Here is a 56838-nt window from a genome sequence, read left to right on the forward strand (position 1 = left end):
GATAATTATTCATATACGATACAGATTGCATAAAAAATCAGAATAAAATAATCGAGCAACCGACTAATAAAAAGTCAGTTGCTCGATTATTTTATTCTGCAATTCATTTCTGCAATTTATGCAGTAATTCTGTCAACAACCCCAAATCCTGCAATTTAGTAACCGCAAAGCATTTTTTCCCTGCATCCTTGAGCGATGCTCCGATATGATAGGCTTCTTTATGGTCAAGAATCAAGAAGCGATCATGAAAAGCACTGGTGTATTTGACCATCAACTGCGGATACTGCTGATTAAATTTTTCTATATCCGCAGCCGTAAGCCGCGTATTCCCAAAGGTATGAATTTCCACCACAACACCAGATTGTTTCTTGGCCAACAGATTCAACGTACCAACATCCACATAACCATCCACCAAAACAATGTCCTTTTCCGCCCTTTTTATCAAATCAATCAGCAGGCTGAACGCATCATAAATCTGACCATCAAAAAATATTTTCTGACTGGATTCCGTATGCGTATTGATATAATCAAAAACCCTATCCAGTTTCTCATTGGTTTCCTGCTGAAAGGCCAGCTGTTTCAGTTCAACACTACTTATACGCTCAAACAGCAAAGAATTGTTGGCAATAAACTTTCGCATTTCAACAAAAGCTCTCATAATGCCAATGCTGACCTGAACGGCAACATCACTGCGCAACACCCCGGAAAGCATCGAGATTCCCTGCTCTGTATACGCATACGGAAGATAGCGACGACCACCATGCCCAGTCGTTTCTTCACTTGAGGTACCAATTTGGCACCTCAAGTTGTCAAATTCTTCTCTGGTCAGCTGAAAACGAAAATCTTCCGGAAAGCGGGCACTATTACGGCTGGCCGCACGATTGAGTGTTTTCGTTTCGACCTGATAGAGCCTAGCCAAGTCATAGTCCAGCATTACCTGCTGACCACGCACCATATAAACCAATTTTTCAATGTGTTGTGCATCAGCGGGACCCAATTCTGCTTTTTCAACGCCGAGCAACGATGTATCACTCATAAATAATCCTTTCTCTTGAGGTTCCAAATTGGTACCTCAAGTTTGCGTTACTGCTATACTTCGATAAATCCTGAATTTACGCCTTCATATCCTCCCGATAACGTTTCTTAAACTGCATCAGATTGATGATTTCAGCTTTATCACTATCTGACAGTTCCGAAAAGGTACGGGCAAACATAGCGGCCTTGCTATCATCCGGAGTCGTCCCATGTACAAGTTCGTCCATAGAGACACCATAAAGTTCTGCAAATGCAGCTAATTCACTGGCGGTAACTTCCCGCTTGCCCGCTTCAATGGCCACAATCGTTGTCCGTGACATCCCCATCTGACCAGCCACAAACTCCTGCGTTAAGTGTAAGGCTTTTCTGGCGGCTTTCAACCGTTCAAACATTTACATCCACCACCTTCTAGTATCATACTAACAGTTTTGTCAGCATTGTCAATACAAAATGTCATCAATCTTGACATTTTACAAAACAAAGGTGGGCGGCCGACCAGTTAATTTGACCAGTCAACCGCCCGCTATTCGTCTATGCATCATTTTTCAAACCGCCTAAGTTCCTGTATCAGCTCCCCCAGCTTATCAGTGAACTTATCCATTGACTTCTGAAAGCTGGTCAATAAATAAAACGTCACGACAATGGGAAAGCCCGCAGCCGAAACGGCGGTGAGTATGGTTTGCTCCATCTTCTCGCCCCCTTATGGCAGGAGCTGTTCATCCACAATCCGCAGGTACATGTGCTTGACCGCCGTTGCTTGGCCCCCATTTTCCGACAGAATAAACCTGCGTTTCAAGAGTTCAAACATGGCCATGCTGACCTCTCTTTGCGTCAAGTCGCTGCGCGGGTTCGGGATGGAAAGGGTCATGGTTCTGCCATTATCCAGCCAAAAAATAATCATCAGCGTTGTTTCTACCACAGGTCAGCCCCTCCTTATTCGGTCAAATCACAGCAATCTGCGCGGTCAATACTATGCAGGGGAAGTGTCTGCAATGCGGCAATGGTTTTGCCGGCCAAAAGCAGGTCATCGTCCGTCACCTCAGGATTGACCCGCAAATTTTGCATCCCCGAAGGCAATCGTGTCCTCAATCCTGCCGCCGATATGCTGCAGCAGTTTGTCGATGGCATGAGCCTTGCTGATACCCTTGACGCCCAGATCGCCGAATAAGGCCGTTTCCCCGGCGCCACCCCAGGTACCTGCCTGAAGGTCAGGGAAGGCCGCCTTGGCTGCCAGGAAATCTTCATAGCTTTCGAGGATAAAGCTGACTTTGTTCAGATCATCCCGGTAAAGCTCGGCGCCGAAAATCATTTCAGGAAAAGCCTGCCGCACGGTCATCTTCGCGGCATTATCCTGCCCTTTACGGGCCGAATATTCCTGCATGACAGGCTCGCCCAGGGTCGCAAAGTTCTCACTGGCAAAGAGACCGTTGTTGCTTTCAAGGTAAAATTCCAGCTTGCGCGCATGAAGCCAGTCTACGACACGGCGGCTCTGCTCCGGCGTAAGCAGCTGATTCATGAGATACCGATGCACAAGAGCAGCATCCCCAGCACATCCTCGCCGATAGCCAGTCTTTCCCTTAGCAAGGGGACCAGTGGTGCCCAGGACGCTGCCCCGAAGCCGCCGATAAAGAACAATGCCCGCGTGGCGTGCTGCCGCATTTTTCCTGCTGCATACCGTTCTTTGACTTTTGACCGGTCAATTTTCTCGTTCATACCATTGCCTCGTTTCGTTCAAATAGTTCCAGATAATCCCCTGCCAAAGCATGGCTGTCACGCCGATAGTCTTCGCAGCAGCCTTACTAGAAAGCCCCGTCTTTTAAAGCTGCGGGCAGGAAATAAATCTATATTATAAAACCCTGACTGCATTTTTCAACAGTCAGGGTCAGCGTTATTTTGCTTTTGTCACTTTCACCGTATCGATCACCTGTCCATCGGGCAGGAAACATTTGACCGTTATCGCTTCGTCCGTCACCTGCATGGTAAGGTAATTGTCCGTTTCGGGCTGGGGCGCCACTACCTCATCCAGCTGATGGTCAATCCATAAGCCGGGATAACGCACATTGCCAGCCACCCCCGTCAGGATATAAAGCGGACCTTGGCTGTCCCGCCTAAAGCTTTTGATATGTCCCCGGTTGCGGTAGGTATGCAGATGGGCCGTAAAGACAATATCAATGCCCAATTCATCAAACAGCGGCATGAAATTCCTGCCTAAATCCGAAATTCCTTCCTGCCGTTCCGGACGTTTGTGGATGCGGTATTGCAAGACATCCTTATGCACCAGCACGATTTTCCATTTCTTGCGGCTCCTGCCAGCATCTTCCCGCAGCCAGCTCAGCTGCTCTGCCATAAGGCCCGGCTTGAACGCCTCGGTTTCGTCCCACTGGCTGTTGAGCACCATGAAATGCACATCGCCATAGTCAAAGGAATAATAGTAGCGGGAAAAATCCCGGCTGTTGTTTTCCGGCACCACGAAATAATGAAGATAGGCCTCTGGCAGCCGCACCTTCCAATTCTGGTCATAGGTTTCATGATTGCCCATCAAGGGCACAAAGGGAATGCGGTCAATCATGCCATTTACCCCATGGAACCAGGCCTGCCATTGCGTATGGTCTTCGCCATTGTCCACGATATCGCCCATATTGATAAAGAATGCCGCCTGCGGATTGCGCTGGGCGGCATTTTGCGCTAATGCCTCCCAATCGCTATAGTCGCTGGACTGGGAATCGGGGAATATCAGGCATTCAAACTCTCCTGTCCCCGCCGTATGCAACATATGCCAGCCGCTGGCAGCCGCATCCGTCACCACACGGTACTCATAATCCGTATCAGCCTGCAGTTCCTGCAGGTTCGCCAGATATTGATTGTTCTTCACGCCATCGTCAGTGAAGAAATCCTCCAGCGCAGGAACGAGCTGAGCTTCCGCCTGCCCCTTAACACGGTATTCGATGGCTGGATTTACCAGGACATCCTCCGCCTGCCACATGATGGTCCGGCTATGGGCAGCATCGGCAGTGATAAGCTGCCGCAAAAACTGCGCATCCAAGTCCCCGGTCAGATTGCGGACACTGTTAGCCGCCTTGCGGTACCAGGTGCTCTTGGCGAAAAACATGCCACCCGCCAGCAGCGTCAAAGCCCCCAGTCCTCCCGCAATAAAAGTCCTTCTCTTCATCGGCTCCCTCTTTTCCTATAAATTTACGGCAGTTTGTTGTATTCCTGCGCCGCTACAGGTTCGCACCATTCGTTAGAAGTATTCTCGCCCGGCACTTCCACAGCGATATGCTGGAAAGCAGAATCCTTGGCCGCGCCATGCCAATGCTTGACATTGGCCGGGATATGCACGACATCGCCGGTCTTCAGTTCCTGCGCAGGCTTGCCCCATTCCTGATACCAGCCGCGTCCGGCCGTGACCAGGAGCATCTGCCCGCCGCCCTTGTCGGCATGATGGATATGCCAGTGATTGCGGCAGCCCGGCTCAAAGGTCACATTGCCGATGACCACCTGTTCCGTAGAAATCATATGGAGATAGCTCTTGCCGTCAAAATACTGGGCGTAGTTGACATTTTCGCCACCCACAGGGAACATGCTGGTTTCCTTGATGGCTTCCAAATCCATCGTATCGCTTCCTTTGCTCTCCGTATCCTTAGCTGCCGGTTCGTTATAGACCTCTTTTGCCAGATTGAAGGCAGCCCAGGCCTTGGGCCAGCCAGCATAGAAGCCCAGCTGGGTAATGACTTCTGCCATTTCCGCTTTGGTCACGCCATTTTTCTTTGCCGACTGCAGATGATATTTGAGTGAGCTGTCCACCATGCCGCTGGCCACCAAGGCCGAAACCGTCACGATACTGCGGTCATGCAGCGAGAGTATGTCATTTTTCGACCAAACTTCGCCAAAGAGGATATCGTCATTATAGCGGGCAAAATCGGGAGCAAACTCACCAAGCTGCTGCCGTCCTGCCGTCTGGGTTACTTTCACTGCGATACGTTTGTTGTTATTTGCCATTGCTGCTGCCTCCACCGTCAAAAAATTCGCTGACATAGCAGTTGCGGCTGCCAGCCCTGCCGCGATGATTCTTTTCTTCATCCTGGTCTCCTTTTCCTGCTTCTTTCACACCCTAGGGAACAAACCCTGACTTCAAGTCTAATCTAGCACTTGAAGCTTACTTCAAGTCAAGCGAAAATTTCATCTGCTTTCATAACGCCGTTGTTCAGCTTCTTCTGCGTTATTTCCTGCTTCTGCCCAAAACGATTCCGCCCAGCACATAAAGTCCCAGCATCCCCGCCAGTAGCAGTACATAGATGCCACCAGGCTGATTAGTCGCCTCTGTCGCAAAGATGTGCTTCATCAGCAGCCGGTCGCCTACACGGTTCATAACCGAACCCCATACGCCAGCCACCAGCACGAAAGCTGCCAGTGTGCCAGCCAGCAGCCGTCCGGCCATTTTCGGCAATGACCAGTTCATGCGCTTCTGCCATTGTCTTTTCCAGCCTTGCCAATGCAGGCCCCAATGCAGGCCGCTCAAGATCAGCAGCGCATACGGCAGCGAAACGTGGTATTGATGCAGAGCAATGCTGCGCTGCACGGCCAGCGGCATCACTTCTTTGAGCAGATAGTTGGAAATTCCCAAGCCGGACAGGATAGTTACCAGCACCCCCAGGATAAGCAAACTATCGATGACCGTTCCCAGAAGCCGCCCGAAGCTCCAGCTTCCCTGCCGCAAATTCTTGAGCCAGCTGCGGTTCTGATACAAATGCAGCAGGACAAGCAGCAGCCAGGCCACGCCCAGGATTTCATGCAGCAGTTTGGGAATATAATGGAAACTCATCACCGCAATAAACACCACGGGCAAGCATGTTGTCACCACTAAGCGCCCCGGCACAGTCAATGCGCCCCTGCCGGTGACTTTCAAACACTCGCGTCTATTCATATACACCACTTCCGTAACGAAAAGCTTTTCCCCTTCTCATATGCCGGATAAACTCACTGCATCCCCTGGGGCGCATTTTTCATCCAGACCTGCTCTTTTTTATTGCCACTTTCAGTATTCTGTGCCATTACCCCCACCAGCTTATGCGGGATATAGCATTCTTCCAGATAAGCAATATCTGCTTTTGCAAGCTCCAATTCTACCGCCTTGACCGCGCCATCGATATGATGGCGCTTGGTCGCCCCGGCCACCGGTGCCGTTACCTTCGTCAGCAGCCAGGCCAAAGCGATTTCCGTCATGGATACGCCATACGTATCGGCAAGCTCTGCCACGCGCAGGATGATTTTTTCATCAGCTTCAGCCGTGCCATCGTATTTGAGCTTGGCATAACTATCCTCCGCAAGACGCTTGGACATTTCCCCGGGCCTTCTAGCCAGCCGGCCGCTGGCCAGCGCACTGTAAGGCGTCATGGCAATGTTGTCCTCGGCGCATAATTTTGCCATCTCCCGTTCTTCCTCGCGGAACAACAGATTGTAATGGTTCTGCACCGACACAAAGGGAGCAAAGCCTTCCTTTGCCGCCAGCGCATTGGCCTTGGCCAACTGATAGGCATAGCAGTTGGCAATGCCGATATAGCGGACTTTGCCCGCCTTCACCTGCTGCGTAAGACCATCTAAGATATCATAAATATCGGTCTGATAATCCCACATATGATAGATATACAGATCCACATAATCCATCCCTAAATGCTGCAAACTCATATCCAGCTGTTTGGCAATATGTTCCTGACCGGTCACACCAGCTTTGATTTCCTGTGTACTGCGGGGCAGGAATTTTGTCGCGACCACCACCTCGTCCCGCGCGGCATAATCGCGCAGCGCTCTGCCCAGATATTCCTCACTCGTGCCGCTCTGATAGGCAATGGCCGTATCAAAGAAATTTATCCCCTGCGTCAAGGCATGCTTGATTATCTCCCGGCTGGCAGTTTCGTCCACCGTCCAGCTATGCTGTCCTGCAGCTGCATTGCCAAAGCCCATGCAGCCTAAGCAAATGCGGGATACTTCCAAATCCGTGTTACCGAGTTTCGTATATTGCATTGCCACACACCCTCCAACGTTCCATGACTGAGCTCCTAAAGCACCGGCAGCAAGGATTTCCTCCCGCCGTACGGGCTTTTCCTCTGCAAAAATCCTAGGTATCGGATTTCTGCCTGTGTAAAATGACACTGTGTAACTTTTCTTGTTGCTTGTATTATATAAATAAAATGACACCATGTCAATATTGTTGCCAAAAAATTTGACCGTCATGTCTAACGGTCAAATCTTTGCTGCCCATCAATTGCCGTCCGGCACCCAGGTACCCTTGACGCCCTTTACCGCCTCGGCAGCCGTGATGACTTTGTCCCCATTATCGATATCAATCAGCTGATAGCGGTCATTGCCCATGCCCATTTCCTTCATATAGGTCAGCTGACGCATGCTATGGCGTGATTCCATGCGCTCCACCAGATCATGCCTGCTTTCTTCGGGCAGCGCATAAACACAGTCGACACAGGCCTGGTCAGCGGCCAGGATATCGAGCGATGCCACAATGCCAATATCCGGCGTGACCACAGGCTGGGCCGAGGTGCCCGCACAGTCACAGTCCACACTCATATTGCGCATGACATTGATAAAGGCGATTTTATCCTGGAAGTGGCTGACTACAGCCTGCGTTGACTCGGTCATGCGCTCCATGAATTCCTCGTTATTGACGCCCCATTGGGAGCCCGAGTCCCCGGCATGAATCATTTTCTTGCCGATTTTGCCATCGGCGCAGCCAATGCCCAGATTCTTATTGGAACCGCCAAAGCCTCCCATCGCATGGCCTTTGAAATGCGTCAGCGTCAGCAGCGAATCATATGCCAGCATATTCTTGCCCACGGACATCTCCGTAAACCACTTGCCATTGGGCACCGGCAGCATTGCCGTCCCCTCGGCATCCGTAATATCCACCGTGGTGAAAGCCGTCCAGCCATTGACCTGCAAAGTTTGCCGGTGTTTTTCTGTCGTATCGCGGCCTCCGCCATAATAGGTATTGGTCTCGATGATGGTGCCTGCCGGCAGACGCTTCTGCAAAAGTTCCTTTACCCAGGGGCGCGGAATGATATTCGGACCCTGCGGCTCGCCGGTATGCAGCTTGATGGCCACCTTGCCGCCCAGATCTTTTTTGACGCGGTCATAGATTTGCAAAAGCCCTGCCGCTGACAAGTCACGGGTAAAGTAAACCACTGACTCTGCCCCCTGCCGTTCCTGATAGGGAACATAATGTTCACCGCCGGTGCCGGCCACCTTTTGCTTCCCATCCGGCTTTTTTACTGCCGTATCGGCCGCCAATGTCGCACAGCCCGGCAACGCTGCGAGCGCCACGGCCATACCAGCCAGCTTCACGAAATTCCTGCGCGTCATTCTGCTCTTCATCATGTCAACCTCCCTGCTGAATCCTACGGCTTTCTGCTATATCATGCAGCCTCTTGCTTTCACTCTACCACTTGAAGCTTACTCCAAGTCAAGCTATTCCCTATATTTTTTCCACCAGTATCCCTGCCCCATTTGCCTGAGCCGCTAATGCCCGTAGGACTATTTCGCCAAAGGAAAATCCAATCCCTGCCGCAAGCATCAGAAAAGCGGTTTGCAACCCCAAAAGGGATTGCAAACCGCCTGTCAGTAAATAAGGAACTCACCACCTATAGAGGTGGGAGACATCTTCTTCCGGGTTATAATTTGCTTAAAATAAACGCTGCCTGTCCCTGCAGCTGATATCTTCCCAAGCCAGCCGGCACAAAGACCGTCCTTCCCTTTGCCACTTTGAGAGATACATCATTTACGGTAAGCGACAAAGTGCCATCCAGTACCGTCAGGCAATGGAAGGAATCCTCGCCAGCGCACATAGTGCTGTCTCCCTGCAGACTGCCATGATATACTTTGAAATACTTGCATTCCGCCAATAATCTGATATCCATATCCGGGAACAGGTCAATATCCACCGTATTTCCCGACACAGCCTGCGGCACTTCGAGCTTGGTTACCGCCAAAGCCTTATCGATATGCAATTGACGCGGCTTGCCATCTTTGCCTACGCGCCCATAGTCATAGACACGATACGTCAGGTTAGAGCTTTGCTGTACCTCATAGATCAGGATTCCACTGCCAATGGCATGCAGCGTACCTGCCTTGATGAAGAACACATCCCCTTTATGCACGGGGACTTTGTTGCAGACCTCCAGCAGCGTATTATCCGCAATGCGCTGCTCGAATTCTTCTTTGCTGATTTTCTGCTGAAAACCATAGATAAGGCTTGCATCGGGTTCTGCATCGACCACATACCACATTTCCGTCTTGCCCTGCTCGCCTTCTTCCCGCAGCGCATACTCATCATCTGGATGAACCTGTACCGACAAATCCCCCTTGGCATCGATGAATTTGATCAGCAGCGGGAAATAATCCCTATCCTGCGCCTTGCTTCCGAGCACAGCCTTCCCCGCCCCGGCCAGAAATGCCGCCAGGGTTTCGCCTTTATGCGCACCGCTATCGATTACGCTCAATCCTGCCTCATGGCAGGATAGTTCCCAGCTTTCTGCCACGATATCCAAATCGGATTCCTTGCCGTATTCGTTCTTCAAACGGTTGCCGCCCCAAAGATAATCCTTCAACGGTGCTTTTAAAAGCATAGGTTCCAACATCAATACATCACTCCATTTTCTAAATTACCTTCAACGAATGCTCACCGAGCGGAAATTGCTATAATCGCCACGATGGCGGGCAATCGAATACTCGAAGGGGCGGCCATCATCCAAAAAAGCCACCTGTGTGACTTCCAGCAGCGGCAGTACGCCTTCTATCTGCAGCTGCTCGCGTTCTTCATCCGTAGGCATCACCGCGCGCACTGTGCGATGCGCCGATTGGATCTTATAACCCAAATCCTTTTCAATATAACTGTAAATCGATTTTTCCAGCGTCTGCCGTTTGAGGCCCGCAATCAACTGGATCGGCATCTGTGTGTATTCCACCACCACAGGCCGGTCATCCAGCAATCTCACCCGGATAATATCATAGACAAAATCGTCCACAGCCAATTGCAGTTTAGCTGCCACCTCAGCCGTAGGATGGATGATCTCGAATCGCAAGATTTTCGAAGCGACCTTGCGGCCCTTGAACGTCGCCGCAAAACCAGAAAACTGGTTTGCCATGCTCAGTTCTTTCACATCTTCGTCCTTGAGCGATTTTACAAAAGTTCCCGAACCGCGCCGTTTGACTACCAGTCCCTGTTTAACCAATTCATCGACAGCCCGTTTTATCGTTATGCGGCTAACGCCATATTGCTGGCACATTTCTTTTTCCAGTGCCAGCTGTTCCCCTGGAGTATATTTGCCTTGTTGTATATCCTCTCTAAGTTCTCTGGCGATTGCCTCATACTTTAACACGACTGCCGCCCTCCTTACTTCTATATGCATATATTATATAGCGAAATGCCTAAAAGTACAAACGAGAGCAGATTCGCGGCTTGATTCAGATGTCCAATAATGAGTCATCAAAAACTGAACAGCAAGTTTGTGAAATAGGCAGTACGATGTGCATTATTATCATACGCTTCATTTATCGCTGTACCATTAAATAAATAACCCTGTATTTGGATATTTTTCGTGAAATGATACCAAAGACTGGCCTCAAAACCTTTGCGGCCTGGTTTTTCACTGCCATTGACTACACTGCTCATAATAAGGGCATCCGATCCAAGATACCGGTAGCCTATAGAACCGCCGAATTTTTTATTTCCCCAGGGACTGCCATTATATACCAGCTTAACATCGTAGGCTTTATTCTGATAATGCTGATTGCCATGCGAATAAAAACCGGTCATTTCCCAATTATCCGTCAGGCGCTGGCGTAAATTTACGGCCACTATGCCCAAATGACTGTCACCATAGGCGACTGGTGAATGCAGATTATAGTAGCCTAAGCCTGCCATCGTATCCTTCGTAAAACGATGTTCTACAGACACGCCCCAGACTCGCAGCTTTTGATCCTTGAAACCCGTTTCTGTGCCCCCCGCACCTGTGCCAACGTATTCAAAATCTCCGCGATCCCCATGACGGCGAAACGCATCGGACCAGACCGAGGACATATCCGATACCTTCTCATGCAGATTGCCACCATAGGCTTTTAGCGTACTTTTTCCCACCTGATAGTCTAGTTCCAGGCCTTTTGTTCTGGCATTGCCTACAACTCCATCCTGTAACCCAGGCGTAAACAGCCCCAGCGTAGCTGTCGTGCCCTTAACCAGCGGCCCTTTAGCATACAAGTGATAAATCATATTGGATACTTTTGCCTGGGAAGCTCCGTATGCATCCGAGAATTCTTTCTCACTGTTCCAGCCATCATTGCCTCCCCACTTCGTATCAATGCCGGCATGAACATTCCACGTATCATTAACTGCCGCATCTACATTGAGGAACAATTCTTTTTCCCACCAAGTATGCTCATCACTGTTGCCTCTCATGGCTTTTTGGGCAAAAACACCACTCCATTTTACCCGGTCTGCATTCCTTTCCAGATTGGCGACTTTAACCCCAAGATTCTCAAGTTCCGCACTAAACTCTGCTGATAATTTCTCTAACAACATCTTATCCTTGCCACTGCTATTTTTTGCCCGGGCTCTTGCCACCATCTGCGCCATTTCATAACGGGTAATATTACGGCTGCCCTGAAAGTCTTTATCGCCATAACCTTCAATGATACCATCTGCTGCCAACTGTGCTACAGCATCATAAGCCCAATGATCTGCCGGAACATCTGCGAACGGATTGGCTGCCGCAAAACAGTTTACTGTCAATCCCATTCCTATGGCAAAAGCCGTTAAAAAACATTTTTTCTTCATATTATTTCTCCCCCATTATCTTACCGACACTGCCTTAAAATCCATCTTGTCACCCCGGTGGCGGGACAAGGAATATTCAAACGGACGGCCATCGGATAAGAACGCAGTCTGCTGTACCTCCAATACTGGCATTTTTCCCGTTATGCCCAAAAGTTCCTGTTCCGTCTCCGTAGGCATAACAGCTCTCACGGTACGATGCGCGGACTGGATATGCATCCCCAGAGACCCTTCGATATAACGGTAAAGCGAATCCTGTAAATGTTTTTCCTTCAAGCCAGTAATGAGATCCATCGGCATCTGTGTGTATTCGATGACCACCGGTTCGCCATCTGCACAACGCAGACGCTGGATATCGTAGACAAAATCATCCGGGGAGATTTTCAACTGCCCGGCCACTTCCACATCAGGATGGATTATCGCAAAGTGCAAGACCTCCGTATGTATCTTGTGCCCGGAATAATATTCCGAGAAGCCCCCGAATTGAGAAAACTTACTGCGTTTGCTCACGGCACTGTCAGCGACGGCCTTGACAAAAGTCCCTGCTCCCCGGCGCTTTACTACCAATCCATCACGAACCAGTTCATCTATCGCATGTTTGATGGTTATACGGCTGACGGCAAACTCGGTACACAAATCCTTTACCAGGGGCAGTTGACTGCCAGGCAGATAATCGCCCTTACGGATAGCTTCGCGGATTGTGTCAGCGATCTGCTGGTATTTTGCCCCGCCGCTCATTTCACCGTACCTGCCTGCAATTTCTTATAGTCCGTATTGCCATCGGCAAAGATACTGGCCGGTTCGTTATAAAAGCTTGTAAATTCATCTATCATCTCATGCCCGCGCTTATCATCCACCATGTAGGGCATAAAGAAATTATGTTCCTCTTTGTCAAAATTGGCCCATACCATATAATAAGCAGCCTTATGTTCCCAGCAAATTTTTCCGGCCTTGGAAAACCACTTTTTATCCACATTATCCCGTACAGCCAGGCTGCCACCTCTACGCACACCGGCTTCTGTAAGGGCAATGACTTTATGCCGCTCCTGCCCCAGTTTTTCCATAACCGCCAACGTTTGGGAAAGATTCTTATACCAGCTGCCGCTTTGATCATCATCATAGGTATCCACACCGAATATATCCACATAATCATCGCCAGGATAACGGTCCAGATAAGCAGCTGCATCCGCAAAGGGGCCATTGGGCGAATACGCATAGAGGAAATTATGCACGCCTTTCACATCGCGCATATATTCTGCCGTATATTTCCACAATGCCAAGAAATCATTGCTGCTGATATTCTGTCCTCCCCACCAGAACCAGCTTCCATTATGTTCATGCAGCGGGCGGAAAATCACTGGGATATGCTTATCCTGCAGACGCAGCGCAAAGTTTGCCACCATATCCAGATAAGCACGATAAACTTCATTGAGGTCTCCCCCCGGCAGAATCCTTTTTCCTACATCACCGGTCAAGACATTTGGGCTATAGCCTTGAAAATCGTAAGCACCATTTACGCGCGGCTTTTTCGCTACGACCGCAAAATTCGGCATGTGCATCGATAAGGTGATGATTGCTCCCTGCTTGTCAGCATTTTCCGCAATCTCCACGAGTTTATCCGTATACGTCACACCAGCTGCCTTTTCTGCAGCCGTTACTTTCAATTCATCCCCGGTAAGCGATAACGAATCCATGCCCACGACACCCGCGATGCTGCCGGTCACATCCTTGCAGTCAGACTCGCTGCCGCTATCCACCCGGAACATCTTGTGATGCGTATCATTCTGATGGCCGTAGATGACTTTCCCAGCCTGCGGAACAGCCAACAGATACCGATAGAGTCTGGCCGCCTCTGGCGTCAGCTGTTTATCCACCACCTTATTGGCCAACGGAGCCGATTTTTCCACTTGCGCCAGCGTCAGCGCTTCCTTTTGGGCTTTGCCATGATCTGGCAGCACGCTGCGCTGCACATACGCTTTATCCTGCGGATTATCCAGCACACTGGCGTGTCCCACACCGGCAAATACTGGCATACTCAAGGACAAACCGACCGCCACTGCCAACAATCTTTTTTTCATCAAGAAACACTCCTTCCGCTACTACTCCGTAAAGCCATTATGGGCAGCCAAATCCCTAAACCAGTATGCAGACTTTTTCAACGTCTTCTGCTGATTGGCCAGATTCAGCGCAATCAGACCATAGCGGTTCTTATAGGCATTGGACCACGACCAGCAGTCAATGGGGGTCCAAAGATGATAGCCAAAGCAATTCGAGCCTTCGGCAATCCCCCGATGCAGCCACGCCAGATGCTCTTTTATAAAGTCAATCCGGTAATCATCGGCAATCATGCCATTTGCCTGCCGGAATTTTTCTTCGCCTTCCACGCCCATACCGTTTTCGGATACATACCAAGGAATATTGCCATAATTGTCTCGGATGTTGATGGCAATATCGTAAATTGCCTGCGGATAGATTTCCCAGCCGCGATACGGATTCATGCGCCGGCCTGGCATTTCATACGGCGCAAAATACTTCTCCGGCAGCCAGCCTTCTGAATCATCAAAAGCCGTCTGCGCCTGCGCCCGGAAAGGCTGATAGTAGTTCACGCCCAAAAAATCAACGGTATTCCTTTGGATCAAGTCCAGTTCCTCCGGCGTACTTTCCCAAAGCACACCATCCTTGCGCAGGATTTCCACCAGCTTCGGCGGGAAAACGCCTTTGACGGCCGGATCAAGGAATGCCTTGTTCTTGAACGTTTCAGCAAACGCTGCTGCTGCCAGATCTTCGGCGGCATCAGACCGCGGATAAGCAGGGGTCAGGTTGATTACGATACCAATGCGCCCGCCCTGTTTTTCGCACGCCGACTGACGGAAGCGCTCAATCGCCATCGCCGAAGCCAAATTGAGATTATAGATGCATTGCACGGCCTTTTTCCCATCGACCTGCAGCGGATAATGGAACCGATACAGATACTCGCCTTCGGCTACTACCATCGGCTCATTGAAGGTCGTCCACTCCTTGACCCGGTCGCCAAAAAGCGCAAAGCACGTTTCGGCAAAATCGGCAAAAAGCACAGCAACTTTCTTATTCGTCCAGCCGCCATATTTTTCGTAAAGCGCATAGGGCAGATCGAAATGATGCAGGTTCATGATCGGACGGATGCCCTGGCGCAGGAATTCATCGATGACTTCGTTATAGAAACGCACACCATCTTCATCCGGTTCGCCGGTTTCCAAGCCCTTTATAAGACGTGACCATTGGATGGACGTACGGACAGAATTCAAGCCGGCCTGCTTCATCAGGGCAATATCCTGACGGAAATCATTGTAGAAATTAGACGCCACGTCGGGGCCAACACCAGCCCAAAAAGCCCCTGGCTCATGATCATACCAGTAATCGAAGAGATTCCGGTGGGCCTTATGGAACCGCCCCTCCGACTGGGGGCCGGACGTAGCCGCCCCCCACCAGAAATCCTTTGGGAATTGATACTGCTTGGCCATAGATTACCCCTTCTTCACATCTTCATACAAATCAACCATCAATTTTGCCATGTCCCGCACCGCCAGCGAAGTCATGAAATGATCCTGAGCATGAATCAGCAGGATGCTTTTCTCGACCGGCTGCCCATCACACTCTGCGCTCATCATCGCCGTCTGGATATCATGGGCCTTGCCGATTTCCTGGCCCGCTGCTTCAATCGCTTTTCTTGCCTTTTCAATATCATGGTCTTTCGCCAATGCCTGTATCGCTTCAATCACCGCTGAACGCCCCGTCCCCGAATGCAAGATCAGCTGCATCGATTGTTCTACTGTCTTTTCGTCCATCATTCTTCCTCCGTATCCTTGATTTTATTGCCGGCAATGACAAATGGTGCATAGATGCAGATATCCATCGCCAGCCACACCAGCTGCAAAATGCCGCCAGCCAGCGATCCTGTCCCGATCGTGCCGCCAAAGAACAGGGGCATCGTCCAGGGTACTACATATTTGAAGATAGGTACGAGCCCTGCCGAAACAGCCAGCCAGCCCACTATGGTATTGGCGAGCGGCGCCAAAATATACGGAATCAACAAAAGCGGATTCAACACGATTGGCAACCCAAAGGCAATCGGTTCCTGAATATTGAAGAGCATCGCCGGAAAGCCAACCTTGGCCACTGCCCGCCAGCTGTCACGCTTGGAGAAGAGGAAAATGGCAATAAGCAGCCCCAGCACATGCATAAGTCCCGCTTCAAAGAAACCATTGGAGAAAATATAGGCCGCATCGCCCGACTGATTGGCCAGCTGCGCCGGCATATAGACCATATTCTGGATGGCCGCGGTCACATTATGCCCATGAATGCCAAACCACCAGAAGAACCAAACAATCCCCTGATAGAGCAGCGAGAAACCAATGCCCTGAGAAAAGCCCATCAGCGGTGCCTGGATAAGCGCATAAATCAAATCATTGAGCGCCTTGCTGCCCATAAACTCCATCTGTGCCAAGAACGTCGAAAACAGCGTAAAGGTAAATAAGGTAATGAACACCGGCATCAATACGGCAAAGGAATTGGCTACTGCCGGCGGCACGGTATCCGGCATCTTGATCGTAAGCTTCTTGTTCTTCGATAGATTGATGAACATTTTCGAGGACACCGTAGCTACGATAATTGCCGTAAGCACCGCTTTATTGCCAAAATATGACAAGTCAAAGGCACCAACATCACCTACACTCTGCGGTGTGACAATGATAAAAGCCCCTAAAGCCGTCAGCGCATTGGCAAAGGGATCGCCGCCCCAGATTGTCCCCAGCCGATAGGCAAAAGCAGCCACCAGCAGGAAAGAGAACACGCCAAAACCTACTGTCACGACGTTATTGCATAACCCTTGGATGACCTGCATGCTATGCACAAACTGCGAATTCTTATAGGCATCACCAGCAGTATCCAGCCCGGTAAAAGCTGTGCCTAAGTTAAGACCATTGGCTCCCATCACCGTTCCCCAGGGATCTAAAAGTACCCACTGAACGATGCCAAAGAAAGAACCAACGATAATGAACGGCAGCAGCATGGAAAACGCATCCCGCATTGCCAGCAAATACTTATTGCCCGAAATGCGCGCAGCCAGCGGCATCATTACCCGTTCAAAACCAGAAATCACTCCGCTCATGATCCGCTTACTCCTTTCCCAGCAACTGCAATGCTTTTGCTAATACTTTATCGCCACGGATCATTCCATAATCCTGCATATTGATGACCTCCACAGGGCATCGTCCTGCAAGGATTTTCTCCACATCGCCTTTCATATGGCGGATCTGTGGTCCCAGCAGCACAACATCCGCTTCCGCTGCCCTTTGATCCAGCACCTCCACGCTGAACGCCTCAATATGCGTATCCGCCAAGGACTTAGCCGCAGCAGCCTCCTGCATTTTCTTCACCAGAATCGAAGTCGACATACCTGCGTTGCAAACCAAAAAGATGTTCATGTTTATTCCTCCTCTATAAACTTTATGTAGGAATTTTTATCGTTTCATCTTCCTACGCCCTTATTATATTATTAGTCAATCCCTTTGTCAATAAAAGATATAACTTTTGTTGCTCATTCATATTACATTATCACTTTTCATTATATCCTTTGTTGACATCACGCCCTCTCTGTAACTATAATGAACCTGATAATGGTATAGCTTACCCTTATTTTTCTGAAAGAAGGTATTTTATATGATGGTTCGGAAAATCCCTGCCAATGCTTCCGGAATCCAGTATTTTGGCCGCTGGGAAAAGTCTCCGGCAGCCTGCCGGTGTGCACAAGGAGCTACCTATATTAAAGCGAATTTCACCGGCCCCCTGCTTATGGCCGATTTAATCGATTCCGGCAATTGGTGGCGGGTCAGCATCGATGACAGTCCCTTTCGTCGTTTCCGTCCGCAAGGAGAAAACACCTTGTTAGCGGAAGACCTCCCTGCCGGCAAGCATAAGGTTCTCCTGGTACGTTCCACCGAGGGCTATATGGGCATCAGCGAGTTTCGCGGTTTTTCGCTTGCACCTAACGCAACAATGCTCCCACCTACTCCGCCCAAGGCACGCAGCTTAGAATTCATCGGCGATTCCATTACCGCCGGCGCAAAAAATGATGGTCCCCCCGATGCCCCCTACGATGATATTGAAGACAACGATATGGCCTACGGCCCGCAGCTGGCCCGAATGCTCGATGCTGAATACAGCGTATTGGGCAAATCTGGCGAAGGTGTCATCCACAACTGGGATGAAGACTGGCCTGGTCATGGGGTCCATACCGCCGATCGCTATCCCTGGACTTTCTATAGTGATAAAAGATCTCCCGCCCATCATCTTTGGAATCCGCAAAACTTCCCCATAGATGGTATCCTTATCTCCCTTGGTACGAATGATTTCGGTAACGACAAGCATCAGCTTGAGCGAAACGATTTCATCCGCGGCTATAAAAATCTTCTGCAAACAGTCCGGCAAATAAATCCCCACACCCCCATCATCGTCATCGAGCCTGTCCCCAGCTGGCTTCCACACGAGGCGCGCCAGTGGATAAAAACAGCCGTGAATGAATGCAAAGCCCGTGGCGATAAAGCCCTCTATTTCATCCCGTTGAATGAAGAAAAGCCTTTACTGGATGCTAACGATTATGCTGGCGACAACACACATCCCCTAAAAAACGGGTCAAAAAAAATTGCCCTTTATCTAAAGGACAAAGTTGCCGAAATCCTTGGCTGGTAAGCAAACACGACAGACAACGCTTGCTTTTCGGCGCTAAATAAAACAGGTTCTGCATGTCATTGTATTGCAGAACCTGTTTTTCTCTATGCATTTATTCCATATTTTCCCACCAAAGATCGAACTGCGCATTCTTTTGGCTGTCAATATATGCCAATGCCCCGATTTCTGGCGTCAGCAAGTTATAATCTTTTTGCTGGCTGGCCTGTAAAATTCTCTGATAAGGCTCCTGCCAGGAATGGCGGGACAGAGCAAACTTGCCGCTATGGGCAGGCAGAAGCATTTTCGCGCCGACATCCACTGCCGCCTGTGCCGTTTCCTCCGGCAGCATATGGATGGCATGCCAGGCCATATTGTACTGGCCGTTTTCGCCAAGCATCAAGTCAAAGCCGCCGAACTTCTGCCCAATGGCCTTGAAGTGTGCACCATATCCGCCATCTCCCGTATAGTATACCTTGCGCTGCGGAGTTACAAACGCAAAGCCACACCAAAGCGTGGGATTAGAAGTCAGAAACCGCCCCGAGAAATGCTGGGACGGCAGGATATGAATAGATAAATCATCCGCTAATTTGATTTCCGCATCCCAATCTTCCTCATGCAAAAGCTCTTTTTCAAAGCCCCAGCCTTCAAAGTATTCTCCCACGCCTAACGGGCAGACAATACGTTTCACCTTCGGCTTCAGTGCCATAATCGTTGGATAGTCCAAATGGTCCCAATGGTCATGAGAAATCGCCAATACATCAATCTCCGGCATATCCTCGGCGGTATAGACGTTGCTGCCAGGAAATGCCTTGTTGATGAAAAAGATGGGCGACGCATAGGAACTGAACACGGGGTCAATTAAAATGCGATAGCCTCCGAGCTGCATAAAGAAACTGGAGTGCCCCAGCCAGACCACCACATCATCATGCGGATTCAGGCTGTGCAAATCCGTCTTCTTTGACAGCATTACCTGCTTCGGCGATAAATGTGACTTATCCCCAAAGAGGAATTTTACCATCGCCACAAAACGATTTTCACCGTTCTCCTCATTCATGACCTGTACGGGAACAAGATTTTGGAACTTGCCATTTCTATAATGCGGTGAGGCTTCCATACGTGCCAGACGTTCCCCCTGCGGCAGCCTGCCAAATTCCGGCCGCTGGGTAAAGAGCGCACCGCCGCCAGCTAATACTCCCAAGGTTCCCAAACCTCCCACGATAAAAGTTCTTCTATTCATTATGATCCCCTGCCAATGATTTCTCTATTGCTTCAAGTTTAACACTTGGAGCACACTTTAAGTCAAGAATAAATCTTGTAACGATTGTCTTTATGTCACAAATATGATATATGCACAGATATCAAAAAATATTGGCTTTGACTTTGGTGGGAACAGGTGCATTTATGCTGCCGGACACACTGCCCATACAGGCAGCCACCGTACAGGCCGATAGCGTGCAGGCAGATGCTGCCGTCCACAGCCTGCAAAAAGTTACAGCTATAACGAGCGGCGAACAGGTTGCCGTAGCGATTTTGGAATACCCGAAAGCACTTTTACCCTCAGCCGTAAAGCCAACGGACTTTGCTGTATCCGGCCAAGAGATTACCGCCGTAATGGTAAACGATAAAGCAGAACTTACGGACAAGGCGCAAGCAGGGCGTTATGTCATCCTGCAGTTTGTTAAGCAGAACAATGTCTATGATGGTAATTTGAGCAAAAAGCCGGGGCGTCAGGCAAAACCTGCCGATGATAAAAACGGCCAGGGCACAGATGCGCCCCGCCAATCCAACCGCAAACTGCCGAATTTATCCCTGCAGGTAGTCGCGCGGAATAAGACCTTTTGGGACAGTCATGCAAATATGACAGAAAGCAATGCAACCGTCAAAGACATGACCGCCGCCAACGCTCCTATTAATTACTCCGTCTTTGCTGGCGGCAACCATATGTATACCTGGTCATTTGCCTATGATATCGAAGCCATCCGCGACTGGCTGTTTCAGCAACGCAAAGACGGCCAGCCACACAGCTTACTTGCCAAAGCCTTACAAGATGCCGGCCTTGCCGCCGAGCGGGGCGGTATTATCGCAGCACCAGCCATGGCAGCTTTGGGGCATCTGTATGAAAACGGGCTGGGCGTAGAAAAAAATCTGCAGAAGGCCCAGGAATGGTACACAAAAGCAGCAATCAGCGAATAAAGTTAGTGGCTTGCCAAGATTCTTTCTCTGGCAGGCCAAATTTTTCCTTGCCCAACTGGATACTCTTCATTAGGAAGGTCATATTACGCGCCAATGTCCGCATGGTCTGCATGCCCTCAATATCCTGCGCCGCTTCTCCCGGTGCCCCGCCATGAACGCTGTTCCAGTATTGACTGGCAGCAATGGGCATGCCCGCGATGGTGAAGAACTTATTGAGTTCATCAAAGGTTGCCGACAAACCGCCACGACGGGCCACAACTACACTTGCTCCCACCTTCATCGTCTTGTCAAAACCGGTGCTGAAAAACAGGCGCGTCAGATAAGCGACCAAAGTCGCATTTGCCGAAGCGTAATAAACTGGACTGCCCACGACCAGGCCATCACATTCGGCAAACAACGGTGCTGTTTCATTGACGATATCGTCAAACACACATTTTCCCTTCTGCGCACAGGCCCGACAGCCTATGCAGCCGCGAATTGCCTTATTGCCCACATGAACCATTTCGACTTCCACACCGTTTTCTGCAAAGACTTTCTGCATTTCCTGCAAAGCCATTGCCGTGTTGCCCTGCGGATGCGGTGAACCATTGACCATCATGACTTTCATCGTAAACTCTCCTTGAAGTGATAAACTAAAGTTGTAACACCAGTGACTAATAAAATATAATATCCTTGGATGTTTTATTATGCCACAACATTACGACGAAACATTTAAAAAGCAAATTGTCCGCCTTCGGCTTGAAGAAGGCCGATCTATAAGAAGCATCATTGAAGAGTATGGAATGTCAAAAGCCAGCATTATCAATTGGTGCAACGAATTTCGCGAAGAATGCCAGAACAATCCTGAAAGCCAGAATGAATACGACTCCATGAAAGAAATACGTAAACTCAGAAAGGAAATGGCAGAACTTAGAAAGGAGAATCTTTTCCTAAAAAAAGCAGCGGCATTCTTTGCAAAGAAAATCGATTAGAGGCTTATCGGTTCATCCAAGAACATCATCATGAATTTGGCGTGCGCTGGTTGCTGCGTAAATTCAACATTTGCCCCAATGCCTACTACAACTTCCTGAAAAACAGGAAGTCTGCTTATCGTGCCCAGAAACAGCGTGTGCTCAAGGAAATCACCACGATATACCACAAGCATAACGGTGTGGATGGTTTTACCGCAGCATGCAGATTTTCTTGAAACGAAAGCATGTTCATCTTAGTGCCCTTACTGTTCATCACTACATGAATAAGGAGCTGAATCTTCATGCCATTGTTCGAAGGAAGAAGCCGAATTACCAGAAAGGCACCGTACACAAGGTTTTTGATAATCTGTTGAACCAGGATTTCCAGGCAGAACAGATTAACCAGAAATGGGCTACTGACTTTACATATCTTTTCCTGAAGGATGGCAGCGTACGGTATAATTGCTCCGTAATCGATCTGCATGACCGCAGCGTGGTATCCAGCATTACGGATAGGAACATTACCACCGACCTGGCTATCCGTACAGTAAAGAAGGCACTGGAAGCCCAGACATCCGTAAGTAAAAATCTGATTCTGCATTCGGGCCAGGGGTCTCAGTTCACTTCAAAGGAATTTACCAAATTCTGTGAATCGGCAGGTATTACCCAAAGTATGAGCAAAGCTGGCTATCCATATGATAATGCTCTGATGGAGCGCTACTTCAACACGCTAAAGAACAAATGGATTTACCTGCATGACTATCTAGCAGCGGACGATCTTTATGCATCTGTTGAAGAGTTCGCTTATGTCTGGTATAACCATGTGCGGCCACATTCATATAATGGTTACAAGACTCCGTTCGAAGCCAGGACAGGAATCAGCAATTATTAAGGCACAAGTGTTACAAAAATGCTTGACCACTACAGATAATGTATATTGGCACGTTCGACTAAGTTGGTTCAATTTTAAAAGTAATCATTTCATCCAATGATAAATCCCAAATATCACATATCAAACCTTTTTGCGTCGGCAACAAATGAAAGTGATTTAAGCATTTGCTTATATGAAGCATAATTTTTTGGCTACGACGTTTGTATCCGTAATGTCTTAGCAACGTCCGCAATTTTATTCGCGTGTATCCTTGGGTAAGCTCATATCTTATGCGCAACCGTAATTGCATAAAATAAAAATCAATATCAGCGTATTCATCTTCATAGTCGAAGACTTGAAGCGACATGCCTAATTGCTGCAAATCTTTTTGGATAGCCGGATATTCTTTATCAAAAGTTACTTTATCAATCAAATAGTCTACCCAATAGGAGACATCGAGGATAAACTGCCTCTGATTGTTTCGATACGGCTCTATAAGGCATTCACGTTCCTCTTGATAAACACGTTGCAAAAAAGCCGCCTGCTGTCTGGCGCCCATATCCTGACTATCAATGTAATAGGCTATAGATAGTGCATCATAGATGCTGGAACTCAATATTTATCACTCTTTCTTGCATTACAGGAACGACAAAGAATCTGTAGGTTATCCGGTGTGGACTTTCCGCCTTTATTCATTGGGACGATGTGATCAACTTGAAAAGGTACTCTGTTGGCAGCCGTCAGCCCACATTTCTGGCATACATACTGCCCCTTTTGATTTTTTGCTTTCTCAAAAGCTCCATCACGAAGCCTTTTTTCTAAATCCGGATTTGTCTTGCCAATTTCATGTAAAGGCAAATCCTCAAGATTCTTCTCATGAGCAATAACATTGTCTTCATAGATTAACGGTTGTGTTATTTTCATCAGCTCTATATCCAGCTGGCGCCAAAAGTAAAGCTTTTTGCCAAAGAAGAGCCTTAGTACGTCATCTTCGGCAGAATCCCAAAGAGAATCTACATATTCAGCTTTCTTGCGAGGGCCCATATCCTCGTCATAGATATGGCGAGCAATAGCTGCCACATCTAACTTATTTCGATCAATATCATCAAATGTATAGAATTTAGGAGCTTCACTATACTGTGCATAGTATTTCAAGATTTGAATTACATCATCTTCTTCATAAGGCGGAATCATGTCGCCTAAGAAAAAAGTGCTGCGACACTGTTCTGCCATATCACGAAGCGTGCTATCAGCAAGGAACTCTTCGTCCTCCACCTGAAATGCTGAGAACAGTTCCGGCAGTTCCTCCATCATGGCAATATATGCATCTTTAGTGCTATCGTAGACCATAACCTGATATGTATGATCCATTCCATTCTCTTCAAGATAGGTAAATGCATACATACCAACCGGAATACGTTTTTCAAATGACACTTTTTCCAGTGCTGTAGTATCTATCGAGTCATCCAGCATTGCCGCAAATTCTTCAATCTTAGAAATAGCAATCATGCGAAGTTCATTGGCACGACGCTGACGAGGGTTATCATCGAAATCCACCTCACCCGCTGTAACAAATATGGATTCCGGATTAACCCATGCAATATGTTCGCTCCAGTCGTCAATAAAGGAAACAATATATGCTTCACTTGTGCCACCAGCTGCCTGACCGCGCAATGCTCGTCCAATCATTTGAGTCATTAGAATAGTCGATACGGTCGGACGTGCCAAGAATACGGTTTTCGTCTGAGGCAAATCTACACCTTCCGTCAAAATATTGACGTTAACAAGCACTTTCAGCTTACCATTGCGGTAATCTTCAATTTTTCGCTCATTTTCTTCACGACTAATTGTTACACCTAATGTCATATCTTTTACGGACGATACAATAAAGTCTGCCGGAATGCCAGCATGATTAAAGAGTTTTGCTAAAGTAATTGCATGAACCACATTCACAGCAAAGACTAAAGTCTGACCATATTTCTGCTGATTTTTTTTGTATGTCTCGACAATTAATTTATTGCGAGCTGCACTAGCGGCTATTTGCCGGGCAATATCGTCCGGCAGTATGTCCAACTGGTTGATATGATTCCAATCGTCAACACCAAGCTCATTACCAAACGACTCATCAGTATATGCGCTTTCAAAAATGGGCTTGGCCAGAATCTGACGTCCTATCAAATCTTTTAGGCCAATTTGATAGGTAATTCCAATATCATTTTTAGATATTTGCCCATCCCGTATGCCATCTTTATAGATTTTAGCAAGTAGCCCCTGCTCGTTTTCAGCTGTACGGAATGGCGTTGCAGTCAGCCCAATAACCTTTGTATTAGGAACCATTTTTTGCACATGTTCAATAATACGACGATAGGTTTTAGCCGTAGAATGGTGGGCTTCATCAACAATAAGGTAAACTTCATCTTCTCCATGTAGCCATCCATCCAAAGCCGCCATATTACGACCAAGACTGTCTTTACTAGCAATGAGAAGATTATCTGACGGAACAATAGAATTAGTCCGTTCATGGGAAGTCGCGCCAGAAACAATACGGTAATCGAAGGATGATATCTTAGGAATCACCTCATCATAAGCATATTTCGTAAAAGATTCGGCTGCCTGCTCCAAAAGCATTTGTCGATGGGCTATCCAAAGAATTTTCTTGTGTTCATTTAACGCATGACGCAGAAGCCACATCGATGCCGTATAAGTCTTGCCCCCACCCGTTGGGAGTACGACTAAAGTACTATACGATGGCATATCATCAATAAGATCCAGATTACACATGGCATTCTGCTGGTGTTTATATGGTGTCCGGAAATTCTTTCCTTTTTTCTTAGTTACAGTCCCAAAGGCTGCAATCTCTTGTTCAGCTATCATTGAAACCTCCCTGGCTTTATCCATTTCTATTATTTACAACAAACATTCAATTCCCTTTTTTCTTTTTAATAGAATTCTTCCACCAAAGTTTGCCTTCCTTATAGCAATCCTCAGCGATGCCATTCATTACTATGTTTATTTGCTCCTCTAAAGACTTAGTAACTTCATCATTGAGTGCGCCAGAGTCATTGCCGGCCTGTACTAAGCATTGAAGGGCTACGATATGTGCTTTTGTTTCAGGACTAAGCAGCATATCGCTTTCCGTCCTCAACTCTATGTTAATAGCCATACTATTCGTTATAATTCATCTTTAACTGGAATGTACACCTGCTTCAGAGGAATCATATTCTGATACTTTTCATTGAGGTCTTTATAGTATTTCAAAATCAGTTCAACCAATTCTGTACCATTTATACCTCGAATGATTGGTGTGTTCTCCAGATATTTTTGAGCATTTTTCGTATAATTTGATAATGTTACAAATAAACCATAATCTCCTTCATGCATAGCACCTTTTAGAGATTGTATTGTTGTCTCTTTTATGTCTCCATCCTGGCTCTTTACTTGTACAAGAATGCGAGGCGGCAATTCATCTTTATATGCGGTAATATCAATACCGCTATCCCCGCCATGCGGAGAAACAATTGTCCGATACCCCATAGCTCTTAAAAGGTCTGCTACAAAGTCCTCCAAAGCATATCCCTTTAACTGACGACTTAACTCTTTCAGAATAAAGTCTCTTGTACTTTCAATTATATCTTCAGCCGTAGCACCTATGCTATCGTCTTCTTCAACATCAGAGAAATCCTTAATTTTTTTATTCAAAGCCGACATAAACTCATCAGCATAGTTCTTTACCGTAAAGAAGGTCATTGCTGAACCTATTTCATACAAAGCCCCCTGAGAAAAAGCAGTTCTTGGCAGATGCTTTAGCCATTTAACAGCTCTTCTACTGGAAAAATGATTCTGAGGTTCGAATACATATTCCCCTTCTACGACACCAATATTTACCTCCCGGTTCGACTTTGACGGAAATACTACATAGTCACCAACTTGAACCTCATTACAAAATCGGTATAGCATTCCTGCGCTTGTGGCAATGCTCCCCTTTTTGGCGTTTGGATATACAGCCTCGTACTTTGCCTTATAGTCATCTCTATTAGTCCCAATATCTCTAAGATCACCCATTTCACGCCAACCTATGGCAATCATATTCCCCTTAAGAAAAAGGTCATCATCTTTTGCATGTATTCCCCAGATAGTTCTGTCAACGTATGCCATAATGCTAGAATCCTCTCATCTTTCTATGTTTAAATATTTCATCATATAAAAAAGAGCCAGCCGCATGGGGAGGGCCGACTCCAGTACGCGGCTGGTTTCCCAGCACTTATTATTTTATCATAAATTAGAAGAATTTTACACCCTCAAGCGCCTAAACTTTGAAGTGATAAACTAAAGTTGTAACTCCAGTGACTAATAAAATATAACATCCTTGGAGGTTTTATTATGCCACAACATTACGACGAAACATTAAAAAAGCAGATTGTCCGCCTTCGGCTTGAAGAAGGCCGATCTATAAGAAGCATCATTGAAGAGTATGGAATGTCAAAAGCCAGCATTATCAACTGGTGCAACGAATTTCGCGAAGAATGCCAGAACAATCCTGAAAGCCAGAATGAATACGACTCCATGAAAGAAATACGTAAACTCAGAAAGGAAATGGCAGAACTTAGAAAGGAGAATCTTTTCCTAAAAAAAGCAGCGGCATTCTTTGCAAAGAAAATCGATTAGAGGCTTATCGGTTCATCCAAGAACATCATCATGAATTTGGCGTGCGCTGGTTGCTGCGTAAATTCAACATTTGCCCCAATGCCTACTACAACTTCCTGAAAAACAGGAAGTCTGCTTATCGTGCCCAGAAACAGCGTGTGCTCAAGGAAATCACCACGATATACCACAAGCATAACGGTGTGGATGGTTTTACCGCAGCATGCAGATTTTCTTGAAACGAAAGCATGTTCATCTTAGTGCCCTTACTGTTCATCACTACATGAATAAGGAGCTGAATCTTCATGCCATTGTTCGAAGGAAGAAGCCGAATTACCAGAAAGGCACCGTACACAAGGTTTTTGATAATCTGTTGAACCAGGATTTCCAGGCAGAACAGATTAACCAGAAATGGGCTACTGACTTTACATATCTTTTCCTGAAGGATGGCAGCGTACGGTATAATTGCTCCGTAATCGATCTGCATGACCGCAGCGTGGTATCCAGCATTACGGATAGGAACATTACCACCGACCTGGCTATCCGTACAGTAAAGAAGGCACTGGAAGCCCAGACATCCGTAAGTAAAAATCTGATTCTGCATTCGGGCCAGGGGTCTCAGTTCACTTCAAAGGAATTTACCAAATTCTGTGAATCGGCAGGTATTACCCAAAGTATGAGCAAAGCTGGCTATCCATATGATAATGCTCTGATGGAGCGCTACTTCAACACGCTAAAGAACAAATGGATTTACCTGCATGACTATCTAGCAGCGGACGATCTTTATGCATCTGTTGAAGCGTTCGCTTATGTCTGGTATAACCATGTGCGGCCACATTCATATAATGGTTACAAGACTCCGTTCGAAGCCAGGACAGGAAATCAGCAATTATTAAGGCACAAGTGTTACAAAAATGCTTGACCACTACAGATAGGAAAAGGCTCAACGGAATATTCTCCCAGGTGTAATAGACATCCAGCCGCCGGCCGCCAAAGAAGGCCAAGGTAAGGATTGACCCCAAGGCAATATAGGTCGTTTAGGGCAAAATTCCCTGCAGATAGGTGAAACCACCCATCATATTGCGAACCTCAAAGCCTGACTGCTTCAGCATGCGTTCCATGAAATATCCGTTCATGCCAATTTTGCAGATGACCACCAGGGGCCGTTTTTTATCCAGCTTATCCAGCTGTTCCCGCATTTTTGCCGCCGGGATATTGATTGCGCCCTCTACATGGCCTGCCGCAAACATTTCCGGCGGACGCACATCGATGATCAATGCCCCCCGCTCCTGTTCTGCCACCAGTTCCGCCGGCAACAGGGGATTAGTCAGCCCCTGCAGGATGTTATCGCCATAGTATCCGGCCATATTCACCGGGTCTTTGGCTGAAGAGAAGGGCGGCGCATAGGCAAGCTCCAAATCTTCCAAATCATACACCGTGCCGCCTAAACGCAAAACAGAAGCCAACACATCAATCCGCTTATCCACGCCCTTTTTACCAATTGCCTGGGCACCAAGGACCTTGCCATCCTGCAAGCTGAACAGCACTTTAAGGGCGAAGGGCTCCGCCTGGGGATAATAGGATGCATGGTCATTGGGATAAGTGATGGTATAACGATAGTCTTTGCCATAAACCAGCCCCGCCTGCTGCAAGGCCCGCTCGTTTTTGCCGGTAGCGGCAGCAGTCAAAGAAAAGACCTTGAGCACAGAACTACCCACCACGCCGGCATACTTGCGTTTTTTGCCGGCAATATTGTCAGCGGCCAGCCGCCCCTGACGATTGGCGGGACCAGCCAAAGGCAGCGCCGCCTTCTTCCCCGTCAGGCCGTCAAAGGTCATCACCGCATCACCTACGGCAAAGACTGCCGGGGCGCTGGTCTGCATATATTCATCAACTAAAATATGCCCCCTTTCCCCCAGCTCGATGCCGCTATCCTGCAGGAATGCCGTATCCGGGCGCACGCCGATGGCCAGCACCACAAAATCAGCCGTCAGCATTTCCTGAGGAATTTTAACGCCAATGGTGCCATCCTCATGATGAAGGAATTCCTGTACGCCCTGCTCCAATAGCAGTTTCACGCCGTTCTGGCGCAGTTCAGCTTCTGCCAAGGCTGCCATATCCGTATCAAAGGGAGTCAGAATATGGGGTGCTGCTTCCACCAATGTCACGGCCAGGCCCTGGGCCTGCAGATTCTCCGCCGCCTCCACACCGATGAAACCGCCGCCGACCACCACGGCACGCCCCTGGGGATAATCCCCGGCCAGCTTCTTCAAAACCGCAGCATCTGGTACATTGCGCAGGGTTACAATGCGTTCATGGTCGATGCCCGGAATCGGCGGCCGCAGGGGCTGGGCACCCGGAGACAGCAGCAGGGCATCATAGCTTTCCGGATATTCTTCCTCCCCATGGCGAATAACTACCTGACGGGCTGCCGTATCCACCTTTATAACTTCGCTCTGCACCCGCACATCCACATGAAAAAGCCCGCGGAATTTGGCCGGTGTCATCACCAGCAAATCGTCCTGCCGAGGAATAACGCCCCCTACATAATAGGGCAGGCCGCAATTGGCAAAGGAAATATCGCCGCCACGCTCCACCAGAATGATTTCTGCCCCTTCGTCCAGCCGCCGCAGACGGGCAGCTGCCGTAGCACCGCCTGCCACGCCGCCAACTACGATATATTTTGCCATAATCATACCTCCAAACGAATATCAATTTCTCGATGTTATTATGATTATAGCAATTTACCGGATAATCGTTCGTGATTCAATCACTTTTACATATCCGTGCAAGGTTTGCTGGATTCCCCAGGCCCGCATTGGCCCAGAGTTTTGATATTTTTTTTTATGTACTTGCTATGTCATACCGCTACTACCTGCATTTTGCAAGTCTTTCTGCAAATAAGTCAAAAATCCCCTTAAGCAAGCCCTTGAAAAAGTGCTCACTTAAGGGGATTTCATTCACTATCTTTAGTGGTCAGACTTCAGCCCAGCCCCGCACATGGAGATCAGGGCGTCGCGGGTACGTCCATGCTCCTCGCAATAGTGTAAATAACCAGCATATACAGCAGCAGTGGTATGTTCTGCATATATGCCCCGGCGGGACAGCGCTTCCCGGGCAGCGAGAATCTTATCCTCAGGAATGGTGGCCGCCTTCACCTTGTAGCGGTAAATATAGTCCAGGATCTCTGCCCCCCGCATAGGTAAGCCGATAGCAATCCCTTCTGCCTGCGTGCGTTCCACCGGCTCCGGCGAAATGTCATGCCCACCTTTTTCCATAGCCTTGATAAAGGGCTGGCAGCGTTCACCACGAACCTCATCCAGATAACTGTATACCGTAACCTTATTTACCCCCAGGCGCTCTGCCACCTGCTCAATACTACCTTTCAGCTGGAAGATGCCTCGTGTGTCCATGAAGCGTATCTTGGCAATGCGTTCCTCACGGGAAAGGGCTGATGTCTCACAATCGGCCAAGATGTTATCAATCAGCGAAAAGACCATATTTTCCACCCGGTCAGGAGAAACATCCTTCTTGACCGTTGGTTTTTCCTTCACCTGGGGGCAGGAAGGACTGAATGTATTCTGCCTGCTGCAACATCCTTGTCATGTCGATATTGATACAGAGCGCACCGATCAGTTTGCCCTCATCATCACGAATCATAGCCGACGACGTACGAATCAGCTTGCCCTTCTTGCGAAAGAAATCATTGGCTACAAAATCTTCATTTGTATCACCCTGCTCCAGGGCACTTTTGACAAAGTGCTCAAAGCCCTGGCCAATCTTCCCGCCCTCTACTTTATTTTGAAGCAATCAATTGGACAGCAGGAAATCTAGCCTGTATCACGAAGTTATGTAGAAGCGGACGTTCCATTTTTCGTTCCCAGAAGGTATTTCATGAAGGAGCTATACGGCGTTTGAGACACGCAACGGCCATCGAAGGAGGAATATCTATGAATACCCTCAAAACCGTCGCCGCCAATATCTTTGACCTGGAAAAGGACCGCGCTCCCTTGGAAGAAATCGCGGCGCGCATCTATAGCGGCGGCACCCTCAAAGGCACAAACATGTGCATCCTGATTCTTGCCATTTTCATTGCCTCGATTGGTCTGAACATGAACAGCACCGCCGTCATCATCGGTGCCATGCTGATCTCGCCCCTGATGGGGGTCATCATGTCCCTAGGCTATGGCATGGCTACTTATGACAGCGCCTATGTCCGGGAATCCTTCCTGAAGCTCGTGTTTCAGGTCAGTCTCTCCGTCCTGACCTCAGCGGTATATTTTACCCTCTCCCCCATTGACACCGCTTCCACAGAACTTCTGGCCCGCACGGAGCCGAACATCTGGGACGTGCTTATTGCCATCTTTGGCGGCCTGGCCGGCATCATCGGCAGCACCCGCATCGAAAAGAGCAATGTGATTCCCGGCGTAGCTATCGCCACCGCCCTGATGCCGCCCTTGTGCACGGCAGGCTATGGACTGGCCACCTATTCGCCCAAGTTCTTCTTTGGCGCGCTCTACCTCTTCTTTATCAATAGCTTCTTCATCTGCCTGACCACCTTTATCGTGCTGAAATTCATCAAGATTCCTGCCAAGACCTATGTATCCGAGCAAGTTTTCCGCCGCCAGCGCTGGCTTCTCTCTCTGTTTGGCGTGCTCATCATCCTGCCCAGCATGTATATGGCCTACCAGAGCATCCGCAACAATCTGGAACATGCGCAGGTCAAAGCCTATATCGAAAGCAATTTCCAGCAGGGAAACCCGCAGGTCGTCGCCTTTCATCTGAATCCCCAGGAGAAAAAACTGGATCTGACTCTTATCGGCCGGACGGTTACAGATGAAGAACAGGCCGAACTGGAAAAAAAGCTGCAGACTTATTCCCATTTTGCAGACTGGAACCTGCATATCATTCAGAACGATCTGTCCGGCACCGTCCGCGCTGAGGATGTCCAAAACCTCATCAACACCCAGTGGAACGCCGCTGGCGGAGCAAGCCTTGCCAAGGCCCAGGAAGATTTGCGCAAGTACAAGGAACTGAGCATGCGTTACAGCCCCGCCTACCAGCGATTCGAGGCCGACCAAAAGCTGCTGGCCAGCATACGGGAAAAAGCCCCTATCCTGTTCCCCTCCTTTACCGGCGTTGAAGGCGCCACCGTTGCCACGGAAAACAAGGATGGCCAAATCATCCCCACAGGATTCCTGGCCGTCATTACATGCAAATCACCACTTACCGAAGACGAACAAGCCCGCTTGCAAAAATGGCTAAATGCTGAAGCTGAACTTCCCGTAAGTTTTATCCTGCGAATTACACCAGAAACAGATTAATACATTATGGAGTATCCCAGGTCATTGGGGTATAAATCAATTTATATTTATATGTTTTTCATTTTTTGCTATACGAGGTGATTCCATGAATTTTTTGCGTATCAGTAAGGATGCCTTATCCATAGCCATGGCCTATGTGGGCGTTTTGGTGGGAGCTGGGCTTTCTTCCGGCCAGGATATGCTGCAATACTTTTTGAGTTTCGGACAATTATGCCGAATATCTACCTATCCGTTATGAATTACTTTGCTCTCTGCGTGATGAATGGCGTTTCCATGGCATTGGTGCCTTTGCCTTGATTTTCAACACGGCCTTCAGTCTTTATTACGCCACCGCCCGCCGTTTCGCCGGGGATGATGTACGCAAAATGCATCGTTATATCATTGGCATTGTAATCTTGGGCTATATCTGCAGTTTCGGCGGTTTCACCAAGCTGGTATCCTGGATGTATCCCTTGCTGGGCTATATGGGATTCCTGGTTTTGGCGGTGCTGTCCATTGCCTGGATTCAGGAGCGGGACAATATCATCCGGGAAAAATTCCTGCGCCGCAAGATGATCCGCCTGCTGTTCCGCAAATACGACGACGATTATGAGTTTACCCGCCAAAACAAACAGACATTCCAAAAGCTCGGGGAAATGTCTGCGGCCGATACGGAAGGCCTCAAAAAAGACATCAAAGCCTATGTAGAAGATGTTGTGGAAAATCATGATGACCTGCAAGCTTACGCCAAGAAGAATTTGTCCATGGAGTGCTCGCCTTTAAAGAAAGAAAAAAAGGAATAATGCACTGTGCCTTTTCTCATTGACAATAAACCCATAAATGAACGATAATGGGCGAACATGTCTTTTTGACACAGTACACCAAGCGAGGTAATTTATGGACGAAGCAATACTCATCTTCATACAGGAAAACATCCGTACGGATTTATTGACGCCTGTTTTGATGCTGATTACTAACCTTGGCCATTATGGTGCCATCTGGCTGGTAATCGCAGTGCTTCTGGCCATACGGCCGCAGCCTTTATCCTTTGGCGAACCTGCACGGGCTGGCCGCGATACTTTTTTATGGCTTTCGCGGTCATCATGGCCTTTTCCCGGCTATATGCAGGTGTCCACTATCCCACCGATGTAGTAGGCGGCATAATCGTAGCCTTTGTTGGCAGCTGTCTGACCTGGCACTTGCGCAGCACCATCTTTGACCAGAAATAACCTCACGAAAATTTTCAGCAACTCCCTGGGGCTCGTCTACCCGTGCTAAGTTCCCTTAAAGCAGACACACGTAAAGAGGCTATTGCATGTGTGAGCATATCACTTACATGCAATAGCCTCTTCTTTTATTTCATATTCTCCCACCAGGACGCAAAGTTCTGTTTTTTGCCACCGTCAAGATAAGCCGCCTCCCCGATTTCCGGAGTCAGCAGTTTATACCCCCGCCCCTGGCTAAAACGGGTCAGTTCCCGATACGGCTCCTGCCAGGGATGACGGGAAAGGGCGAACTTGCCACCATGGGCTGGCAGCAGCAGTTTTGTCCTTGCATCCGTTGCTGCCTGGGCGGTTTCCTCCGGCAGCATATGGATGGCATGCCAGGCCATATTGTACTGGCCGTTTTCACCCAGCATCAAATCAAAACCGCCAAACTTTTCGCCGATGGCCTTGAAATGCTCGCCATAGCCCCCGTCGCCGGTATAATAGACCTTCCGCTGGGGCGTCACAAAGGCAAAGCCGCACCACAAGGTTGGATTGCGGTCAAGGAAGCGGCCAGAGAAGTGCTGGGAGGGCAGGATATGGACAGAGAAATCCTCCGCCAGCCTGACTTCCGTATCCCAATCTTCCTCACGGATCGTTGACATGTCAAATCCCCAAAAGTCAAAATGCTCTCCTACGCCCAAAGGACAGACAATCTGCTTCACCTTGGGCTTCAGGGCCATGACAGTAGGATAATCCAAATGGTCCCAATGGTCATGAGAAATGGCCAGCACATCAATCTCCGGCATATCATCAGCCGTGTAGACATTGCTGCCAGGAAAGGCCTTGTTGATGAAGAACACCGGCGAAGCATAGTCGCTGAATACCGGGTCAATCAGTATCCTGCGTCCTCCCAGCTGCAAAAAGAAGCTGGAATGCCCCAGCCACACCACAGCATCCTTGTCTTTGTCCAAAGCCTTCAGATCTGTCTTTTGAGATAGCATGGTTTCCTTGGGAGATAGCTCGGATTTATCCCCAAAGAGGAATTTCGCCATAGCCACGAAGCGGTTCTCCCCGCTCTCCTCATTCATCACCTGCACCGGCACCAGATTTTGGAACTGGCCGTTTTTATAATGAGGCGAGGCCTGCACGCGGGCCAGCCTTTGCCCTTGGGGCAGGCGGCCAAACTCCGGCCGCCTGGTAAAGAGCCAGCCACCGGCAGACAGCATGCCCACAGCACCGATACCTCCCATAATAAATGTTCTGCGGTTCATCTTTTTCCCCATTATAAATCAAAGCGTCAGACTATCCACCCATTCTTTCAGCGCATCGATTGAAGGACCGCCGTTCAAAATTTTTCCTTCCATGACTGTCGCCCCTGGGCAGCTATCCTGAAGGCCTGCGACGCTCTTGCCAAAGCCGCTGCCGCCGGAAGTGGCAAAAAGAATGATTTTCTTGCCTGACATGTCATATTCTTCCAGAAAGCTGTTAGTGATATGGGGAGCCACATACCACCAGATGGGGAAGCCCAGGAAAATCACATCATAATCTCCCATGTTCTCCACCTTGCCCGCCACCGCCGGACGGGAGGCAGTATCCCGCATCTCCACGCTGCTGCGGGAGTTCTTGTCCTGCCAGTTCAGGTCTTCTTTTGTGTAGGGCACCTCCGGCTTGATCTCAAAAAGATCTGCCCCTGCGGCCTCGGCCAGATTGCTGGCAACCTTGGCCGTCACACCGCTGGCAGAAAAATACGCGACTAATGCTTTGCTCATAATGGATCCTTCTCCCTTCTACACTTATAAAGTCTTTATGATATCCTCGGCAATCTGTTCAGCAGTCAGATGATGTTCCTGCGCCAGCTTACCGTAATCATAGCGGTCATAGAATTTCTTGGGCAGGCCGAAGTTCAGCACCTTCATCCTGTCAGCACCATAGAAGCGGGCAATCTTCTCGCCAAAGCCGCCTTCCAGCACGCCATCTTCCAGCGTCACCACCATATCGTGGTTTTCCTTCAGGCTTTCCAGCAGTTCCTCATCCAGCCCCGTGATAAAGAGCGGATTGATTACCGTAGCCTCAATGCCCTGGTCCTTGAGCTTGGCTGCCGCATCCTCCGCCAGATTGCAGAAACTGCCCAGACCGATAAGAGCCACCTGGCTGCCCTGGCGGACCACCTCGTACTTGTTCAGCTCGTCATAGCTCTTGCGGACAGGACGGTTGGAGCTCCCCACCATCATATGGGGCACCCGGATGGCTACCGGGTATTTTTCCTGCGCCACCGACCAGTCCAGCATGGCCTGATATTCCTCCGGCGAAGTGGGTGCCAGATAAACAAGATTGGGGATATTGCTCATCATGGGGATGTCGTAGAAGCCCAGATGGGTTACATCATTCATGCCGTACATGGAGGCCCAGAACACCAGGAAGGTTGCGGGGCTGTTATTGACACATACATCCTGTGCCAGCTGGTCATAGGTACGCTGGAAGAACGAGGAATAATCCCCAAAGACCGGATGGGCACCATTTTTCGCCAAACCGGATGCCATAGCCACCGCCTGCTCCTCAGCAATGCCCACGTCGATATAATGCTCACCCAGCTCCTCACGGCTTGCCTGGGTAAGCCCCATGCTGGCAGGAGTTGCTGCCGAGATGGCGATGAATTTCTTATCCTCCTTGGCCAGCCGCAGGAAGGTCTCCGCCGTCTGTTCCGCATAAGGGTCAATCAACGGCTGTGTCACTTCACCGGTCTCGATATCAAAGGGCATATGCCAGTGCCACTCTTCCTTATTCTCTTCGGCAAACTTATAGCCTTTTCCTTTTTTGGTGACAATATGCAGCACCACAGGATGATCGATATCCTTGACTTCCTCCAGAGCCGCAATCATCGCCTCGGCATCATTGCCATCGGCCACGAAGCGATAATCAAGTCCCATAGCCTTGAACAGATTGCGTTCCGACTTACCGTTGGTATCACGCAATTCCTTAAAGCCCTTATACATGCCGCCGTGAACTTCAGCAATGCTCTGGTCATTATCATTGAACACGATAATCAGATTGGACTTCATCTCCCCGGCAGTATCCAGCCCTTCCAATGCTTCACCGCCACTCATGGAACCATCGCCGATGATGGCGATGATATTTTCCTTGTCACCCTTGAGGTCACGAGCCTTGGCCAGCCCCGTTGCCAGACTGATGGAGGTAGACGTATGCCCCACATTGAACATATCGTGCGGGCTTTCCTCGGGGTTGGTATAACCCGACACATCGTCATAATGCTCCTCATAGAGATAGGCATCCTTGCGGCCCGTCAGCATCTTATGGGGATAGGCCTGATGGGAAATATCAAAGACAAACTTATCCTTCGGCGAATCAAACACCGTATGCAAGGCAATCGTGGCCTCCACAATACCGAAATCCGGGCCGAAATGGCCGCCATGGATACTTGCTCTTTTCAGCATAGCCTCCCGCATTTCGCGAGCCAGCGCTCTGCGCTGCTCCGCCGAGAACCCTTTGATATCCTCAGGACCCGTGACTTTCTCCAAATACATGAAATCGCTCCTTTGCTCTAGCTTACAACATTCATAATCTCAGCTGATGTTTGTAAGTCTATACCTTGGAGCAAACTTCAAGTCAATCCCCCCTTCCGAAAAAATTTCTAAACTTTTATTTTCTCAAGCTCCTCCCGTCCCACTAACTCCACATTTTTACATAGTGCGCCAGCCGCAGGTGGAGTACCGGCTCAGTGGGCAATTACACGATTTTGTAGCCGTGTTCCCCCAATGCCGTTAATGCTGCATTAAAATCGCCTTCCCTAACGAGGATATAATCTGTGTTGTAGGTGGATACGGCGAATATCCCTATCTTATTTTCTGCCAATATGGATGATATTTTCGACAGAATGCCAATCAGTGAAAAATCAAGTATTCCCTTTATACGAAAGGCCCGCCAGCCATCGTCACGCTCCAGTGTTTTAGTTGGAGTATTCTCAGTCTTGCAGACCAGGGATATTTCCTCATCCGTCCTGCCAACAAAATAAAAATCTTGATTCAAGTCAATTTCTGCCGTCGTTTTAAGTTTGCAAACCGTCAGCCGGCCATCAATTTGTTTCAATTCCATCTGCTCCCCCTCCTTACGACTCATTTACCAACTTACCTGTCATATACTCAATACCCATCGCCAGGCACTGCACCCGTGGCAGGGCATTTTTTAATTCCTTCTCCAGATATTCCTGATCGTCGGTGAATCTGCCTACGAGATGGGTACATATCCTTTTAGCCACCTCTTCGTCCTCCACCAGACTGATTCTGCCGAAGGCGATGACACTCTTGATATTGAGGGCCCATTCCTCTTCACTGACCTGCTGCTTAAAGCGTCTCATCTTTCTGAACATCATCCTATCCCCCTTCAATATGCAAAGAACGCCATATCTTTATCTTCGCTGACCTAACGATAAAGATATGGCGTCTTTCCTGCTACCCGGTGGCAACAGGCACCTTTTTATGTTCTTATGCTCCTATGTTACCACGTTGCCTGTATCAAATCAACCCCAGCCGCTGGAAGGCATTGGCCAGTCCATCATCAGCCACCGCATCCGTCACAAAATCCGCTTTGGCCTTGATTTCTTCGCCGCCGTTGCCCATGGCCACACCCATGGCACAGTATTCAAACATGGGCAAGTCAATCTTGGCATCGCCGAAGGCGATGGTGTCCTCAATTTTGCCATCGATATGTTTCAGCAGCTCATCAATGGCATGAGCCTTGGTGATGCCCTTGACGCCCAGGTCCCCGAACAGAGCCGTTTCCCCGACGCCGCCCCAGGTGCCTGCCTGCAGATCCGGGAAGGCTTCCTTGGCTGCCAGGAAGTCCTCATAGCTTTCGAGGATGAAGCTGACCTTGTTCAGATCGTCCCGGTAAAGCTCCCCACCGAAAATCATTTCGGGGAAAGCCTGCCGCACGGTCATCCTGGCGGCATTGTCCTGTCCCTTGCGGGCCGAATATTCCTGCATGACAGGCTCGCCCCGGGTCTCGAAGTTCTCGCTGGCAAAGAGGCCATTGTTGCTTTCGAGATAAAATTCCAGCTGACGCTCATGGAGCCAGTCCACGATGCGGCGGCTCTGCTCTGCCGTGAGTAGCTGGTGCATGACCACCTGCCCGTTGTCCTCCACATAGCTGCCATTGCCGCCAATCATGCCGTCAAGGCCGATGTCCCAGATTTCCTGATAGACCTCGGCCCGGCTGCGGCCCGTGCTGATATATACCTTATGCCCATTTGCCCTGGCCTGGCGGATAGCCGCCACTGCCGATTCCGGCAAGGCATTGTCATAATCCACCAGCGTACCATCCACATCAATGAAAATAATCCTGCTCACGCTACCCACTCCATTTTCTTCATAATTTATGCCCGATGGGCTCCATATTCCTGAACGTATAGACTTCCTGCATGCCGATCGCATCCCGCAGGATAGCCCGGGCCTCCTCCATATGGTCGGCCAGATACTTGATAGAATGAGCATCGGAACCGATCGTGATGATGCGGCCGCCCAGATCCTTGTAGAGCCGCAGGATATCGCGGGCAGGCATAGTGTCATCCAGACCGTAATGCCAGGAAGAAGTATTAAGTTCAATGCCCTTGCCGTCGGCGATGGCCAGCTTCAGGATCTCGGCTATCATATCCCTGACGGCTGCAAAGGAATATTTCCCCTGCTTGTCATAGCGACTGATAAGGTTCAGATGGGCCAGCACCGCGTAATGCTTGAAGTTCTTCATCACGTCATACATTTCCTGATAGTACCGCTCGTTGTACTCCTGCTGGCTGCGTCCCTGCTGGAATTCCTGATTCCAGAATTCCTTGTTCTCCACCTGATGGATGGAGAGCAGCACAAAGTCCAGCTTGTCCGCGTATTTCGCAAACAAAGCCTCATACTTGGAAATTGTGCCGACCTGCACGCCGAATTCTAAACCACAACGCAAGTCTATCTCTTCCGCAAAGTCTGTCTTGACCCGGCTGAATTTCGCAAAGTACTTAGGATAATCCACATTGGCCAAGGGCTGCAGTTCCTCTGCCGCCAGACCTATGCCATCGCCGCCGCGGTACTCGATCCCCCCCTCATCCCAGTCCTTCTTGATGCCATAATCCACGTGATCGGTAAAGCACATTTCCTGCAAGCCCAGCGAAACCGCCCGTTTTGCCTGCTCCTCCATCGGTTCACGGGAATCATCACTGAACTCCGTATGCACATGATAATCTGCCAGCATAAGCATATCCTCCCTCACAAAACCTTTTTATAGACATAAGCGGCAACGGCCGCCTGGGCTGCCACCAATGCCGCCAGCAGGCCAAAGGCAGCATAGAGGCTGGTCTGATGGGCCAGGAAGCCGATGGCCGCCGGCCCCATAAGGATGCCCAGATACCCCAGAGTGCTTACCGCCGGCACTGCCATGCTGATGGGCATATCCTGCTGCTTGCCCAGCAAAGAAAAGAACACCGGCACGATATTGGCACTGCCGATGCCAATGGCAAAGAAGCCTGTGTATAAGAGTAGCGAACCGGGCGCAAAGATCACCAGCAGGAAACCCAGGAAAGCCAGCAAGCTGCCACCTACCACCACGGGTTTCTGCCCCAGCCGCTGCACGGTAACATCTCCTAACAGCCGCATGACAAGCATGGCAGCTGAAAAAACCGTGAAGCCCATGCCTGCCAAGGACAGATCAAAACCGCGGACAGTGGTAAGGAAAACACCGCTCCAATCCATGATTGCCCCTTCCACCAGAAAGGCAATGCAGGCCACTACGCCCACAAAGGCCACGATACCCCGCGGGATCGCCACCATGGCCCCGCCGCTCTCACCGCCGAAGGGCAGCAGATGGCAGGCAAAAAAGGCCAGCGTGAGCAGCATTATCCCCACGGCAATGCAGGTGGAAATCAACGGTGTCAGCCCCAACGTGCCCACCCAAATGCCAAAGAGCCCGGCGCCGATAAAACCGCCGACACTCCAAAGAGCATGCATGCCGGACATCAAGCGGCGCTTGGCCGCCTTTTCCACGAGCACCGCCTGAATATTGATGACCACATCAATACAGCCCATCAACGCGCCGAAGACCAGCAGTGAAAGGGCTGCCAGAACCATATTGTCTACCTGACACAAAACCAGCAAAAGCAAGGCAAAGACCGTGGCAGCCACCGACAGCGTCTTCCGGCAGCCGAAACGCACAGCGGCCGCCCCAGAAAGCGGCATGGTCAAAAGCGACCCGATGCCGATGCACAAGAGCAGCATGCCCAGCACGTCTTCGCCGATAGCCAGCCTTTCCCGCAAGAGCGGCACCAATGGCGCCCAGGATGCGGCCCCGAAGCCGCCGATGAAGAACAACGCCCGCGTGGAATGCTGCCGCATTTTCCCCGCCGCATACCGCTCTTTGACTTTTGACCGGTCAAATCTCTCGTTCATACCTTCGCTCCATTCCGTTCGCATTTTTCCAGATAAGCTCCTGCCAGCGCATGAATCCCGCGCCGGTAGTCCTCCCGCAGCTGCCTGCCCAGAATGAGCTCCGGCAGGAAGCGCTCTGGCAAGGAGGCCACACACAGCTTGCGGATCTCCGCTTCCTGTTCCGGCGCTATCCCCTCCAGATACAGCACCATGCCATGCGGGTTCCAGAAGCGGACAAAGCTGACGATCTTTTCTGCCACCTGAGCCGCCGATATTGCTGCGGGCTGATACTGGCCGCGGTCAAACAGGCAGGAAATCTCTCCGGCCAGCCCGTCACGGCCCTTATACAGCTCACCGTTGAGCAATATGCCTGCCCCTGGCGGATAATTCCGCGGCCAATAGATGCCTACCACCGTTTCCTGCCGGGCCGCCTGCCCCAAGGTCATGCCATACCCCGAAACCGCAGCGTTGATATCGTTGACCAGACAGACGGGCAGCCCCGTGGACGCTTCCAGCTGCTCCCGCAGCCGCACGCCCTTCAAGGCCGGATAGTCGACGACAGCCATCATGCCGTCCACCTCCACCCCTGGCAGGCCCATCATCACCAAAGCCAGCTGCGGATACTGCCCTTGGTACCGCCGGATGGTTGCCAACAGGTAGGCCGGCGATACCTCCGGGCAAGCCACCCGCTCGGCAAAGACCGTATCCCCCAAAAGGTTCTCGATATTCACTTCCATCTGGTTCTCGCCCGCTTCCTCATAGAAGCAAAGCGTGAGGGCCAGACGCCTGTCCGCCAGATACCGGTACTGCCTGGCCGGCCGTCCCCCCTCCTCCGAAGCCGAAGGCCGGAAATCCTCCAGCAGCTCCACCTCGCCGCCTTCCTGCAGCAGCTTCACCAGCGTATTCACCGTCATGGCACTGAGCCCCGTGCGTTCCGCCAGCTGCGGCTTGGTCGCCTGCTTCAGGGCGCGCAGGGCCTGACGTACCTTCTGCAAGTTATGCTTGCGCAAATCTTTCTTGTCCATACTTACTCCGCTTAGTTTGTATAATAACTTTATAAACCTATAATATAAAATCCTGACTGCTTTTGTCAACAGTCAGGATCTGTCTTTTGCACCACCGCTGTCATTTTTCGCTGGGAAACAGCTCGAGCAGCAAGCCATCCGGCAGCTGCACCCATTTTTCCGGCTTGCCCGCCACGGGATGAACCCCTTCATAGGCCAGCATCTTTGCTAACGTGCCCTTGAAGTCACGCACCCTTATTCCCAAGTGATGGGCCTGTCCATCCGGCACTTCTTCCGGTGCCTCAATGAGCTGGATACCCCCATCGAGCCAGACCTGCTGCAGCTTGCCCTCGTTCTCCCGCCGCCGGGTCACGGTCATGCCCAGCACCTCTTCAAAGAACGTCAAGCTCCACTGGATATCGGCTACCGTAACCGCCGCATGATCAATATACGCCTTTTCCTCTGTCATCTGCATACACCATCCTCATACCAATCCGCCAACATAACCTCTCTATGCCTATACTTCGCCACAGAATGCTTATTTCCTGTCAGATGGTTCCAATCTATCGCCAAAGCCCACGAGGGCATCGACGGCATGAGCGCGCCGAATTGCAAGGACAGAGACATCCTTGCCTGGGTGAACGATACGGGGTCATTTCCCCGCCGGCAGCTCCCACTCCGCCGGCAGCCCCCTGCACAGCAGCACGGGACAAGCCGCATGCTGCGTGACAAAGCGGGACACACTGCCTTGGAGGATGCTGCGGAAGGTGCCGAAGCCATGCGTCCCCATGACAATCATATCGCTTTCCTCTTCCTCTGACACCTGGAGGATGACCTCGCCAGGGCTGCCCACCTCCACGCGGGTATGGGCGTGGATTTCGCTGGGGATTGCATGCATCAGGTCAGCGAGGAATTGATAGGCAGCGATCTTCAGCTCCGCTGGCACATAGCCACTGAGGCTGACCTGCTCAAAGGCTGTCACCTCCTGGTTGTAGTCCACCACCATCAGCAGGGTGATTTCCGCCTGGGTCACAGCTGCCAGCCGGACTGCCTCCCGCACGGCCTGGAATGCCTGGCCGGAACCGTCCGTAGGCAGCAGGATGCGGTCACATGTGATAGCTTGCCGGGGCCGCTTTCTGATTTCCTCAATCCAAGCGGCAGCATCCCTTTGACTTGTCATTTCTGTCTTTTCCACAATATCATCCCCTATTCTGCCAGTTCCTTCACCAGCGCTGCCATCTGTTCCTGCTGATGCGCGCCGGCTGCCTGCTTGGCCAGCAGCTCCTTGCGGGAAGCGTTGAACCGCAGGCAGAACAGTATCCCCACGATCCCCATATAGAGAAGGAAAGCCCCAAAGGTCTGGGAAATATCCAGGAAGCCTGCCCCGCGGGCGATGATGTCCCGCTGGAAATGGAATTCCCAGGTCAACGGAAACACATGGCTGAATTTCACCACCCAGTCCGCAAAGAAGGTGGTAGGTGCCGTCATGCCACCGAAAATGAATCCCCCGGGAATGAAGAGGATCATGCGGCTCGAGGCAATGCCGGGATTGGCCGCAGTCCAGCCAAAGAACAGCGACAGCGCCCCGATGGTGGGGATCATGAACAGCTGCACGACTACGAAGGTCAGCAGACTGCCGGAAAAAGTCAGATCACCCCAGACACGCAGCACAGCCAGCCCCACGACCCAGGATACCAGCAGGCAGAAGCCGTAGGGCACCAGGCGGATCAGCAGATCCCAGGGAGTCCCATGAAGCAGCACCTCGTCGAGCTGATGGCTCAGCCGCAGCCTGGGGATCATGCCGATGGTGGCAAAGGTAAAGAACATGGCCCCAAAGAACAGCAGGAACCCAAGCGTTTCGCCGTTATCCTTGGAATCCTGGGGATTGAAGAGATTACGGGATGCCAGACTGAGCTGCCCCTGCAGACTGTCATTGCTGCTGCCCACGTCACCGTTGGCCACCGCATTGTCCAGCCCTACGATTTCATTGAGGGCCTCCTTGATGTTGCTGGTAGCCGCAGAACTGGTGTTATCATAGAAAACGCCGAGATTGGCCGCCTCACCGGTATAGCGGGCCTTTTCCAGCCCCGGCGGGAAGTAGACCACCGCCACAGCCCTGTCCTGATAGAACAGCTCCTTGGGATCCTGCGGCGTGTTCAGCACCGCCGTGACCTTCATGAACTCCGAAGCCTCGATATGGTTTATCAATTCGCGCGAATACGCCGAGTTATCCAGATCGATGACAGCGACCTTCGCATCCTTGGCAATGTTGCCACTGAGCAGCACTGACATGATGACCGTGATGACCATAGCCACCATAAGACAGACTTTTTCATAAGGCATTCCCTGACCGGAAAACAGGAACCGCAACTCATCTCTTAGTGAATTCACTGTCTTTCACCTCAATCGTCATGCCTGGGATTACCCCTTCTTGCTTATCGATGTAAATGCGTACCTGGAAGGCGGACAGGTCCGACTGGCCCTTCTCCCGGGAATTCTTCAGATCAGCAAAACCCGGGGCCTGCGCCAAAAGACGGATCGTGCCGGTAACCTCCTTTTCCCCAGCCACCGTAGTTCCTGTGATCACCTTGCCCTCGGCCAGATGGGCAGCCTGCTTCTCGCTGACATAGATGTCGTAGTAGCTACGGCTGCTTTCCAGCAGCACCACCGGCGTGGAGGGCGAAATCATCTCCCCCTCCTTGGCCAGCACTTTGAGGATCTTGCCATCCTCCGGGGCACGCAGGGTCAGGCGTTCCTTGGCAACCTCCAGCTCCTTCAGCTGGACTTCCAGGGCAGCCTTCTGCTGGCGCAGGGCTTCCACATCGTTGGCCATATTGGCAGCGGCCAGCCGTTCCTGCGCGATGGCGTCCGTACCGCTGCCGTTGGTGGCGGCAGTCAGTTTATTCAGCAGCTGTTTCTGCTGCTCCAGATTGGCCTGCGCCACATTGAGGGCCATCTCCGCATCATCCAGCTGGGACTGGGCAATGGCGCCAGCCTCCAGCAGCGCAGCCTTGCGGTCATAGTCGATCCGGGCATTCTTCAAGGTCACACTGGCAGACTGTACCGCAGCCTGCTGCTGATCGATGCCGCGATAGTTCTGGCTTTCATCTGTATCCGCTTTGAGGTAGTTGATCCCCTGCGTTCCGCTGGCCGAGGCGATCTGCGCCTCCATCTGGGCAATCTGGGTCTTCAATTTGGCGATGGAAAGATCTGTGTCCGTAGCGTCAAGCTCCATGATCACATCGCCTTTCTTAACCCAGTCTCCTTCCTTCACCGCCTCCTTGACGAGCCGTCCGCCGACGGAGTCAAAGGACAGCTTCACCTGTTCAGCCGTAAGGATACCCTCTTTCTTCTCCGTAGCCAGCACCAAGGCATCGTTGCCCGTATACATCAGCACCAGCCCCCCGATGATCAGCAGGGCAATGAATAATATCCCTGTGCGCTTGGCTTTTTCTTTCGTATTCATCCGCTATTCTCTCCTTATATAGTTTGCTAGCTAACTATATTGACAAAAAAATCAAGTGCCTCAGGCACTTAATTTTTCCAGCAGCATAATAAGCTCTTTCTGTTCTGCTTCCGTCAGCTTCTCCATGAGCTTGCTGACCCGCAGATAATGGTCCGGCAGGATCCCTTCCATGAAATCGCAGCCCGCTTCCGTCAGGCTCACCACCTTGGCCCGGCCATCCTGTGCCGCGGGACGGATATCTACCAGTCCATCCCGTTCCATGCGCTGGAGCATATTGCTGATGGTGGCCCGGGTCACCCCTACTTTGGCCGCCAGCAGCGAAGGCGCAATGCCCTCTTTGCCATGCTGGTGAAGCACCACCAGCGCACAGAATTTCCCCTCTGACAGCTGATAGTCCTGCTGCAGCACATCCAGAATGGACTGCTGGATCTCCTCACTGGCCGTCTTGATGTTCAGCATGGCGATGACTGCCGCTGGATTTATCTCCGGCACGATTTTCTTATGCCGTTCCAACTCGGCAAAAGTAGGTACCATTTCCCGTTTCATGATCTTCTCCGTTAATATGATTAGCTTGCTAACTATACATTATAATGATTTTTTTCCTGTTGTCAACGCTGCTTGACGCGAAAAAGCTATCCCCCAAGCAAAAATCACTCAGGAGACAGCTCCCTATCTCTTACTTCAAAAAGCCGTTGACAATCTGTTCTTCGGCTTCTTTTTCCGTCAAGCCCAAGGTCATCAGCTTGATGAGCTGGTCGCCGGCAATCTTGCCGATGGCAGCTTCATGCACCAGCATGGCATCCACGTTGTTGGCTTCCAGGGAAGGCACTGCCAGTATGCGACCCTCGTCCATGATGATGGAATCGCACTCCGTATGTCCATGGCAGGCAGCGTTGCCCACGATGCGCAGGTCCAGCTTCTGATAGGACTTGTCCTTGGCTACGCCGCGGGACACCACATCAGCACTGGCATTTTCTCCATCCAGGGACACCTCATATTCGCTGTACGCATACTGCTTGCCATGAGTCATGAGGCGCTCCCGCACGATCAGGCTGGCATCTGCCTTGAGGTTGGCCTTGGTGGTGCGGCTGGTGGAATCCACGCCCTTGATCTGCACCATTTCCATCTCCATGGAGCTGCCTGCTTCCATGGTCACTTCCGTAACAGGATTCAGGATGCGCTGCCCCATGCCATCGCCAGAGCCGTAATGTTTTTCCACATACTTGACCTTGGCATTCTCCCCCACGAAGAAGCGGTGCACGCCGTCATGCTCCGAGTCCTGGGTACCGCAGTTGTCGATGCCGCAGCCTGCCACGATCACCACATCGGCGCCCTCGCCGATGTAGAAGTCGTTATACACCGTTTCCTTCATGCCGCTTTCGCTCATGACCACGGGGATATGCACGCTCTCATTCTTGGTGCCGGGCTTGATGTGGATATCGATGCCGGAGCCATCTTCCTTCGAGGTGATTTCGATATTGGCACTGCTGCCGCGGCCCACGGATTTGCCATTGGCCCGCAGATTATACGCCCCCATGGGGACATCGTGGAGATCCGCCACCTCCAGCAGCAGTCTTTTCTGTATTTCATCCATCTTCAACATAGCGTGGCCTCCCCTTTACTGAAACTTCCTGCACATGGGCATGCTGACTTCCGTGTCCATGATCTTGGGCAGGATATCTTTGGCAGCACCATGTTCCTGCACCCGGCCGTCAGCCAGCACGATGATTTCGTCCGCGATCTGCAGGATGCGCTCCTGATGGGAAATGATGATGATGGAGCTTTCCTCGATTTCCTCCCGCATCTTCTCAAAGATGCGGATGAGGTTCTGGAAACTCCAGAGGTCGATGCCGGCCTCCGGCTCATCGAAAATGGACAGATTGGTCTTCCTGGCCAGAATGGTGGCAATCTCGATACGCTTGAGTTCACCGCCGGACAAGGAGCTGTTCACTTCGCGATTGAGATAGTCATTGGCACAGAGCCCTACCTCGGAAAGATAATCGCAGGCCTTGATATGGGAAATTTTCTTCCCCGCTGCCAAGCGCAGCAGATCGATGACCTGCAAGCCCCGGAAGCGCACCGGCTGCTGGAAGGCAAAGCTGATGCCCATCTTTGCCCGCTCCGTAATGCTCTTGTGGGTGATATCTTCCCCGTCCAAAAGGATCTGGCCGGAAGTGGGCTGCTCAATGCCCGCTATGATTTTTGCCAAGGTAGACTTGCCACTGCCGTTCGGCCCCGTGATGACCACAAACTTCCGATTGTCAACGGTGAGGCTCAGGTCCTGGATGATATCCACCTGGCTGTTTCCCTCCGTGACATGGAAGGAAATGTTCCTCAATTCCAACATGTATATTCAGCTCTCCCTTTTTTATTTACACAATTTATGTCTCAACATTCTTTCTATATTATAACTCTATTATCCAGATCTTGTCGACAGGCAAATCCTTCCTATGCCTGCCAGCCCTTATTTCCCACAGTACATCAGCCCCAGCATGGTAATATCGTCGGACTGCTCCGCCCCCTCTGCATGGACAGCTATATCGTGTCTGACCGCTGTCAGGATCTCCTGCACATCGGCCTCACGATCGATACGGTCCAGCGTCTGCTGCAGACGTTCCTCTGAGTAGAAGCGCTTCTGCGTGTCCATGGCTTCCGTCACCCCATCGGTATACAGGAAGAGCTTCTCCCCCGGCGCCAGCCGCAGCCTGTGGGCCTCGTAAGCTGCCTCTTCCAGTGCACCCAGGGCCGGCTGTCTCCGCTCCTCCCGGATATAGCTGTAACGGCCGTCATGGCTGACCAGCGGCGGATTGTGGCCACCATTCACGTAGATGAGCTCACCCGTCGTGAGATCCAGCTGGGCCAGGAAGACGGTGACAAACATCATTTCCTCATTGTCCTGGCAAAGCTCCTGGTTGGCCAGTGTCATGACCGCGGCGAAATCATCGGGTACCCTTGCCATAAGCACCAGATTCTTCAGCGTCGTCTTAGCCCGCATCATGAACAGGGCCGCAGGCACCCCCTTGCCCGATACATCAGCCATCGCCAGCACCAGATGATTCTCGTCCAGCATATAAAAGTCATAGAAATCTCCACCCACTTCCTTGGCGGCAAACATGGCCGCATAAAGCTGGATGCTTTTCTTGTCCTGCAGGAATTCCTGCGGCAGGGCGCCCAGCTGGATGTCTCTGGCAACGGAAAGTTCCGTGGCTATGCGCTCCTTCTCGGCCGTGGCTGCGGTGAGATTCTTCATATAGGTCTGCAGCTCATCGGTCATGGCATTGAAACAGACTGCCAGATGCTCGATCTCATCCCCTGTGCGGATCTCCACCTTCTTGCTGAGATTGCCGCTGGTGATCTCCCTTACACCATCTGCCAATTCGTGGATAGGTGCCACGAACTGCCGGGAAAGTTTCCTGCCACTGTAAACGAACACCACCAGCAGGACAGCGATGAACACCACCATCAGGAATATGATGAGCGACATCTTCTGCTGCATGAGGGAGGTTTTCTCTTTGGTGACCTGGGCAATGCCGGCCTTGTTCTGTAGCGCCGGAGCGATGACATCGTCAGCGGCAAAGGCGGCCGCAAAGCTCCAGCCCGTGCTTTCGATAGGCGCAAAGGCGATGTAGTAGTCCTTGCCATCCACCTGCGTCTGCCGCACGCCATTCCCTCCGGCCACCATCTCCCGGATGGTCAGCGCCAGCGTCGCATTATCCGACTGCCGGAGGTCGTTCTGGATATTCACCTCCAGTTCCCGCTCCTTACCAGCAGCATTCTCCTGGGAAGACAGGATGACGTATCCCCGGTTGTCCGTCACGAAGCAGAAGCCCTCATCGTGCAGGTTGGTTTCCTTCAGGATATGGCGCAGATTGTCCAGCGAGGTCTGCATGCAGGCCACGCCAGCCAGCCTGCCATCCGCCCCATAATAAGGCACCGAGCAGAACATCCCCAGCTTCTTGTTGAACATGAACCGCCTGACCGGAGTAAAAACCAGACCATCCTTGCCAGCTGCCCGCTTGTACCAGTCGCTGCCGACTGCATCATAGTGCGGCTTGGGAATATCTGACTTATCCTCGGCCAGCACCCGTGGGGCATCCACAGACAAGGTGAAGTTATCCTTGGCGGTGATGAATACCGATTCGGCCATGTCATTGCTCTCTATCGTCCGGGCCAGCAGATCCCCGATATTGGCCATCATGGAGATATGCTTCTGATAAGCCTCCGGCGAAACCTCCGGCCCATACTGGAGATAAAGATACAGGCTGCGGTAATTGGCAGGCGTCGGGATATTCACCTCCTGTGGCAGGAACCGCTGCGGATAGCGCTCGATTTCTTCGGCCTCCCTGGCCACGCCCTGCACACTCCGGGAAATGTCCAGCATCCTGTGATTGATGATAGCCGCATTGTCCTGGGCGATATGTACCAGCTCTTCCTGCCGCTGGCTTATCAGCAATCTCGAACTGTTCTCATAGGAATTCTCCCCCAGGCTCTCCCCCATATCCTGTGCCTGCCTGAGCGCAAAGCTCATGCCATAGAGTGCGATCCCTCCTAAAATGAGCACTGCCGCCAGATTGCTTCCCAGTACGATGCGTACCATTTTATCCAGGATGTTCCTGCGGTTCTTCCGCATGAACCGATACAACAGTTTTTCCCAAAAATTTCTCATACTCGCAGCTCCCCTTTTAAGAGACAGATCTTCCAGCCAGCAAATGTCCAGTTCCTGCTGCGCGGACGAGTCCTCGTCTTCAAGCAGCGGAAACAGCTGCGCTGACGCCGCCTGCACAAAAAAGGACTGTCATATGCCTTTCCCAACATACAACAGTCCTCATTCTTATCCCTCATTATGTTCATGGGGAAGGCGTCCTATCCTTCTGCTTGGCAACGGAATCGTCAACGATTTCTGTTGTTTAATTCGCCAAGCCGGACGCATTATCCTGCTCCATCCAAACGGAATTGCACGGTCTGTCCGACCGCACAGCGCACGGGGTCGCCATAGCTGTTGCGCGCCGCTGCGAAGCGATAGCGGTACGCAGCCGCCACGGCAGCAGCATCCATCTCCTCGTACCCCGAAGACGATGTCACCGCCGCGCTTTCCACACTGCCGTCCCGGCCAACGACCACGCGCACGCGCACCGCCCCCTCTATCCCTTGCCGGCGCAGGCCTTCCGGATATGCAGGCGCCGCACCAGCGACAAGCTGCGGCGGCACAGCGGGGCGCCCGGCAGCGGCATCATCCCTGTCGCCACTGCCTGCTCCCGTTTCCTGACCTTCTCCTATCCCAGTCCCTTCTTTGCTTCCCTTTTCTTGCCCTGCCATTCCGCTGCCAGTCTGGCTGGATTCCTTCCCCTTCTCCCCACTGCCGCTTTCCTGCCGGGCAGCCTGCGTGCTCTCCGCTTTCGCTGCGGCCTTCTCTTCGACCGCGCGTACCACGGCAGCAGACTGATCCAATACCGCCTCCTCCACGGTGACGGCCATAGCATCGCCAGCCGCAGACTCCGCATTTCCACCGCTTTCAGCTCCCGCAGCCTCAGCGCCGCCGGCCGCTGCCGTCTCCAGCTCGTAGAGCGTGACATCCAGCACCTTATCGGAATCTGACGACAGCTTGGCAAACAGGCCCGTCAAAGCCACCACGGCAAACAACAGCAGATGGATCACCACGGAAATGCCCCAGGCTATGGCCTTATGCCTTCTGTTACTCTCCATGGGTGCCTCCCGGCTCAGCCGCCAGCCCGAACCGGGCAATCCCCGCGCCGCGCAGCTTATCCAGCAGGGCGACCACCAGACCATAGTCGATATTCTGGTCAGCCCGTACCACAACGGCAAAGTGCGGATTGCGCTTGTATTCCTGCTTGGCCCGCTCCAGCAGATCCTGCTCGGCCACCGGCTTATCTTCGAGCCACAACGAGCCATCCTGCTTCAGCGTGACCAGATAGTTCACATTCATCTGCGTCTCTGCATGCTGTGCCTTGGGCATCTCCACATCGACGGTCTTCAGATTGACCATGTACAGTGTACTCATCATGAAAAACACCAGCAGGAAAAACATGATGTCAATCATCGGAATGATCATGACTTCAGGCTGCGAACCGGCCCGTCTATCCCTGAGCCTCATAATGCGCCGCCTTCCAGCACATAGCTGCCATCCTGGGCATCCTCCGCAGCCGCCAGCAGCTCCGCCCGATGCTCCTCAACCAGCGAGCAGCAGAGCTCCATGTCCGTGACGATATTTTCCACCCGCTGGGTAAAATACGCATGGACGGTCAGAGCGGCGATCGCCACGCAGAGCCCCATGGCCGTAGCGATGAGCGCCTCACCGACACCGCCGGTGATAGCCGTCGCCTGACCCGCCGTGACATTGAACACACTGAAGGACGAAATCATGCCGCTGATGGTTCCCAGCAGCCCCAAAAGCGGTGCCATCGTCACGATGACACTGAGATAATAGAGCCGCTGGCGGAACCTGGATAGCTCGATTCCCGTCTGCAGTTCCATATGATGCGCAGCCTGCGCATCGCTTGGCTTATGCATGGCAGTCCACAGTACGGATGCCAGTGCGCCGGAGGCCGCCTTGGCAAGGCTGGCCGCCTCACCGAAACGGCCAGACGCCATTTCCTGGCTGAACCGGCGCGCAAACTCCCGGCCGGAATCTGCCTGCCGATAGTAAAGGGCGCGTTCCACGCCAATCGCTGCCACCAGCAGCGAGCAAAGCACGAGCACATACATAACTGCGCCGCCCTTCTGGAAGAATTCTATCCCCGTTGCAATATATTCCATATACGAACCTCACAATCCATCATCATCAAAACGCATGCTGAATACCAAAGACCACGCTGCGCCCCGGCGCCATGTAATAGCCAGCACTTGCCGCAATGGACTCGTAGCTTGCATTGGTCAGGTTATAGCCCTTGAGATACAGTTTCGTAGCCGCCGAGCACCGATAGTTGACGACCATATCCAGCGTCGTATACTGGCTGTCCAGGAACGCATTCGCCCCGACCACGCGGCCAGACACATGCTGCAGGGTCGCCTCGGCATCCCATTTGTCCTGCTGGTATCCCAGCCCCAGCAGATAGCGGTTGGGCTGGTTATTCTTGCGATACAGGTTATTCCAGGTCGTACCGCTTTCCTCCACCTGAGCGTAGGCATAGCCAAGGCGCAGCGCCCACTGCGGCGAGAAGCGATGACGCAGGTTGATGTCCAGGCCACGCCGCGTCTCATCGGCAACATTGTAATACCGCGTCTTGTCGGTATAGATCCAGTCCAGGGCATCGTCCACCTTGCTGTAATACATGCTGAGATCCAGATCCGTAGCCGCCGACAGTTTCGACTTGACGCCGACCGTCACCGTCTCCGATTTCTCCTGCTTGAGATTTGGATTCCCCTCCCAATACAGGGTGTTGGCATAGCGCATCTTCAAGGTAGGATTGTTGACGGCCTGCCCCCAGGAAATGTAGGCATTCGTTGCCTGCGAGAGCTCCTTGTTCAAGCCGATATGCGAAGTGAAATCCGCACCGAAATCGCTGTGGTTCTCCCACCGGGTGCCGAAATTCAGCAGCCAGCCCTTATCAAACTGCCAGTTGTCTTCCATATATAAAGAAGTCGTTGCCGCCGAACGGTCAAGGCTGCCGTCATTCTCCTCCTGGATATTCTCATGATTGTAGGACACACCGCTGATGAGCGTATTCTTATCGCCAAGCCGCCAGTTCTTCTGATACTCTGCGCCCAGCGCCCGCAGATCGTCCGTATAAGCAGCGCTCATGCGGCCATCGATCGTTTCCTGATTCTGATAGATGCGCAGGAAATCCTGCGGCGCGTTCTCCCAGCGCGGTGCCCAGGTATACGTCAGCGCCAGCGAACGGACCGTCTCCTCCGTCCGGGCATTCCGGTATACAGGCACTGCCGTATTGGGGTTGGCCACATAGATGGCCGAGCTCTTATTGGCATCGGTGTTCTCAAACGCAAAGCTCAGCAGATCGCCATTCTTGAATTTCTTGTCCAGCGTCAGCGCCTCACTGGTGCGGTTCATCCCCGTGTCGGGGATGGTCAGGCTGCCACGATCCGGGGAATTGTACTCAATATCCCCGCGTACCTCGCGGCTCGCGGACAGCGCGTAGGTGACATTGTCGTCGCCACCTTCCACCCGTAGGGCACCGCGGAACTGCCCCTGCGTGCCGACCTCACTGCGCACCTTCAGATGCTGCCCCGGCTCGGGACGCTTCGTGATGATATTGATGGCACCGCCCATGGCTGCATTGCCATAAAGGGAGGAGTTCGGGCCATGCACCACTTCGATGCGCTCGATGTCGTCGATCTGGAACGAATCAAGATCGACAAGGCCCGTATTCACGCCACTGATCAGCGGCCCATGATTCCAGTTGGTACGGCGTCCATTCACCATCAGCAGCACGCGGCTGTCACCATTGAGTTCGACATAGCTGCCCGTCGTATTCGTCTTGACGTTGACGCCCTTATCCCGCAGAGCATCCGTCACCGTCGCGAAATTCCCCTTCGCAATCTCCTCAGCCGTCACCACCGTGACATCTGCCGCCACGGCCTTCTCCCGCACCTTCATGCGATTGGCCGTCACCACATAATCATCGAGCGAGAATTCCTCCAACGGAGCATCTGCAGCCTGCTCAGCCGCCGCATAATTTGCTCCGCCCAGCGAAATGGCTCCACAGACCAATGCCGCCAGCAATTTTTTCTCCGAATACTTTTTCATACAGTTCCTAAATCCTTTCTGCAAATCGTAGAAGATTTTTATCTATTTCTAATTCTGCCTGTCACCAGGCGATTTAGCGCATCAATTGCACGGCCATTGCCGCTGTTCACCTCTGCAAACGGGATGACGATGACATGTCCCTGCTGCACCGCCCGCAGACGCTTAAGATCCGGATTCGCGTTGACCAGACCCAGCGCGTCTTCCTCGCTGAGGTCGCTGCCATCCTTTCCTGGCAGCGAGACATAGACCAGATAATCCGGATCATAAGCCAATATCCGCTCGGGGCCGACCATGGAAGTCTTGCGGCGCACCAGATTCGCAAAGCCAGCCTTTGCGAGCACATCGTCGATCAGATAGCTGGCATCGTAGAGCGAATACGTCGAGCGGCCATGATCCTGCAGGACCACAGCGGTTGCCACCGGCAAGTCCGCTACCTGGCTCATCGCCCTTTCTTCTTGGCGGCGGCATGAGGCGATATACGCCTCCGCGCGCTGCTCGACGCCAAACATCTGCCCCAGATCCCGCAGGAACGGATAGACCGCATCCTCCAGCGTCAGCGAGCGGCCCGGCAGCGTCGCCGGCACGATATACGCACCGATTCCCCGCGTCTGCCAGGTCTGTGCTTCCCCCAGCTCCTGTGACGAGAAATTATGCGCCCAGCCGATGATGAGATCCGGCTGCAGGGCGAATACCTCCTCCTGGGCCGGCACAAAGGCAGCTCTCACCTTGGGAAGCTCCGCAAAGCGGGCTTCCAGCTCCGGCGGCTCACTGCCATAGGCCCCGACGGTCTGCAGGATATGTTCATCAAGCCCCAGCTCCAGCATGGCCTCCGCTGCCCCAGGATATAAGATGAGCACGCGCTGCGGTACACCATGCAGCACCGTCCGGCGGGCATAGCCATTTGCGTCAAAATTCTGAATCACCTGGCCAGCCGCTGCCTGCTCACCGTCCCGGCCGCAGCCGGCGAAGAACACGCTGAGGCCTGTCAATAAAACCAGCAGGTACCTCCTCATATCACCACGGCCTCCCGGCCAAATACGATGACAGGCCGCTCTGCCTGCCCACGGAGCACTTCGCAGGTCACCCCATATACCTGCCGCACGAGCTCTGGTGTCAATATCTCCCGCGGCTCTCCCGCGGCAGTGAGCCGCCCGCCCTTCAGGACATATAAACGCTGGCAGTACATAGCCGCCAGATTCAGATCATGCAGCACCGCCAGGACACCGATGTCCAAGCCGGCCGCCAGCTCCAGCAGCTGCATCTGGTAGCGGATATCCAAATGGTTCGTCGGTTCATCCAGCAGCAGGAAGCGCGGCTCCTGTGCCAGCGCCCGGGCCATCACCACCCGCTGCTGCTCCCCGCCCGACAAGGACTGGAAGCGGCGGCTGGCCATACCGTCCATGCCCACCAGCTGCAGGGCCCGCTCAACCGCCGCCTTGTCCTGCCGGGTTATCCTGCCGCCATGGCGCTGCTGGGGAATCCGCCCCATCATCACCATATCGTAAACCGAAAAGTCAAAGGCCACCGTATGGAACTGGCCCACGACAGCCATCTGCTGTGCCGACACCGCCAGCGGCATATCCGCCAGCCGCCGCCCAAGCAGGACGATTTCGCCCCGCTGCGGCTGCAGGACACGATACACATGCTTGAGCAGTGTCGACTTCCCACTACCATTAGGGCCGATGATGCCCACAAACTCCCCGCGTTTCACCGCCAGCGAAATATCCTGCAGGATTTCTTTTCCCCGCAGCGAAAACGATAGATCTTTTATTTCTAAATCCAGCATATACGCCCCTTTCAGCAACGCAGCCCGCCATCCGCCCGGAATAACAGCCGCATAAAGAGCGGCGCTCCCACCAGTGCGGTCACGATTCCAATCGGCAACTCGCCGCTTGGCAGCAACACACGGCAAAGCATATCAACCAGCATCAAAAAGATTGCCCCGGCCAGCATCACGCCTGGCAATACACGGCGATGATCTGCCCCCAAAAGCATCCGCACACCATGCGGAACAATGAGACCAACAAATCCGAAAATCCCACAGGCCGAAACAATGATTCCTGTAAGCAATGCCGTAAGGACCAGATATTTACGGCGCTCATGCGTCAAGTCCACGCCCAACGTGATTGCCGTTTCTTCGCCGAGCAGCATCGCATTGAGCTCACGCAGACGCAAGGCAAAGAACACGCCGCCTGCCAGCACTGCCATCCCCGGCAGCCACAGATTATCCCAGCGCGCGCCTGCCAGCGAGCCCATCGTCCAGAACGCTGCACTGCGCATCCCTTCTGCATCATTGGCTAGATACACCACCAGATTAGCCAGTGCTGAAAATAAGGCACTTACCACTGCACCAGCCAAAATCAGCCGTACCGCTGCGGCGCTCTGCTCTCTCCCCGCCAACAGCACAACAATGACAGTCGCTGCCACCGCACCGGCAAAAGCCCCTGCCGATACCCCCATGCCAGCAAGGAAAGCACTCCCCCCC

General features: G+C 51.4%; 59 protein-coding genes and 3 pseudogenes (1 of these 62 only partly in view). 8 read left to right on the forward strand and 54 right to left on the reverse strand.

Features of this window, described 5'->3' with window-relative positions:
* Positions 1-103: 103 nt before the first annotated feature.
* From FZ041_RS05040 to FZ041_RS05135, 21 genes and pseudogenes are all read right to left on the reverse strand, one after another.
* Positions 104-1036 carry an ORF6N domain-containing protein gene (locus FZ041_RS05040; RefSeq protein ID WP_149188774.1) on the reverse strand — a complete coding sequence of 311 codons (933 nt, stop codon included), beginning with the start codon at positions 1034-1036 and terminating at the stop codon, positions 104-106.
* 76 nt (positions 1037-1112) lie between these two features.
* The gene (locus FZ041_RS05045; protein ID WP_149188775.1) at positions 1113-1427 is read right to left on the reverse strand and encodes a helix-turn-helix domain-containing protein; all 315 of its coding nucleotides are present in this window, start codon (positions 1425-1427) and stop codon (positions 1113-1115) included.
* Positions 1428-1573: 146 nt separating this feature from the next.
* The gene (locus FZ041_RS05050; protein ID WP_149188776.1) at positions 1574-1723 is read right to left on the reverse strand and encodes a YvrJ family protein; all 150 of its coding nucleotides are present in this window, start codon (positions 1721-1723) and stop codon (positions 1574-1576) included.
* Between the two features lie 12 nt (positions 1724-1735).
* A complete protein-coding gene (locus FZ041_RS05055) occupies positions 1736-1954 on the reverse strand; it encodes a DUF2922 domain-containing protein (RefSeq protein WP_149188777.1) in 219 nt (72 codons plus the stop codon).
* 14 nt (positions 1955-1968) lie between these two features.
* Positions 1969-2091 carry a DUF1659 domain-containing protein gene (locus FZ041_RS14775; protein ID WP_255449253.1) on the reverse strand — a complete coding sequence of 41 codons (123 nt, stop codon included), beginning with the start codon at positions 2089-2091 and terminating at the stop codon, positions 1969-1971.
* The gene (locus FZ041_RS05060) at positions 2075-2551 is read right to left on the reverse strand and encodes an HAD hydrolase family protein (RefSeq protein WP_149188851.1); all 477 of its coding nucleotides are present in this window, start codon (positions 2549-2551) and stop codon (positions 2075-2077) included. The genes FZ041_RS14775 and FZ041_RS05060 overlap by 17 nt, the downstream gene beginning before the upstream one ends.
* A 2-nt stretch (positions 2552-2553) precedes the next feature.
* Positions 2554-2694: pseudogene (locus FZ041_RS05065) on the reverse strand (MFS transporter); the annotation flags it as partial.
* Between the two features lie 229 nt (positions 2695-2923).
* A complete protein-coding gene (locus tag FZ041_RS05070) occupies positions 2924-4204 on the reverse strand; it encodes a purple acid phosphatase family protein (RefSeq protein WP_149188778.1) in 1281 nt (426 codons plus the stop codon).
* A gap of 23 nt (positions 4205-4227) precedes the next feature.
* On the reverse strand, positions 4228-5115 hold the full coding sequence (locus FZ041_RS05075; RefSeq protein WP_149188779.1) for a carboxymuconolactone decarboxylase family protein: 888 nt from the start codon (positions 5113-5115) through the stop codon (positions 4228-4230).
* Between the two features lie 139 nt (positions 5116-5254).
* On the reverse strand, positions 5255-5959 hold the full coding sequence (locus FZ041_RS05080) for a hypothetical protein (RefSeq protein WP_149188780.1): 705 nt from the start codon (positions 5957-5959) through the stop codon (positions 5255-5257).
* Positions 5960-6012: 53 nt separating this feature from the next.
* A complete protein-coding gene (locus FZ041_RS05085; RefSeq protein ID WP_149188781.1) occupies positions 6013-7056 on the reverse strand; it encodes an aldo/keto reductase in 1044 nt (347 codons plus the stop codon).
* A gap of 237 nt (positions 7057-7293) precedes the next feature.
* Positions 7294-8421, reverse strand: coding sequence for a DUF362 domain-containing protein (locus tag FZ041_RS05090; RefSeq protein WP_255449254.1), 1128 nt, complete (start codon positions 8419-8421; stop codon positions 7294-7296).
* Between the two features lie 293 nt (positions 8422-8714).
* The gene (locus FZ041_RS05095) at positions 8715-9680 is read right to left on the reverse strand and encodes a type I phosphomannose isomerase catalytic subunit (RefSeq protein ID WP_149188782.1); all 966 of its coding nucleotides are present in this window, start codon (positions 9678-9680) and stop codon (positions 8715-8717) included.
* 30 nt (positions 9681-9710) lie between these two features.
* A complete protein-coding gene (locus FZ041_RS05100) occupies positions 9711-10421 on the reverse strand; it encodes a GntR family transcriptional regulator (RefSeq protein WP_075445352.1) in 711 nt (236 codons plus the stop codon).
* Between the two features lie 107 nt (positions 10422-10528).
* The gene (locus FZ041_RS05105; protein WP_149188783.1) at positions 10529-11875 is read right to left on the reverse strand and encodes an S-layer homology domain-containing protein; all 1347 of its coding nucleotides are present in this window, start codon (positions 11873-11875) and stop codon (positions 10529-10531) included.
* A gap of 15 nt (positions 11876-11890) precedes the next feature.
* Entirely contained in the window at positions 11891-12610 is a 720-nt protein-coding gene (locus FZ041_RS05110) for a GntR family transcriptional regulator (RefSeq protein ID WP_149188784.1), read from the reverse strand.
* Entirely contained in the window at positions 12607-13950 is a 1344-nt protein-coding gene (locus FZ041_RS05115) for a glycoside hydrolase family 26 protein (RefSeq protein WP_255449255.1), read from the reverse strand. Before FZ041_RS05115 ends, FZ041_RS05110 begins: the two co-directional genes overlap by 4 nt.
* Positions 13951-13971: 21 nt before the next feature.
* Positions 13972-15372 carry a glycoside hydrolase family 1 protein gene (locus FZ041_RS05120; protein ID WP_149188786.1) on the reverse strand — a complete coding sequence of 467 codons (1401 nt, stop codon included), beginning with the start codon at positions 15370-15372 and terminating at the stop codon, positions 13972-13974.
* A 3-nt stretch (positions 15373-15375) separates the two neighbouring features.
* Positions 15376-15699, reverse strand: a complete 324-nt coding sequence (locus FZ041_RS05125; protein ID WP_255449256.1) for a PTS lactose/cellobiose transporter subunit IIA — start codon at positions 15697-15699, stop codon at positions 15376-15378.
* Entirely contained in the window at positions 15696-17018 is a 1323-nt protein-coding gene (locus FZ041_RS05130) for a PTS sugar transporter subunit IIC (protein ID WP_149188788.1), read from the reverse strand. Before FZ041_RS05130 ends, FZ041_RS05125 begins: the two co-directional genes overlap by 4 nt.
* 7 nt (positions 17019-17025) lie before the next feature.
* A complete protein-coding gene (locus tag FZ041_RS05135) occupies positions 17026-17334 on the reverse strand; it encodes a PTS sugar transporter subunit IIB (RefSeq protein WP_033170080.1) in 309 nt (102 codons plus the stop codon).
* 235 nt (positions 17335-17569) lie between these two features.
* On the opposite strand from FZ041_RS05135, the gene FZ041_RS05140 reads away from it, so the two are divergent.
* Positions 17570-18598, forward strand: coding sequence for a GDSL-type esterase/lipase family protein (locus FZ041_RS05140; RefSeq protein WP_149188789.1), 1029 nt, complete (start codon positions 17570-17572; stop codon positions 18596-18598).
* Positions 18599-18689: 91 nt separating this feature from the next.
* On the opposite strand, the gene FZ041_RS05145 is transcribed toward FZ041_RS05140, so the two are convergent.
* Positions 18690-19814: an MBL fold metallo-hydrolase gene (locus FZ041_RS05145; RefSeq protein WP_149188790.1), complete on the reverse strand. Its 1125-nt coding sequence runs from the start codon at positions 19812-19814 to the stop codon at positions 18690-18692.
* 110 nt (positions 19815-19924) lie between these two features.
* On the opposite strand from FZ041_RS05145, the gene FZ041_RS05150 reads away from it, so the two are divergent.
* A complete protein-coding gene (locus FZ041_RS05150; RefSeq protein WP_149188791.1) occupies positions 19925-20770 on the forward strand; it encodes an SEL1-like repeat protein in 846 nt (281 codons plus the stop codon).
* Here the strand turns inward: FZ041_RS05150 and FZ041_RS05155 are convergent.
* On the reverse strand, positions 20760-21377 hold the full coding sequence (locus FZ041_RS05155) for a flavodoxin family protein (RefSeq protein WP_149188792.1): 618 nt from the start codon (positions 21375-21377) through the stop codon (positions 20760-20762). The two genes, FZ041_RS05150 and FZ041_RS05155, sit on opposite strands and share 11 nt — an antisense overlap.
* A 79-nt stretch (positions 21378-21456) precedes the next feature.
* Here FZ041_RS05155 and FZ041_RS05160 point away from each other — a divergent pair.
* Positions 21457-22612 (forward strand): annotated as a pseudogene (locus FZ041_RS05160) (IS3 family transposase).
* Between the two features lie 58 nt (positions 22613-22670).
* On the opposite strand, the gene FZ041_RS05165 reads toward FZ041_RS05160, so the two are convergent.
* From FZ041_RS05165 to FZ041_RS05180, 4 genes are read right to left on the reverse strand one after another with little or no spacing between them, the layout of a single operon-like run.
* On the reverse strand, positions 22671-23207 hold the full coding sequence (locus tag FZ041_RS05165) for a hypothetical protein (protein ID WP_149188793.1): 537 nt from the start codon (positions 23205-23207) through the stop codon (positions 22671-22673).
* Positions 23204-25465, reverse strand: a complete 2262-nt coding sequence (locus FZ041_RS05170) for a DEAD/DEAH box helicase family protein (RefSeq protein ID WP_187626315.1) — start codon at positions 25463-25465, stop codon at positions 23204-23206. Before FZ041_RS05170 ends, FZ041_RS05165 begins: the two co-directional genes overlap by 4 nt.
* A 46-nt stretch (positions 25466-25511) precedes the next feature.
* The gene (locus tag FZ041_RS05175; protein ID WP_149188795.1) at positions 25512-25718 is read right to left on the reverse strand and encodes a hypothetical protein; all 207 of its coding nucleotides are present in this window, start codon (positions 25716-25718) and stop codon (positions 25512-25514) included.
* A 44-nt stretch (positions 25719-25762) separates the two neighbouring features.
* Positions 25763-26746, reverse strand: a complete 984-nt coding sequence (locus FZ041_RS05180; RefSeq protein ID WP_149188796.1) for a restriction endonuclease — start codon at positions 26744-26746, stop codon at positions 25763-25765.
* A 225-nt stretch (positions 26747-26971) separates the two neighbouring features.
* On the opposite strand from FZ041_RS05180, the pseudogene FZ041_RS05185 reads away from it, so the two are divergent.
* Positions 26972-28154, forward strand: a pseudogene (locus FZ041_RS05185) (IS3 family transposase).
* Between the two features lie 115 nt (positions 28155-28269).
* On the opposite strand, the gene FZ041_RS05190 reads toward FZ041_RS05185, so the two are convergent.
* The 3 genes from FZ041_RS05190 to FZ041_RS14945 all read right to left on the reverse strand — a co-directional run bounded on the left by FZ041_RS05190 (position 28270) and on the right by FZ041_RS14945 (position 31042).
* Positions 28270-29922, reverse strand: a complete 1653-nt coding sequence (locus FZ041_RS05190) for an FAD-dependent oxidoreductase (RefSeq protein WP_149188797.1) — start codon at positions 29920-29922, stop codon at positions 28270-28272.
* Between the two features lie 279 nt (positions 29923-30201).
* Entirely contained in the window at positions 30202-30732 is a 531-nt protein-coding gene (locus FZ041_RS05195) for a pyridoxal-phosphate dependent enzyme (RefSeq protein WP_255449268.1), read from the reverse strand.
* Between the two features lie 13 nt (positions 30733-30745).
* Positions 30746-31042 (reverse strand): PAS domain-containing protein, encoded by a 297-nt coding sequence (locus tag FZ041_RS14945; RefSeq protein WP_149188799.1) that lies wholly within the window; start codon positions 31040-31042, stop codon positions 30746-30748.
* Positions 31043-31182: 140 nt separating this feature from the next.
* Here FZ041_RS14945 and FZ041_RS05205 point away from each other — a divergent pair, with 140 nt between their 5' ends.
* From FZ041_RS05205 to FZ041_RS14950, 4 genes are all read left to right on the forward strand, one after another.
* Positions 31183-32556 carry a DUF389 domain-containing protein gene (locus FZ041_RS05205; protein ID WP_149188800.1) on the forward strand — a complete coding sequence of 458 codons (1374 nt, stop codon included), beginning with the start codon at positions 31183-31185 and terminating at the stop codon, positions 32554-32556.
* An 85-nt stretch (positions 32557-32641) separates the two neighbouring features.
* Positions 32642-32794, forward strand: a complete 153-nt coding sequence (locus FZ041_RS14425; RefSeq protein WP_187626316.1) for a hypothetical protein — start codon at positions 32642-32644, stop codon at positions 32792-32794.
* A gap of 55 nt (positions 32795-32849) precedes the next feature.
* On the forward strand, positions 32850-33338 hold the full coding sequence (locus FZ041_RS05210; protein ID WP_143092183.1) for a hypothetical protein: 489 nt from the start codon (positions 32850-32852) through the stop codon (positions 33336-33338).
* 240 nt (positions 33339-33578) lie between these two features.
* The gene (locus FZ041_RS14950) at positions 33579-33764 is read left to right on the forward strand and encodes a phosphatase PAP2 family protein (protein WP_369407314.1); all 186 of its coding nucleotides are present in this window, start codon (positions 33579-33581) and stop codon (positions 33762-33764) included.
* Positions 33765-33889: 125 nt separating this feature from the next.
* Here FZ041_RS14950 and FZ041_RS05220 read toward each other — a convergent pair whose 3' ends face one another.
* From FZ041_RS05220 to FZ041_RS05340, 24 genes are all read right to left on the reverse strand, one after another.
* On the reverse strand, positions 33890-35014 hold the full coding sequence (locus tag FZ041_RS05220; protein ID WP_149188801.1) for an MBL fold metallo-hydrolase: 1125 nt from the start codon (positions 35012-35014) through the stop codon (positions 33890-33892).
* A gap of 18 nt (positions 35015-35032) precedes the next feature.
* Entirely contained in the window at positions 35033-35512 is a 480-nt protein-coding gene (locus FZ041_RS05225; protein ID WP_149188802.1) for a flavodoxin, read from the reverse strand.
* Positions 35513-35536: 24 nt separating this feature from the next.
* Positions 35537-37285, reverse strand: coding sequence for a 1-deoxy-D-xylulose-5-phosphate synthase (locus tag FZ041_RS05230; RefSeq protein ID WP_149188803.1), 1749 nt, complete (start codon positions 37283-37285; stop codon positions 35537-35539).
* A gap of 202 nt (positions 37286-37487) precedes the next feature.
* Positions 37488-37853 carry an ACT domain-containing protein gene (locus FZ041_RS05235; protein ID WP_075445025.1) on the reverse strand — a complete coding sequence of 122 codons (366 nt, stop codon included), beginning with the start codon at positions 37851-37853 and terminating at the stop codon, positions 37488-37490.
* A 13-nt stretch (positions 37854-37866) separates the two neighbouring features.
* A complete protein-coding gene (locus FZ041_RS05240; RefSeq protein WP_255449259.1) occupies positions 37867-38130 on the reverse strand; it encodes a hypothetical protein in 264 nt (87 codons plus the stop codon).
* Between the two features lie 142 nt (positions 38131-38272).
* Positions 38273-39106: an HAD family hydrolase gene (locus FZ041_RS05245; protein ID WP_149188804.1), complete on the reverse strand. Its 834-nt coding sequence runs from the start codon at positions 39104-39106 to the stop codon at positions 38273-38275.
* Positions 39107-39125: 19 nt separating this feature from the next.
* Positions 39126-39992 (reverse strand): histidinol-phosphatase HisJ family protein, encoded by an 867-nt coding sequence (locus FZ041_RS05250; RefSeq protein ID WP_149188805.1) that lies wholly within the window; start codon positions 39990-39992, stop codon positions 39126-39128.
* Positions 39993-40006: 14 nt separating this feature from the next.
* The gene (locus FZ041_RS05255) at positions 40007-41182 is read right to left on the reverse strand and encodes an MFS transporter (RefSeq protein WP_439653963.1); all 1176 of its coding nucleotides are present in this window, start codon (positions 41180-41182) and stop codon (positions 40007-40009) included.
* A complete protein-coding gene (locus FZ041_RS05260; RefSeq protein WP_149188806.1) occupies positions 41179-42186 on the reverse strand; it encodes an ROK family protein in 1008 nt (335 codons plus the stop codon). The genes FZ041_RS05255 and FZ041_RS05260 overlap by 4 nt, the downstream gene beginning before the upstream one ends.
* 100 nt (positions 42187-42286) lie before the next feature.
* The gene (locus FZ041_RS05265; protein WP_255449260.1) at positions 42287-42640 is read right to left on the reverse strand and encodes a VOC family protein; all 354 of its coding nucleotides are present in this window, start codon (positions 42638-42640) and stop codon (positions 42287-42289) included.
* A 177-nt stretch (positions 42641-42817) separates the two neighbouring features.
* A complete protein-coding gene (locus FZ041_RS05275; protein ID WP_369407312.1) occupies positions 42818-43360 on the reverse strand; it encodes a universal stress protein in 543 nt (180 codons plus the stop codon).
* Between the two features lie 11 nt (positions 43361-43371).
* On the reverse strand, positions 43372-44556 hold the full coding sequence (locus tag FZ041_RS05280) for an ABC transporter permease (protein WP_149188807.1): 1185 nt from the start codon (positions 44554-44556) through the stop codon (positions 43372-43374).
* Positions 44537-45631 carry an HlyD family secretion protein gene (locus tag FZ041_RS05285; protein ID WP_075445011.1) on the reverse strand — a complete coding sequence of 365 codons (1095 nt, stop codon included), beginning with the start codon at positions 45629-45631 and terminating at the stop codon, positions 44537-44539. Before FZ041_RS05285 ends, FZ041_RS05280 begins: the two co-directional genes overlap by 20 nt.
* Positions 45632-45691: 60 nt before the next feature.
* Positions 45692-46177 (reverse strand): MarR family winged helix-turn-helix transcriptional regulator, encoded by a 486-nt coding sequence (locus FZ041_RS05290; RefSeq protein ID WP_075445009.1) that lies wholly within the window; start codon positions 46175-46177, stop codon positions 45692-45694.
* Between the two features lie 130 nt (positions 46178-46307).
* Positions 46308-47234 carry a SufB/SufD family protein gene (locus FZ041_RS05295; RefSeq protein WP_075445007.1) on the reverse strand — a complete coding sequence of 309 codons (927 nt, stop codon included), beginning with the start codon at positions 47232-47234 and terminating at the stop codon, positions 46308-46310.
* 15 nt (positions 47235-47249) lie between these two features.
* Complete coding sequence (locus FZ041_RS05300; protein WP_075445005.1) at positions 47250-47978, reverse strand: ABC transporter ATP-binding protein; 729 nt, start codon at positions 47976-47978, stop codon at positions 47250-47252.
* A gap of 117 nt (positions 47979-48095) precedes the next feature.
* Positions 48096-50297 (reverse strand): SpoIIE family protein phosphatase, encoded by a 2202-nt coding sequence (locus tag FZ041_RS05305; protein WP_149188808.1) that lies wholly within the window; start codon positions 50295-50297, stop codon positions 48096-48098.
* Between the two features lie 263 nt (positions 50298-50560).
* The gene (locus FZ041_RS05310) at positions 50561-51334 is read right to left on the reverse strand and encodes a TonB family protein (RefSeq protein WP_187626317.1); all 774 of its coding nucleotides are present in this window, start codon (positions 51332-51334) and stop codon (positions 50561-50563) included.
* Positions 51324-51743 carry an ExbD/TolR family protein gene (locus FZ041_RS05315; RefSeq protein WP_149188810.1) on the reverse strand — a complete coding sequence of 140 codons (420 nt, stop codon included), beginning with the start codon at positions 51741-51743 and terminating at the stop codon, positions 51324-51326. The genes FZ041_RS05310 and FZ041_RS05315 overlap by 11 nt, the downstream gene beginning before the upstream one ends.
* Positions 51740-52405 carry a MotA/TolQ/ExbB proton channel family protein gene (locus FZ041_RS05320; RefSeq protein WP_149188811.1) on the reverse strand — a complete coding sequence of 222 codons (666 nt, stop codon included), beginning with the start codon at positions 52403-52405 and terminating at the stop codon, positions 51740-51742. The genes FZ041_RS05315 and FZ041_RS05320 overlap by 4 nt, the downstream gene beginning before the upstream one ends.
* A gap of 25 nt (positions 52406-52430) precedes the next feature.
* On the reverse strand, positions 52431-54353 hold the full coding sequence (locus FZ041_RS05325) for a TonB-dependent receptor plug domain-containing protein (RefSeq protein ID WP_149188812.1): 1923 nt from the start codon (positions 54351-54353) through the stop codon (positions 52431-52433).
* A gap of 38 nt (positions 54354-54391) precedes the next feature.
* Positions 54392-55366 carry an ABC transporter substrate-binding protein gene (locus FZ041_RS05330; protein ID WP_149188813.1) on the reverse strand — a complete coding sequence of 325 codons (975 nt, stop codon included), beginning with the start codon at positions 55364-55366 and terminating at the stop codon, positions 54392-54394.
* Positions 55363-56139, reverse strand: a complete 777-nt coding sequence (locus tag FZ041_RS05335) for an ABC transporter ATP-binding protein (protein WP_222931139.1) — start codon at positions 56137-56139, stop codon at positions 55363-55365. Before FZ041_RS05335 ends, FZ041_RS05330 begins: the two co-directional genes overlap by 4 nt.
* Before the next feature lie 11 nt (positions 56140-56150).
* Positions 56151-56838, reverse strand: partial view of a FecCD family ABC transporter permease gene (locus tag FZ041_RS05340; RefSeq protein WP_255449264.1) — the 3' portion only. 335 nt of this gene lie beyond the right edge of the window; the window shows 688 of its 1023 coding nt (coding positions 336-1023); its start codon lies beyond the right edge, outside the window; the stop codon is at positions 56151-56153.

It is taken from the genome of Pseudoselenomonas caprae (genome assembly GCF_008271345.1).
Classification (GTDB): Bacteria; Bacillota; Negativicutes; order Selenomonadales; family Selenomonadaceae; genus Selenomonas_A; species Selenomonas_A caprae.

What these genes read in the sequence shown, in the direction of transcription:
- FZ041_RS05190 (WP_149188797.1), bottom strand. Translation starts at nt 29,922, where the DNA reads ATGGCAAAATATATCGTAGTTGGCGGCGTGGCAGGCGGTGCTACGGCA.
- FZ041_RS05285 (WP_075445011.1), bottom strand. Translation starts at nt 45,631, where the DNA reads ATGAATACGAAAGAAAAAGCCAAGCGCACAGGGATATTATTCATTGCC.
- FZ041_RS05240 (WP_255449259.1), bottom strand. Translation starts at nt 38,130, where the DNA reads ATGATGTTCAGAAAGATGAGACGCTTTAAGCAGCAGGTCAGTGAAGAG.
- FZ041_RS05310 (WP_187626317.1), bottom strand. Translation starts at nt 51,334, where the DNA reads ATGGAGAGTAACAGAAGGCATAAGGCCATAGCCTGGGGCATTTCCGTG.
- FZ041_RS05150 (WP_149188791.1), top strand. Translation starts at nt 19,925, where the DNA reads ATGCACAGATATCAAAAAATATTGGCTTTGACTTTGGTGGGAACAGGT.
- FZ041_RS05300 (WP_075445005.1), bottom strand. Translation starts at nt 47,978, where the DNA reads ATGTTGGAATTGAGGAACATTTCCTTCCATGTCACGGAGGGAAACAGC.
- FZ041_RS05115 (WP_255449255.1), bottom strand. Translation starts at nt 13,950, where the DNA reads ATGAAAAAAAGATTGTTGGCAGTGGCGGTCGGTTTGTCCTTGAGTATG.
- FZ041_RS05255 (WP_439653963.1), bottom strand. Translation starts at nt 41,182, where the DNA reads ATGAACGAGAGATTTGACCGGTCAAAAGTCAAAGAGCGGTATGCGGCG.
- FZ041_RS05105 (WP_149188783.1), bottom strand. Translation starts at nt 11,875, where the DNA reads ATGAAGAAAAAATGTTTTTTAACGGCTTTTGCCATAGGAATGGGATTG.
- FZ041_RS05175 (WP_149188795.1), bottom strand. Translation starts at nt 25,718, where the DNA reads ATGCTGCTTAGTCCTGAAACAAAAGCACATATCGTAGCCCTTCAATGC.
- FZ041_RS05080 (WP_149188780.1), bottom strand. Translation starts at nt 5,959, where the DNA reads ATGAATAGACGCGAGTGTTTGAAAGTCACCGGCAGGGGCGCATTGACT.
- FZ041_RS05060 (WP_149188851.1), bottom strand. Translation starts at nt 2,551, where the DNA reads ATGAATCAGCTGCTTACGCCGGAGCAGAGCCGCCGTGTCGTAGACTGG.
- FZ041_RS05070 (WP_149188778.1), bottom strand. Translation starts at nt 4,204, where the DNA reads ATGAAGAGAAGGACTTTTATTGCGGGAGGACTGGGGGCTTTGACGCTG.
- FZ041_RS05145 (WP_149188790.1), bottom strand. Translation starts at nt 19,814, where the DNA reads ATGAATAGAAGAACTTTTATCGTGGGAGGTTTGGGAACCTTGGGAGTA.
- FZ041_RS05130 (WP_149188788.1), bottom strand. Translation starts at nt 17,018, where the DNA reads ATGAGCGGAGTGATTTCTGGTTTTGAACGGGTAATGATGCCGCTGGCT.
- FZ041_RS05180 (WP_149188796.1), bottom strand. Translation starts at nt 26,746, where the DNA reads ATGGCATACGTTGACAGAACTATCTGGGGAATACATGCAAAAGATGAT.
- FZ041_RS05040 (WP_149188774.1), bottom strand. Translation starts at nt 1,036, where the DNA reads ATGAGTGATACATCGTTGCTCGGCGTTGAAAAAGCAGAATTGGGTCCC.
- FZ041_RS05290 (WP_075445009.1), bottom strand. Translation starts at nt 46,177, where the DNA reads ATGAAACGGGAAATGGTACCTACTTTTGCCGAGTTGGAACGGCATAAG.
- FZ041_RS05170 (WP_187626315.1), bottom strand. Translation starts at nt 25,465, where the DNA reads ATGATAGCTGAACAAGAGATTGCAGCCTTTGGGACTGTAACTAAGAAA.
- FZ041_RS05225 (WP_149188802.1), bottom strand. Translation starts at nt 35,512, where the DNA reads ATGAGCAAAGCATTAGTCGCGTATTTTTCTGCCAGCGGTGTGACGGCC.
- FZ041_RS05050 (WP_149188776.1), bottom strand. Translation starts at nt 1,723, where the DNA reads ATGGAGCAAACCATACTCACCGCCGTTTCGGCTGCGGGCTTTCCCATT.
- FZ041_RS05090 (WP_255449254.1), bottom strand. Translation starts at nt 8,421, where the DNA reads ATGATGAAGAGCAGAATGACGCGCAGGAATTTCGTGAAGCTGGCTGGT.
- FZ041_RS05155 (WP_149188792.1), bottom strand. Translation starts at nt 21,377, where the DNA reads ATGAAAGTCATGATGGTCAATGGTTCACCGCATCCGCAGGGCAACACG.
- FZ041_RS05045 (WP_149188775.1), bottom strand. Translation starts at nt 1,427, where the DNA reads ATGTTTGAACGGTTGAAAGCCGCCAGAAAAGCCTTACACTTAACGCAG.
- FZ041_RS05140 (WP_149188789.1), top strand. Translation starts at nt 17,570, where the DNA reads ATGATGGTTCGGAAAATCCCTGCCAATGCTTCCGGAATCCAGTATTTT.
- FZ041_RS05230 (WP_149188803.1), bottom strand. Translation starts at nt 37,285, where the DNA reads ATGTATTTGGAGAAAGTCACGGGTCCTGAGGATATCAAAGGGTTCTCG.
- FZ041_RS05120 (WP_149188786.1), bottom strand. Translation starts at nt 15,372, where the DNA reads ATGGCCAAGCAGTATCAATTCCCAAAGGATTTCTGGTGGGGGGCGGCT.
- FZ041_RS05325 (WP_149188812.1), bottom strand. Translation starts at nt 54,353, where the DNA reads ATGAAAAAGTATTCGGAGAAAAAATTGCTGGCGGCATTGGTCTGTGGA.
- FZ041_RS05135 (WP_033170080.1), bottom strand. Translation starts at nt 17,334, where the DNA reads ATGAACATCTTTTTGGTTTGCAACGCAGGTATGTCGACTTCGATTCTG.
- FZ041_RS05305 (WP_149188808.1), bottom strand. Translation starts at nt 50,297, where the DNA reads ATGAGAAATTTTTGGGAAAAACTGTTGTATCGGTTCATGCGGAAGAAC.
- FZ041_RS05085 (WP_149188781.1), bottom strand. Translation starts at nt 7,056, where the DNA reads ATGCAATATACGAAACTCGGTAACACGGATTTGGAAGTATCCCGCATT.
- FZ041_RS05205 (WP_149188800.1), top strand. Translation starts at nt 31,183, where the DNA reads ATGAATACCCTCAAAACCGTCGCCGCCAATATCTTTGACCTGGAAAAG.
- FZ041_RS05095 (WP_149188782.1), bottom strand. Translation starts at nt 9,680, where the DNA reads ATGTTGGAACCTATGCTTTTAAAAGCACCGTTGAAGGATTATCTTTGG.
- FZ041_RS05250 (WP_149188805.1), bottom strand. Translation starts at nt 39,992, where the DNA reads ATGCTGGCAGATTATCATGTGCATACGGAGTTCAGTGATGATTCCCGT.
- FZ041_RS14425 (WP_187626316.1), top strand. Translation starts at nt 32,642, where the DNA reads ATGAATTTTTTGCGTATCAGTAAGGATGCCTTATCCATAGCCATGGCC.
- FZ041_RS05195 (WP_255449268.1), bottom strand. Translation starts at nt 30,732, where the DNA reads ATGGTCTTTTCGCTGATTGATAACATCTTGGCCGATTGTGAGACATCA.
- FZ041_RS05335 (WP_222931139.1), bottom strand. Translation starts at nt 56,139, where the DNA reads ATGCTGGATTTAGAAATAAAAGATCTATCGTTTTCGCTGCGGGGAAAA.
- FZ041_RS05110 (WP_149188784.1), bottom strand. Translation starts at nt 12,610, where the DNA reads ATGAGCGGCGGGGCAAAATACCAGCAGATCGCTGACACAATCCGCGAA.
- FZ041_RS05330 (WP_149188813.1), bottom strand. Translation starts at nt 55,366, where the DNA reads ATGAGGAGGTACCTGCTGGTTTTATTGACAGGCCTCAGCGTGTTCTTC.
- FZ041_RS05295 (WP_075445007.1), bottom strand. Translation starts at nt 47,234, where the DNA reads ATGTTGAAGATGGATGAAATACAGAAAAGACTGCTGCTGGAGGTGGCG.
- FZ041_RS05265 (WP_255449260.1), bottom strand. Translation starts at nt 42,640, where the DNA reads ATGCAGATGACAGAGGAAAAGGCGTATATTGATCATGCGGCGGTTACG.
- FZ041_RS05220 (WP_149188801.1), bottom strand. Translation starts at nt 35,014, where the DNA reads ATGAACCGCAGAACATTTATTATGGGAGGTATCGGTGCTGTGGGCATG.
- FZ041_RS05125 (WP_255449256.1), bottom strand. Translation starts at nt 15,699, where the DNA reads ATGATGGACGAAAAGACAGTAGAACAATCGATGCAGCTGATCTTGCAT.
- FZ041_RS05235 (WP_075445025.1), bottom strand. Translation starts at nt 37,853, where the DNA reads ATGGAATTGAAACAAATTGATGGCCGGCTGACGGTTTGCAAACTTAAA.
- FZ041_RS05320 (WP_149188811.1), bottom strand. Translation starts at nt 52,405, where the DNA reads ATGGAATATATTGCAACGGGGATAGAATTCTTCCAGAAGGGCGGCGCA.
- FZ041_RS05315 (WP_149188810.1), bottom strand. Translation starts at nt 51,743, where the DNA reads ATGAGGCTCAGGGATAGACGGGCCGGTTCGCAGCCTGAAGTCATGATC.
- FZ041_RS05260 (WP_149188806.1), bottom strand. Translation starts at nt 42,186, where the DNA reads ATGGACAAGAAAGATTTGCGCAAGCATAACTTGCAGAAGGTACGTCAG.
- FZ041_RS05075 (WP_149188779.1), bottom strand. Translation starts at nt 5,115, where the DNA reads ATGAAGAAAAGAATCATCGCGGCAGGGCTGGCAGCCGCAACTGCTATG.